At 37.2% G+C, this 57,671-nt stretch carries 52 protein-coding genes and 3 tRNA genes (2 of these 55 cut by a window edge); 35 read left to right on the top strand and 20 right to left on the bottom strand.

Features of this window, described 5'->3' with window-relative positions:
* Positions 1–952 carry the 3' portion of an aspartate-semialdehyde dehydrogenase gene (locus tag J4N46_RS08010; RefSeq protein WP_009414637.1) on the top strand. 38 nt of this gene lie to the left of the window's left edge, so only the last 952 of its 990 coding nucleotides appear in the window; the start codon falls outside the window, past its left edge; its stop codon occupies positions 950–952.
* Between the two features lie 70 nt (positions 953–1,022).
* On the opposite strand, the gene J4N46_RS08005 is transcribed toward J4N46_RS08010, so the two are convergent.
* From J4N46_RS08005 to J4N46_RS07955, 11 genes are all read right to left on the bottom strand, one after another.
* Complete coding sequence (locus tag J4N46_RS08005) at positions 1,023–1,898, bottom strand: outer membrane beta-barrel protein (protein WP_208058869.1); 876 nt, start codon at positions 1,896–1,898, stop codon at positions 1,023–1,025.
* Positions 1,895–2,245, bottom strand: coding sequence for an arsenate reductase (glutaredoxin) (gene arsC, locus J4N46_RS08000; protein WP_009414635.1), 351 nt, complete (start codon positions 2,243–2,245; stop codon positions 1,895–1,897). The genes J4N46_RS08005 and arsC overlap by 4 nt, the downstream gene beginning before the upstream one ends.
* Positions 2,242–3,006, bottom strand: coding sequence for a DeoR/GlpR family DNA-binding transcription regulator (locus tag J4N46_RS07995; RefSeq protein ID WP_009414634.1), 765 nt, complete (start codon positions 3,004–3,006; stop codon positions 2,242–2,244). The genes arsC and J4N46_RS07995 overlap by 4 nt, the downstream gene beginning before the upstream one ends.
* 185 nt (positions 3,007–3,191) lie before the next feature.
* Positions 3,192–7,661, bottom strand: a complete 4,470-nt coding sequence (dnaE, locus tag J4N46_RS07990) for a DNA polymerase III subunit alpha (protein WP_208058868.1) — start codon at positions 7,659–7,661, stop codon at positions 3,192–3,194.
* Between the two features lie 6 nt (positions 7,662–7,667).
* The gene (locus J4N46_RS07985; protein ID WP_208058867.1) at positions 7,668–9,170 is read right to left on the bottom strand and encodes a DUF7017 domain-containing protein; all 1,503 of its coding nucleotides are present in this window, start codon (positions 9,168–9,170) and stop codon (positions 7,668–7,670) included.
* Positions 9,160–11,238 (bottom strand): ATP-dependent DNA helicase, encoded by a 2,079-nt coding sequence (locus J4N46_RS07980; RefSeq protein WP_208058866.1) that lies wholly within the window; start codon positions 11,236–11,238, stop codon positions 9,160–9,162. The genes J4N46_RS07985 and J4N46_RS07980 overlap by 11 nt, the downstream gene beginning before the upstream one ends.
* 3 nt (positions 11,239–11,241) lie before the next feature.
* Positions 11,242–13,323 (bottom strand): response regulator, encoded by a 2,082-nt coding sequence (locus J4N46_RS07975; protein WP_208058865.1) that lies wholly within the window; start codon positions 13,321–13,323, stop codon positions 11,242–11,244.
* On the bottom strand, positions 13,320–14,651 hold the full coding sequence (locus J4N46_RS07970) for a hypothetical protein (protein WP_208058864.1): 1,332 nt from the start codon (positions 14,649–14,651) through the stop codon (positions 13,320–13,322). Before J4N46_RS07970 ends, J4N46_RS07975 begins: the two co-directional genes overlap by 4 nt.
* Positions 14,652–14,690: 39 nt before the next feature.
* Positions 14,691–15,992 carry a reverse transcriptase domain-containing protein gene (locus J4N46_RS07965; RefSeq protein WP_208058863.1) on the bottom strand — a complete coding sequence of 434 codons (1,302 nt, stop codon included), beginning with the start codon at positions 15,990–15,992 and terminating at the stop codon, positions 14,691–14,693.
* Positions 15,993–16,341: 349 nt separating this feature from the next.
* Positions 16,342–17,334 (bottom strand): helix-turn-helix transcriptional regulator, encoded by a 993-nt coding sequence (locus tag J4N46_RS07960; protein ID WP_208058862.1) that lies wholly within the window; start codon positions 17,332–17,334, stop codon positions 16,342–16,344.
* A 108-nt stretch (positions 17,335–17,442) separates the two neighbouring features.
* Entirely contained in the window at positions 17,443–17,832 is a 390-nt protein-coding gene (locus tag J4N46_RS07955; protein ID WP_208058861.1) for a hypothetical protein, read from the bottom strand.
* On the opposite strand from J4N46_RS07955, the gene J4N46_RS07950 reads away from it, so the two are divergent.
* Complete coding sequence (locus tag J4N46_RS07950) at positions 17,816–18,046, top strand: hypothetical protein (RefSeq protein ID WP_208058860.1); 231 nt, start codon at positions 17,816–17,818, stop codon at positions 18,044–18,046. The two genes, J4N46_RS07955 and J4N46_RS07950, sit on opposite strands and share 17 nt — an antisense overlap.
* A 7-nt stretch (positions 18,047–18,053) precedes the next feature.
* Here J4N46_RS07950 and dnaX read toward each other — a convergent pair whose 3' ends face one another.
* The 5 genes from dnaX to J4N46_RS07925 form a co-directional block, all read right to left on the bottom strand.
* A complete protein-coding gene (gene dnaX / locus J4N46_RS07945) occupies positions 18,054–19,145 on the bottom strand; it encodes a DNA polymerase III subunit gamma/tau (RefSeq protein ID WP_208058859.1) in 1,092 nt (363 codons plus the stop codon).
* Positions 19,146–19,179: 34 nt separating this feature from the next.
* Complete coding sequence (locus tag J4N46_RS07940) at positions 19,180–19,698, bottom strand: hypothetical protein (RefSeq protein WP_009414630.1); 519 nt, start codon at positions 19,696–19,698, stop codon at positions 19,180–19,182.
* A gap of 100 nt (positions 19,699–19,798) precedes the next feature.
* Positions 19,799–20,323 (bottom strand): tetratricopeptide repeat protein, encoded by a 525-nt coding sequence (locus tag J4N46_RS07935; RefSeq protein WP_009414629.1) that lies wholly within the window; start codon positions 20,321–20,323, stop codon positions 19,799–19,801.
* Positions 20,324–20,386: 63 nt separating this feature from the next.
* Entirely contained in the window at positions 20,387–21,139 is a 753-nt protein-coding gene (truA, locus tag J4N46_RS07930; RefSeq protein ID WP_208058858.1) for a tRNA pseudouridine(38-40) synthase TruA, read from the bottom strand.
* Between the two features lie 89 nt (positions 21,140–21,228).
* Positions 21,229–22,491: a tetratricopeptide repeat protein gene (locus J4N46_RS07925; RefSeq protein WP_009414627.1), complete on the bottom strand. Its 1,263-nt coding sequence runs from the start codon at positions 22,489–22,491 to the stop codon at positions 21,229–21,231.
* Positions 22,492–22,866: 375 nt separating this feature from the next.
* On the opposite strand from J4N46_RS07925, the gene J4N46_RS07920 reads away from it, so the two are divergent.
* Together J4N46_RS07920 and J4N46_RS07915 are read left to right on the top strand one after the other, a co-directional pair.
* Positions 22,867–23,685 (top strand): M48 family metallopeptidase, encoded by an 819-nt coding sequence (locus J4N46_RS07920; RefSeq protein WP_208058857.1) that lies wholly within the window; start codon positions 22,867–22,869, stop codon positions 23,683–23,685.
* Positions 23,686–23,741: 56 nt separating this feature from the next.
* Complete coding sequence (locus J4N46_RS07915; protein WP_009414625.1) at positions 23,742–24,569, top strand: purine-nucleoside phosphorylase; 828 nt, start codon at positions 23,742–23,744, stop codon at positions 24,567–24,569.
* Between the two features lie 322 nt (positions 24,570–24,891).
* Here the strand turns inward: J4N46_RS07915 and J4N46_RS07910 are convergent, their stop codons facing one another.
* Positions 24,892–25,311: an acyl-CoA thioesterase gene (locus tag J4N46_RS07910; protein WP_208058856.1), complete on the bottom strand. Its 420-nt coding sequence runs from the start codon at positions 25,309–25,311 to the stop codon at positions 24,892–24,894.
* A 213-nt stretch (positions 25,312–25,524) separates the two neighbouring features.
* Here J4N46_RS07910 and dnaA point away from each other — a divergent pair, with 213 nt between their 5' ends.
* The 24 genes from dnaA (at position 25,525) to J4N46_RS07790 (ending at position 47,561) form a co-directional block, all read left to right on the top strand.
* Complete coding sequence (gene dnaA / locus J4N46_RS07905) at positions 25,525–26,940, top strand: chromosomal replication initiator protein DnaA (protein WP_009414621.1); 1,416 nt, start codon at positions 25,525–25,527, stop codon at positions 26,938–26,940.
* The gene (locus J4N46_RS07900) at positions 26,940–28,115 is read left to right on the top strand and encodes an alanine dehydrogenase (RefSeq protein ID WP_208058855.1); all 1,176 of its coding nucleotides are present in this window, start codon (positions 26,940–26,942) and stop codon (positions 28,113–28,115) included. The genes dnaA and J4N46_RS07900 overlap by 1 nt, the downstream gene beginning before the upstream one ends.
* 2 nt (positions 28,116–28,117) lie before the next feature.
* On the top strand, positions 28,118–28,843 hold the full coding sequence (locus J4N46_RS07895) for an ABC transporter permease subunit (RefSeq protein ID WP_034556411.1): 726 nt from the start codon (positions 28,118–28,120) through the stop codon (positions 28,841–28,843).
* Positions 28,840–30,525, top strand: a complete 1,686-nt coding sequence (gene gldG / locus J4N46_RS07890) for a gliding motility-associated ABC transporter substrate-binding protein GldG (protein WP_208058854.1) — start codon at positions 28,840–28,842, stop codon at positions 30,523–30,525. Before J4N46_RS07895 ends, gldG begins: the two co-directional genes overlap by 4 nt.
* 8 nt (positions 30,526–30,533) lie before the next feature.
* A complete protein-coding gene (gene mnmA, locus J4N46_RS07885) occupies positions 30,534–31,727 on the top strand; it encodes a tRNA 2-thiouridine(34) synthase MnmA (protein WP_208058853.1) in 1,194 nt (397 codons plus the stop codon).
* Positions 31,728–31,783: 56 nt separating this feature from the next.
* The gene (locus J4N46_RS07880) at positions 31,784–33,073 is read left to right on the top strand and encodes a glycosyltransferase family protein (protein WP_208058852.1); all 1,290 of its coding nucleotides are present in this window, start codon (positions 31,784–31,786) and stop codon (positions 33,071–33,073) included.
* Positions 33,074–33,132: 59 nt separating this feature from the next.
* Positions 33,133–34,065, top strand: coding sequence for a prolipoprotein diacylglyceryl transferase (gene lgt / locus J4N46_RS07875; protein WP_009414615.1), 933 nt, complete (start codon positions 33,133–33,135; stop codon positions 34,063–34,065).
* A 44-nt stretch (positions 34,066–34,109) separates the two neighbouring features.
* Entirely contained in the window at positions 34,110–34,628 is a 519-nt protein-coding gene (locus J4N46_RS07870) for a DUF192 domain-containing protein (protein WP_208058851.1), read from the top strand.
* A gap of 166 nt (positions 34,629–34,794) precedes the next feature.
* Complete coding sequence (idi, locus tag J4N46_RS07865; protein WP_009414613.1) at positions 34,795–35,322, top strand: isopentenyl-diphosphate Delta-isomerase; 528 nt, start codon at positions 34,795–34,797, stop codon at positions 35,320–35,322.
* 218 nt (positions 35,323–35,540) lie between these two features.
* On the top strand, positions 35,541–36,395 hold the full coding sequence (locus J4N46_RS07860; protein ID WP_208058850.1) for a YicC/YloC family endoribonuclease: 855 nt from the start codon (positions 35,541–35,543) through the stop codon (positions 36,393–36,395).
* A gap of 22 nt (positions 36,396–36,417) precedes the next feature.
* A complete protein-coding gene (gene gmk / locus J4N46_RS07855) occupies positions 36,418–36,984 on the top strand; it encodes a guanylate kinase (protein ID WP_208058849.1) in 567 nt (188 codons plus the stop codon).
* The gene (nadD, locus tag J4N46_RS07850; protein WP_009414610.1) at positions 36,981–37,565 is read left to right on the top strand and encodes a nicotinate (nicotinamide) nucleotide adenylyltransferase; all 585 of its coding nucleotides are present in this window, start codon (positions 36,981–36,983) and stop codon (positions 37,563–37,565) included. Before gmk ends, nadD begins: the two co-directional genes overlap by 4 nt.
* A gap of 35 nt (positions 37,566–37,600) precedes the next feature.
* The gene (locus tag J4N46_RS07845; protein WP_208058848.1) at positions 37,601–38,065 is read left to right on the top strand and encodes a low molecular weight protein-tyrosine-phosphatase; all 465 of its coding nucleotides are present in this window, start codon (positions 37,601–37,603) and stop codon (positions 38,063–38,065) included.
* Between the two features lie 7 nt (positions 38,066–38,072).
* Entirely contained in the window at positions 38,073–38,693 is a 621-nt protein-coding gene (recR, locus tag J4N46_RS07840) for a recombination mediator RecR (RefSeq protein WP_208058847.1), read from the top strand.
* A 12-nt stretch (positions 38,694–38,705) separates the two neighbouring features.
* Positions 38,706–39,293: a DUF3109 family protein gene (locus J4N46_RS07835; protein WP_009414607.1), complete on the top strand. Its 588-nt coding sequence runs from the start codon at positions 38,706–38,708 to the stop codon at positions 39,291–39,293.
* Between the two features lie 98 nt (positions 39,294–39,391).
* Entirely contained in the window at positions 39,392–41,575 is a 2,184-nt protein-coding gene (recQ, locus tag J4N46_RS07830; RefSeq protein WP_009414606.1) for a DNA helicase RecQ, read from the top strand.
* A 168-nt stretch (positions 41,576–41,743) separates the two neighbouring features.
* Positions 41,744–41,827, top strand: a tRNA-Ser gene (locus J4N46_RS07825).
* A gap of 30 nt (positions 41,828–41,857) precedes the next feature.
* Positions 41,858–41,932: transfer RNA gene (locus J4N46_RS07820), tRNA-Pro, on the top strand.
* A 70-nt stretch (positions 41,933–42,002) separates the two neighbouring features.
* A tRNA-Arg gene (locus J4N46_RS07815) sits at positions 42,003–42,076 on the top strand.
* Positions 42,077–42,234: 158 nt separating this feature from the next.
* Complete coding sequence (locus tag J4N46_RS07810) at positions 42,235–43,236, top strand: AAA family ATPase (protein ID WP_009414605.1); 1,002 nt, start codon at positions 42,235–42,237, stop codon at positions 43,234–43,236.
* A 31-nt stretch (positions 43,237–43,267) separates the two neighbouring features.
* The gene (locus J4N46_RS07805; RefSeq protein WP_208058846.1) at positions 43,268–43,960 is read left to right on the top strand and encodes a plasmid pRiA4b ORF-3 family protein; all 693 of its coding nucleotides are present in this window, start codon (positions 43,268–43,270) and stop codon (positions 43,958–43,960) included.
* Positions 43,961–43,983: 23 nt separating this feature from the next.
* Complete coding sequence (locus J4N46_RS07800; protein WP_208058845.1) at positions 43,984–44,847, top strand: DUF58 domain-containing protein; 864 nt, start codon at positions 43,984–43,986, stop codon at positions 44,845–44,847.
* Positions 44,848–44,907: 60 nt separating this feature from the next.
* Complete coding sequence (locus J4N46_RS07795; RefSeq protein ID WP_208058844.1) at positions 44,908–46,536, top strand: BatD family protein; 1,629 nt, start codon at positions 44,908–44,910, stop codon at positions 46,534–46,536.
* 23 nt (positions 46,537–46,559) lie between these two features.
* Positions 46,560–47,561 (top strand): vWA domain-containing protein, encoded by a 1,002-nt coding sequence (locus tag J4N46_RS07790; protein ID WP_208058843.1) that lies wholly within the window; start codon positions 46,560–46,562, stop codon positions 47,559–47,561.
* 62 nt (positions 47,562–47,623) lie between these two features.
* On the opposite strand, the gene lipA is transcribed toward J4N46_RS07790, so the two are convergent.
* Together lipA and ggt are read right to left on the bottom strand one after the other, a co-directional pair.
* Positions 47,624–48,481: a lipoyl synthase gene (gene lipA / locus J4N46_RS07785; protein ID WP_009414600.1), complete on the bottom strand. Its 858-nt coding sequence runs from the start codon at positions 48,479–48,481 to the stop codon at positions 47,624–47,626.
* 82 nt (positions 48,482–48,563) lie between these two features.
* Positions 48,564–50,276, bottom strand: coding sequence for a gamma-glutamyltransferase (gene ggt, locus J4N46_RS07780; RefSeq protein WP_208058842.1), 1,713 nt, complete (start codon positions 50,274–50,276; stop codon positions 48,564–48,566).
* Positions 50,277–50,499: 223 nt separating this feature from the next.
* Between ggt and J4N46_RS07775 the strand changes: the two genes are divergently transcribed.
* From J4N46_RS07775 to J4N46_RS07760, 4 genes are all read left to right on the top strand, one after another.
* Positions 50,500–51,117, top strand: a complete 618-nt coding sequence (locus J4N46_RS07775; protein WP_208058841.1) for a TetR/AcrR family transcriptional regulator — start codon at positions 50,500–50,502, stop codon at positions 51,115–51,117.
* Positions 51,118–51,191: 74 nt separating this feature from the next.
* Complete coding sequence (locus J4N46_RS07770; RefSeq protein WP_208058840.1) at positions 51,192–52,472, top strand: TolC family protein; 1,281 nt, start codon at positions 51,192–51,194, stop codon at positions 52,470–52,472.
* Positions 52,473–52,478: 6 nt separating this feature from the next.
* Positions 52,479–53,408 (top strand): HlyD family secretion protein, encoded by a 930-nt coding sequence (locus tag J4N46_RS07765; RefSeq protein WP_208058839.1) that lies wholly within the window; start codon positions 52,479–52,481, stop codon positions 53,406–53,408.
* Between the two features lie 236 nt (positions 53,409–53,644).
* Positions 53,645–54,808, top strand: a complete 1,164-nt coding sequence (locus J4N46_RS07760; RefSeq protein ID WP_208058838.1) for a PDDEXK nuclease domain-containing protein — start codon at positions 53,645–53,647, stop codon at positions 54,806–54,808.
* Positions 54,809–54,943: 135 nt separating this feature from the next.
* On the opposite strand, the gene J4N46_RS07755 is transcribed toward J4N46_RS07760, so the two are convergent.
* Positions 54,944–55,273: a DMT family transporter gene (locus J4N46_RS07755; protein ID WP_208058837.1), complete on the bottom strand. Its 330-nt coding sequence runs from the start codon at positions 55,271–55,273 to the stop codon at positions 54,944–54,946.
* 253 nt (positions 55,274–55,526) lie between these two features.
* Here J4N46_RS07755 and J4N46_RS07750 point away from each other — a divergent pair, with 253 nt between their 5' ends.
* The 3 genes from J4N46_RS07750 to J4N46_RS07740 form a co-directional block, all read left to right on the top strand.
* On the top strand, positions 55,527–56,366 hold the full coding sequence (locus tag J4N46_RS07750; protein WP_208058836.1) for a hypothetical protein: 840 nt from the start codon (positions 55,527–55,529) through the stop codon (positions 56,364–56,366).
* Between the two features lie 76 nt (positions 56,367–56,442).
* Entirely contained in the window at positions 56,443–57,357 is a 915-nt protein-coding gene (locus tag J4N46_RS07745) for an ABC transporter ATP-binding protein (protein ID WP_208058835.1), read from the top strand.
* A 47-nt stretch (positions 57,358–57,404) separates the two neighbouring features.
* A protein-coding gene (locus tag J4N46_RS07740; RefSeq protein ID WP_095900794.1) for a hypothetical protein crosses the window boundary here: on the top strand, positions 57,405–57,671 show its 5' portion. Its footprint extends 48 nt past the window's final position; the window shows 267 of its 315 coding nt (coding positions 1–267); it begins with the start codon at positions 57,405–57,407; its stop codon lies beyond the right edge, outside the window.

Raw genomic sequence — 57,671 nt, 5'->3', positions numbered from 1 at the left:
CAATGTGATGCTCGAAGTACTTGCAGAACACAAATTTCCCGTTACAGAGTTGATACCTGTAGCTTCAGAAAAATCAGTAGGAAAAAAAATTACCTTTCAAGGTACTGAATATACTGTGATAGGATTACAACAAGCCGTATCACTCAAGCCCGATGTAGCACTTTTCTCGGCAGGAGCAAGTGTATCTAAGGAATGGGCTCCTAAATTTGCTCAAGTAGGTACTACAGTGGTAGATAATTCATCGGCATGGCGTATGGACGAGACTAAAAAACTCGTTATTCCTGAAATCAATGCTGATGTGCTTACTAAAGACGATAAAATTATCGCTAATCCTAATTGCTCTACTATCCAAATGCTGATGGCTTTAGCACCTTTACAAAAAAAATACGGCATTAAGCGTATTGTGGTTTCTACTTACCAATCTATTACAGGGACAGGTGTAAAGGCAGTGCGCCAGCTGGAAAACGAATATAAGGGCGAAAAAGGCGAAATGGCTTACCATTACCAAATACACCGCAATGCGATTCCTCATTGTGATGTGTTTGAAGATAACGGCTATACTAAAGAAGAAATGAAATTGGTACGCGAAACAAAGAAAATTTTGCGTGATGATAGTATTGCTGTTACGGCTACAGCGGTACGTATCCCTGTAGTGGGCGGACACAGTGAAGCAGTGAATGTAGAGCTTAAAACCGATTTTGATATCAATGAAGTACGTACACTTTTGGCACAATCGGCAGGTATAAAGGTGCAAGACAATACCGATACGAATACTTACCCTATGCCGCTATATGCTCACGGAAAAGACGATGTATTTGTGGGGCGTATTCGCCGCGATGAGTCGCAACCTAATACACTCAACTTATGGGTAGTAGCAGATAACCTTCGCAAAGGTGCAGCTACTAATACTATCCAAATAGCGGAGTACTTAATAGCGCATAAATTGTTATAATACTTGTTTTTAGGTAATAAAAAAAGCTGCCCGATTAAAAGGCAGCTTTTTATTTTCTTATCTTTATCACTTAAAAGCGATAGGTGATACCTACATTCAGTCCGATAGATGAGTAAGGAGCATCGGGGGCACCTTTTCCTTCCCAATCATAAGAACTTTCTAAAAGAGGTGCCATTTGGTTAGCCAATTGCTTATAGGCAGCCAATCTTTCATTGCCAGCAGGTAGGGCTTGTAGTAATCTTACGTAGTTTTTAAACTCATCTACACTTATAGTTCTGTTTATACCCCCTATAGTCTGTGAGGCTTTGAAGTTTTCTAATTTTGATTCCTTACGAGGTACATTGATATTTAAGTACTCACCTTCGACAAATAGAGATACGTTTTTAGTTAGCTCGAAACGATAGCCTACTCCTCCTATAAAACCAAAAGGCATTTTGCCGTGGAAACTGCTCTCAAACTCAGTATTTAAGCCAATAACAGCATTAGGAGGTGCTAATGGGACAAACATATTCATCGGTAAATTGGCATTTAGGCTGGTTTTTACAGTTGTTTTTCCACCTATTTTGGTTACAGCTCCAGCGCGTACGTAAAGGTTATCGGTAATATCATATACCAATGACAACGAAGCACCAAACGCACGCCCGTGAGCTTTCATATCTATGATTTTATTCTTATTGGTTTGTACGTTATTACCGTGTAAGTAACCTAAAGCGAGCTCGACAGCTAAGTTGTTATAGAAGTAATAACCACCGCGTAATTGAGCTTGTAGCCCTTCGCCATAGCTACCTTTTAAATCAGTAATAGTGTTAGGATCGGAGGCATCTTTACCTAATACTTTTTGGCTGGACGGGAAGCCATAGCCTCCACTTACTGATACATACGTTTTTTGCGCATAAATAGTTGCTGCTCCTAAAAAGGCTACAACTGATAGTAAAATTTTTTTCATTGTTTATTTATAATTTCTTCAATTTTTTCAGTAGGTCTTCCAATTACAGCAGAGTTGCCATTTACTACTATAGGGCGTTCTACTAGCTTAGGATATTGCACCATAGCGTCAATAATTTCCTCATCGGTAAGTTGTTTTTCGGCAAAGAGCTCTTGCCAAATAGCTTCTTTGGTACGAACCAAATCTATGGGTGCTATATGCAGTTTGGCAAGTAAGGCTTTTAATTCTTCGGCAGTGAAGCCTTCTTTTAGGTAATTTACTACCTCATATTCTTTGCCTGAGGCTTTTAGCAGGTCTAAACCACAGCGCGATTTAGAACATTTAGGGTTATGGTAAATTTTTATCATACTAATATTACTTCTATGCCACGTTTTTCTAATTCATCTACAAATTCAGGGTCGGCATTGTTATCTGTTATAAGCATATCTATTTTTTCTACATAACAGATAAATCCAAAGCCGCGCTTGTGTATCTTTGAAGAGTCGGCAAGGACGATAGTTTTATCTACCCGTTCAATCATTTTGCGATTTAGGTGTGCTTCACCTACGTTGGTAGAGCTTAGACCATAGTCTAAGTCGATGCCTTCAATACCTAAGAATAGGGTAGTGCAGGAAAAATTATTAAGAGTTTCTTCTGCTAATACACCTACTGTTGAGGTTGAGTTTTTACGTACTTCCCCCCCTAAGTGAATAGTATTGACATTGGGGTTTTTGCATACCTCTAGAGCTACACGCAACGAAGGAGTAAGTACGGTAAGGTTGCGCAGCCCGAAGAGTTTTTGAGCCAATAAGTGTGCTGTAGAGCCCGATGATAGAATGATAAACTCATTCTCTTTGATATAATCTAAAGCCTTTGTAATAATACGGCTTTTTTCCTCTACATTTAGTGTTTCTTTTTCACTAACCGTTTGGTCAAAAACGTAGCGCATTTGTTTGCTTGCACCTCCGTGAGTGCGATGCAAATAACCTTCCTCTTCTAAAAGAGTGAGGTCTTTTCTAATGGTTACAACCGATACTTTAAGTCTATCACTCAGCTCACTAACGCTGATGTATCTTTTAGTTTCTAAACTTTCTAGAATCTTTGCTTGGCGTTCATTTAGCACTTTCATACATATCGTTTTGAGAATTATTAATTTCGGCGCAAAGATAGAAATAATAACGAAAAAAACAAAAGAAATAGAAATAAAAAAAGATTTTTTTATTGTTTAATCTATAGAAAAGGGCTACCCAAAAAGTTTTTTTTAACTTTTGGATAGCCCATTTTTTTATACAAATGATGAGATAATTACATTAGTTAATCATCTAATAGTGTCATTTCTTCAATAGATTCTTCGTCTTCGTCTTGGGAATCTTCTTTTACTTCAGTAGTTGTTTTTGGCTCTAAACGGAGGTCGTTGAGGTTATAAGTAACCATAAAATTGTCTAAATCACCTAAAAAATCTTTGGTTATTGCTACTTTTAAGGCTGCATTTTCCATATTTAGGTGGATATTCTCGGTATTGCTATGTACCATAAAGTAAATAGACTGGTTACCTTTGTGTTTATCTATCAGTTTTTTGTAGTTTTGTACCAAATCGGGGGTTATATCTTGTATATTGAGATGTAAGGTTATCTTTTTAGAGAGTTGAGAAAGTACATCGGGCAACTGCATTACTTGCACAAACTGCATACGAGGTTCACCTCGTTGCTGGGTTTCTTTATTGATATAGCCTTCTACAACTCTAAACTTGATATACAAAAACGCACTGGGCACCATATAGCGTTGGTACTCTAAGTAATCTTTATCAAAGATTCTAAATTCATAAGAGCCGTCATAATCCTCAAGGGTGAAAAAACCGAAGCCTTTACCATTTTTGCTGGTGCGGTGTTGCACTTCAGTTACCATTCCTGCCACGCTGATTTCGCGTCCTATGAAGGGGGTAAGACTTTGGAGTTGTGCCAAGCCTATATTGCAAAAATAGCGTATTGTATGCTTAAAATCATCTAAGGGGTGTCCTGAAATATAGATACCTACAACTTCTTTTTCGCGGCGTAGCTGCTCTATATTGCCCCACGACTCGCACTTGGGTAGGGTAGGTTCGGGTATTTCGGCTTCGTCTATTCCTCCAAACAAACTCATCTGAGCAGAGTTCTTACTTTCTTGATATTTATTACCAAAACGTATGGCTTTTTCTATAAAGGGTATACCATCAGCTTCGGCATAAAAGTACTGAGCGCGGTGGCTATTGGCAAAAGAATCAAAACCTCCAGCTAAAGCGATACTCTCAAAGGCTTTTTTGTTGATATTCTTATAATCTACACGCTTAGCCAAGTCAAAAATGGAGCTATAGGGGCGTTCTTGTCGGTTTTCTACAATCGTATCTACAGCAGCTTTTCCTACTCCTTTTACGGCACCCATACCAAAGCGTATATCGCCATTTTTGTTGACAGCGAATTTATATAACGATTCATTTACATCAGGAGGTAATACCTTTACGCCCATACGATGACATTCTTCAAGGAAAAAAGTAATCGTTTTGATGTCGCCCATATTGTTAGAAAGTACGGCAGCCATATACTCGGCAGGATAGTTGGCTTTGAGATAAGCCGTTTGATAGCCTACCCACGCATAGCAGGTGGAGTGCGATTTGTTGAAGGCATAGGCAGCAAACTTCTCCCAGTCTGCCCATATTTTATCTAATTTCTTACTATCGTGCCCGCGTTCTGATGCTTGTGTGATGAATTTAGGTTTCATCTTTTCCAGCACGGCTATTTGCTTTTTACCCATTGCCTTACGGAGCATATCGGCTTCGCCTTTGGTAAAGCCAGCTAACTTCTGCGATAGCAACATTACCTGCTCCTGATATACAGTAATACCATAGGTTTCTTCCAGATACTCTTTCATATCGGGCAAATCGTATTCTATAGGTTCGATACCATGCTTACGGCGGATAAAACTTGGTATGTATTCTAAAGGTCCTGGACGATAGAGGGCATTCATTGCTATCAAATCGGCAAAAACAGTGGGCTTAAGCTCGCGCATATATTTTTGCATACCTGTGGACTCGTATTGGAATATACCTACTGTTTCGCCTCGCTGAAAGAGTTCGTATGTTTTTTTATCATCTAAGGGAAAGGCTTCAGCATTAAGCTCGATGCCGTGTCTTTGCTTGATATTTTCAATGGTATCTTTGATGAGGGTAAGGGTACTGAGCCCTAAAAAGTCCATTTTCAGCAAACCAGCACTTTCTACTACCGAGTTATCGAACTGGGTAACGAATAGGTCGGAATCTTTGGCTAAGGCAACAGGCACAAAATTGGTAATATCATCGGGGGTTATAATCACCCCACAGGCGTGAATACCGGTGTTGCGCACTGAGCCTTCAATAATATTTGCTTGCTGAATAGTTTGGTTGCTCTCTACATCGCCTTCGCCTGCCAAGAGTTGTTTGAGTTCGTCTACTTTAGGAAGCTCTTCGCTGCGTACCTTTTCGCGTAGCTCTTTGTCATTCCATTTGAAAAGTTTTTTCAATGAAAGTCCGGGTGGTTTAGAGGGGACTAAAGCTGCTAATCGGTTTGATTCTTGCAGCGGCACATCTAATACGCGGGCAGTATCTTTAATAGCTGATTTGGCAGCCATCTTACCATAAGTGATGATACGTGCTACTTGGCTCTCGCCGTATTTATCAATTACGTAGTTAATGACATCTTGCCTACCAGAATCTTCAAAATCTATATCGATATCGGGCATCGACACACGGTCTGGATTGAGGAAACGCTCAAACAGCAGGTCGTACTTTATGGGATCCATATTGGTAATATCCAAACAATAAGCTACTGCCGACCCTGCTGCCGACCCACGACCGGGGCCTACCGAAACGCCCATTTTGCGGGCTGCTGCAATAAAATCTTGTACTATCAAAAAATAACCAGGGTAGCCTGTTTTTTCAATAATAGAAAGTTCAAAATCTAATCGCTCGCGTATTTCATCGGTAATTTCAGGATATTTGCGTTTAGCCCCTTCGTAGGTTAAATGGCGTAGATAATTATTTTCACCTTTCTTACCTGTGGGGTCGTCAGCCACCTGAAAAGGTTCGGGAATATCAAATTTAGGCAAGAGTATATCGCGTGCCAAACCATAGGGTGTTACCTTGTCGAGAATTTCTTGAATATTGAGTATGGCTTGCGGTATATCTTTGAAAAGTGCCTTCATCTCGGCACTTGTTTTGAAGTAATATTCGTCATTAGGCATACCGAAGCGATAACCACGTCCGAGACCTATAGGGGTTTTCTGCTTCTCGCCGTCTTTCACACATAACAAAATATCGTGGGCACTGGCATCTTTTTTATGAATGTAGAAAGTATTGTTGGTGGCAACTAACTTTACTTGGTGTTTTTTGGAGAATTCTACCAATACGTTGTTTATATGGTCTTCTTCCTGCTGCCCGTGTCGCATTACTTCTAAATAAAAATCTTCACCAAAGAGGTCTTTCCACCACAATAGGGCTTCTTCAGCTTGCTTAGTACCTATATTGAGTATTTTGGAAGGAATTTCGCCATTAATACCACCTGAAAGTACTATCAAATCGTTTTTATACTCAGCTACAATTGCCTTATCAATACGAGGAACGTAATAAAATCCCTTTGTAGAAGCTATTGAAGCCATTTTGATAAGATTTTGATAGCCTTCTTTGTTTTTAGCTAATATAACGACTTGGTAACCATTATCTTGATGGCTTCTATCTAAGTGATTTTCACAAATATTGAACTCACAGCCTATAATGGGTTTGACAATGGTCTCGGTAGGAGTCTCTCCTTTTTCTTCAGCTTCTTTGTTTTTAGACTCTGCCTCTTTATTGTGTTTTTGTACTTCTTGCACGAAGAGGAAAGCAGCCATCATATTACCGCTATCGGTGAGAGCTACAGCGGGCATTTTCTCTTGGGCTGTAATTTTTACCAAATCACTTATGGCTGTAGTAGACTGTAAAATAGAGTATTGGGTGTGATTATGTAGGTGTGCAAAAGCAGCTGTTTGTAGCAGTGCCACCTCTTCTTCGGAAGCGATTATTTCGGGGGAGTCACCTTTGCTGCGCAGTGCCTCTGAAGCATCTTTGAGATTTACGTGTTGTAAGCCTATAGGCTGAATGGGGGCTTTGTGATGTGATTGAAACTCTCGCAGATAATCGGGGGTGAAAGTACCAGCAGCAAAGCCATCGCCACGCCTTATAAGTTCAAAGAAACAGCGTGCGGTAGCCTCAACATCGGCAGTGGCATTATGCGCTTCTGAAAAAGGTATGCCGAATAGAAAAGAATGTAACTCGGTAAGGGTAGGTAACTTATAGCGCCCTCCTTTTCCCCCTGCTATTTGGCAGAGGTTGGCAGTCGTCTCTGTACAAGTATCTAACACGGGCATCGTAGTAAGCGGACTTTCCACTCCATAACGATAGAACTCAGCTCCCATAATATTAATATCGAAGCCAATGTTTTGCCCCACCACATATTGGGTTTTACTTAGTGCTTGATTGAAGGCTGCAAAAACCTCAGCAATAGGCACCCCCTGCGTTTCGGCTAATTTAGTAGAGATGCCATGTACTTTTTCGGCATCATAAGGTATATCAAAACCATCAGGGGCAATTAAGAAGTCTTGATGTTCTATAAGGTTACCCCACTGGTCGTGCAACTGCCACGCTATCTGCACGGCACGAGGCCAATTGGCACTATCGGTAATTGGTGCTTTATAATTACGAGGCAAGCCCGTAGTTTCGGTATCGAATATTAAGTACATTTTTTTCTAAATTACAGCCCATCCCCATTTGTCTTTATTCTTATCAAACGAAAGAATGGCTTTAGCTTTTATTATTTGATTGTTTTTCCATTGATTTTTTTCGATGAGGTTTTTAGAAACAAAAACACCTCCTACAAAACCAGCCCCTGATGGAATAATCCTAAGCTGTCCTTCAACAGCTTTTATAGCTTCACAATCAGCTTCATTCCCTTTTTGAGCAGACAAGAGTTTATACGCTTTTTTAGCCTCATCAAAAATTTCTAATCTTACTTTTAACACATCTCCTTTCTTAGGTGATTTAAGGATTCTGTCATATTTAAAGGAACCATTTTTAAAAGTATCTTTTATAAAATTTGCAATTTTCTTCTCATCATTCACACTTGTTATAACTACAATATCTTCAGATATATCTTGGTATAACAAAGCCTCAGACTGTCCTTTGTGTTGGTTATATAAGATAAAGTTGTTTTTTAAAGGCTTTGCTTGTGCATACCAATGTTCTTGTTGCCATTGTTGTATCTCGTAAGGTACTTTTTTATTATTTTCTTGTTTTTCTTTTAGAACTATCTCTATTTCAGTACGCGCTTCATTGAATAACTCCCTATTGATAAGTTCTTTAGTAAAACTTACACGAAGTTTTCCTAAAAATTCTTCTTTACCTCCCAAACTTAAAGCCTTACACAAGCAAGCAAATGATACTTCTTTATTAGTCATTATTTCACTCATCAGTTGCCATACCCAAAAATCATTTTGTTTCTTTTTTGCAAAAGGCAAGAATGTATTAAAGGTTTCTTCTTTATCTGAAAGTAGCTCTAACTCCATTTTAGTTTTGAAGTATGGTAGAAAAGTGTAATTAGCGTGTGTCTCTATCCATTGTGCTAAGATAGGTAAAAATTTACTGATATGTTCTTTGTTAAGTTTATAACTTATAATTCCAAATTCATTGGGTATAGGATCTCCTTGTAGAACTTTCCTACTGTATACAGTATATACTTGTTCTGCTAAAGGCATAATCTGTCTACCATTATACTCTTTAGGTTCAAAGTCCTCAGGGCGTAAGAAATTTAAGCAATTTTTAATTGCTTCTATGTATTGATATGAATTTTTATAGGTTTTATGTAATTGCTCTATCAAAGCAGAAAAAGCCTCTGATGGAAGAGTGAAATAGATACCTTTTAGGCTATCAAATAATAAATTAGCTTGTTGATAATTTATATTTCCTTGTTTACGAAGAGCTGAAAACATTTTGACATACTGCCAAAGTAAATTGTCAAAAATCATTACTTCTTCCGGAGGAAACTGTATGTTTTTGAGATTTTGTACATTGGTTAAAAAAGCGTTTAAATTGTTTTCTTCAGCAGCTTTTTTAGCATACTCATAATACACCCATCCCAAAGCTCTCTTTCTATAAATATCAAGAGGAGCTTCGTTGTGTTCAGTCAAAGCCATTTGAAAAGCTTCATCTAGTTTTCCTTGCTTACGAAGTTCTTTTACTTGGTTAAAGGACATATTCTTTTAGTTTTTGGATTAATAGTTGTAATTTTTGGTCATTTACACCATTCATTGATTTAGGTATAGCTCTTGTGAGTTGTTCTTTGTTGTTGAAATAAAACTGTATGTATGCGCCTTTACCATTATCAGTTTTCAAATAATAAAGCACATAATAGTCTTTAGATCTTTCTTCTATATTGGTAATAGTAACCTCAGCATCTTCACAAGCCGACTGCATTAGTCTGTAAAGTTTCTCAAACAGAGGAGTAGAAGGTGCGTAATCTATATCAAAAGTAATATCAGTATTAGGTTTATTGAGCAATATTAATACCTCAACTTGCCAAGCTGTAGCATTGCAGTGTAAAGGTTTAAAATCTTTAAAAACTCCTGCTCCCGTATGAAAAACATCGAAAGCATCTATTTCCCCTCCATTACTAATTATGTAACGTTCTTGATAATCACCTTTACTTTCTACTCTTTCTACCTTATAAGGAGTGGTTTCCAAATTAGCTACAATTTCCCAATATTTTAAACTTTTAGCCCGATGTTGCCCCTCAGTATGAAAAGGGGATAAAGGAATATTTTCTATACTAATCGTTTCCTTAGGCATTTTAGCAACAGCCCCTATTTGTCCTATCTGAAAAGAAGAAAAACAAGTGATATGAGGTGCATTCGCTGCATAACATTTATTTACTGCACGAGTAGTCGCAGTATAGCTCCAACGTAAGGCATCATTGTTAAGCCCAACGCGTCCAGAGTAATCTACAAAGACTGTATCCCACTCGCCTCCTTGAGCTTTATGACAAGTGATAGCATAACCATACTTTACACGTAAAGCATTGAAAAAAGGGTCTGTTTTGAGAAGTTCTTTAAATTCTCGAGAGCCAACTTTATACAGATTTCTATATTTTTCCGTGAAACGTATTTTAAAATCAATATAAAGTGCTTTTAATTCTATAGGTGTTAAAGCTCTTTCTTTAGAATTTAGTAAGGTATCAATAATATAACACTCTATAATAATATCACTTTCTTCAGGAATCACTTTTACTTTTCTAAATGCAAGAGTTATAGTTTTTTTTATTCCCTCTTCAAAAACAGGAATATTACTACGTACTGTTAATTTATCTTCAACTTCAAGTACCTTTACCATATCTCCATTAAACAATTCCACTTGTTTATTGTAGTTATTTTGGTTAATAAGTAATATATCACCAGGCACTACATTGGGGCTATTAGGGAAAATTTTAGAACGTATATTTTGGTTGTAATGTAAGCATTGTGTATTAGATTGCGCTATGATTACACTTTGAGATAAGTGAGGTATAGGATACATATTTACATATTTATCTGCTATTTCTTCAATCCCTAATTTAACAAAAGTATGGTCATAGTCAAACCTCAGTTCTGTTCGCTTTTCTTGTGCTAAAAGAGCACGAATTTTTGTAGCATTTTCAAGAATAAGATTATTATCTTGTCGTACTACTTTAGTCATTTCAGCTTGTATAGGTTTTAAGCCCATATTTTCAAAGAAAGTAGGATTTAAAGCCTGAGAAATAGCTTCTCCTACAGGGGGTAATTGAGCAGGGTCGCCTACAAAAATAACTTTATTATTAGCCTCTCTCACACGAGTATAAGTAATCAAATCTTCTAAAAGTATATCTGTACCAAACTTAAGATTTTCATTTTTATTTTCCATATTAGAAACCATAGATGCTTCATCTATAATAAAGATATATCCTTCTTCTCCCATCAAAGATCTAAGAGGAGCTAAAAAATAACAATTATCTTCTCCTAAAATTATATCTTCAAGAGCATAAATACTTTTATGAATCGTTGCCCCTTGTCCCACTTTCTTCCTTAAAATCTTAGCCGCACGACCTGTTGGTGCCATTACTTGGCACCTTTTTTTTTCTTCGTTTAGGTATCTTACTAATCCTTTTAGTAAGGTAGTTTTACCACTACCCGCATATCCTTTTAGGATAAATATTTTAGCATCCGAGTTGAGAAACTCAGTTATCTTTTCCAATGCATTATGCTGGTCATTGGTAAGAGTAAGGTTCTGAAAATGGTCAAAAATGGTAGGCATAGTTTAAATTACTTTGATGATAGTATATATAGTATTTAATAACATTATATTTTCTTGTTCTTCTACAATATTTTGTTTTCTTATAGATTCAGGGTGAATTATATTATTCCTTTTTTCGCAAATAGTACTTATCTCTGAAAATATATTTTTTACATCTCCTCCTAAATGGTTATATATATAGATTATCTTAGACTTTGTAGAAATATCTTTATCATCTTTATACTCTTCAAAACATTCTTTTTTCTCATTATACCATTCAATAGGAGTAATATTTTTTCCTTTTTTTAAGAATCTTCCTTCTACATAAAAGATAGTTATGAGTTCAATAATTTTAAATAAAGAAATATATGATAGCTTAAAATAGTTATTACTTTCTGTCTTTTTCAAACACTCAAAAGCAGTCTCTAACTGAAGTATAATTTCATTTTTTAATTCATTTTCTTTTTTATTGGATCCTTTTTTCTCCAAATATATTTTAATTTCGTTCATAATACTATAAGCTTCTTTAAGAAAAGTCATACGTATACTTTTCTCCATTACTTTCTGAAAGTTATTTATAGTATCTTGTGTAAAATTAGGGTCAACACTATTTTCAGGAGCTTCTTTAATGATAAAACCGTCTGCACCTGAACTTTCTAAGGTTTGTAAGTTCCAAATCTTGTTGGTAGCTGAAAAGATTATCACTTGTATACCTGCATTATACTCCTTAATAGCTTTTAATATTTGTACGCTTGTAACTTCTTGAATAGGAACATTTTTAGAGAAATCACTACTATGCAGGCGAAAATCAAGAATCACAATATCCGTATTATCTTCTTTTATTTTCTGTATAGATGAGCTAATTATTTCGTTCTTTGATAAAGTTTTATAGTCTATGTCTAACGAGATATAATTCAACTCATTATTGTCATAAAGTATGGTAGCAAAAATTTCATTCCATCCTTTTTCTGCTTCATCATCAATATATAATATTTTAGGGTTCTTATTATTTTTTTCTATTTTGATAGACGATAATTCTTTACTCTTAGTAATAGGATAAATAGTTTTAAGATACTTGAAATACAAACTATTTTCTATATTTTTAGCTATTATTTCTATATCATCGTCATTAGTATTAATAGTTGTAGCCCATCGATAGACTGCCCACTCATTAGTAATACTATGGTTGTCTTTCGGAGAAACAAGTGCTAACTTTTTTATCTCGTTAGGTAAATCACTTTTTTCTAATGAAGATAGTAGTTCATCTTTATCAATTTTTTGGATAGCCTCTACTGAATAGTCTATAAGTTTTACATTTTTAGTTTTCAGAATATTAAAACAAGGATGTGCTAATAACTTCTCATAGCCAACAAAACCATAGATATAAATATTACTTAATTGAATAGGCGTTTCAGTACAACGTATATGACTAGCCAATCGTAAGCCATTATAATCTGACAATGAGTTTCCAAAACACAAAGGAATAAAGACATTATCACATCTTTTTCCGTTTAATTCTTTTGTAAGAATATTATGCAAACGTTCATCTGAAAAACTACCCTCCTGTCCGTACAAAGTTATTTCAAAAGGATTATCAAAAGGATTATTAATATAATCTTCACTTGTGAAAAATATTAAATTCTGACAATTAGATTTTATGCTATCACCAGTATTATTCCTATTTCTTATATTTAATTCATCATATAAAGCCTTTTCAAGTTCTGGAGACTCTCCGTACAAAAGATAATTGATATTTAATGTACCTCCTTTTATTTTCAATAAAAAAATAGCTAAATTACTATAAAAAACACTTACTGGTAAATCAATTCTACCTTCTCTCCTTTTTCGCTCATTTTTACTCCCACTAAACACTCCTATTGAAATTTTTTTTTCTTCACGCCAATAATCATAAATTTGATTCTTAATATTTTCATCAGGAAAAGACTCGTGTAAAAAAATGATATCCCCTTTATTTAAAATATCTTCTGAAAACTCTTCTTTTTTATGGATAGTTTTTACAATAGTATTATATTGGACAAAACGTTCCTTTGTCCAACCATATTCTATTTGTCTATTTATTTGTTCATCTATAAGATATATCATCATTTTAATCTTAATATATATTTAACCCCATTTATTTGGGCAACTTCTTTTTTTTCACGTTCTTTAGGAACATATTTTTGATCTTTCCATTCTCCATCCCACAAATTAATTTCATAACTCTTATTCTCTTCATTAAAATCTGCCTGTATATATAAATTAGCTATCCCATTAATCTTGTTAATAAGATTTGTTTGAGAAACCCCTATTCTTTCAATGGCGTTATTAGAACTTTTCCCATAAAAAGGGTAATGAGGATGGATATGATGAATCACAAAATAAACTTGTTCCCTATCTTCATAAAAAGATAAGATAATTTTATGTTTTTCATTTTCTTTTAAGGCATATCCATCTGTTTTTATTAGTTCTTCTGTACTAATATGTAATATTTTATCATATATTTGTAATAACTTATCTACATCTGTAAAAAGTTCTATGTCTGTTCTAAAATTACTAAAGATAAAATCAATATTTTTTCCCCATTTAGTTTTATTTCTATATTCTAAAAGGTCTTTTAAAGAATTACCTGAACGAATATGAAATAAATTTTTAAAATGAATTACCAAATCAGAAAAATCTCGTATATTTTTACCATTTAACTTTGATGTAAAAGGTTTTTTTAGTTTAAAAAAAACCTTTTGCTTCTCTTTTAAAGTGTTATTGGGATGGGGAATACAATTAAGATTTTTATCAGACCAATCTAATAATTCCTTATTTGCCCAGTTCATCTCTATATTATCGGAACTCCATTCTTTTTTTTCCCCTTCAGAATTTTTACCTGTAAGATATACTAAAATAAGTGTTTCTATATTATTACTAATAAAGTATTTTTTCTTTTTTTCATTTGTCCTTTTGTTCCCACTCTTATCTACCTCATAAAGTAATTCTTCAAATCTTTTTTGTAATAATTGTTGATGCACTCTAACAGTATAGACATCTGTTTTTGCTATTTCTTTTATATAATCTATAAAATTATAATCTTTATCATCAATAGTGAAACTATTACTAACTTCATGACAAGTGTATTTAAGCAAAGGGTCCTGATTGTAGGCTAACAAAAATTTAGATAAACTTTTTCCTCCAAAAGGATTTATATAATTTTTAGGTAAAGCATTTTCAACTTCTACTTTTTCTTCCTTCTTTCCTGCAATTTTAATCTCCTCAACAATAGCAGCTGCTTTCTTTTTCTCCAAGTTCCCTATTCTATTCTCAAGCAGCACTATATCCTCATTGCGTTCTTGAGCAATGAGTTCTAATATCCTCTTTTTTTGTTCGGGGGTTACCCTGCTACTACTTAATAATTTGTGAGCAAAGTTATACTTATTTCCTGTCATAATCAAGTTTTTACACAAAATATTTAAAAAAGAATGACTTTATTGTAAAAATCCTTCTTCCATAAAAAGCTCAGGGTAGTTTGTACGCAGTTCAGCTATTTCTTCTTCCGAAAGTATATAGTGAAAGTCTGCTTTTTTATATTTTATAAGTCTGTTGGGTTTACTATTATAATACAAACCTTCAGCTGCTGCTATTCCCTTTTCTTCCCATATTTTTAGTATGGCTTCTACATCAAAACCAAAAGCACGGTCAAAACGCTGTACCAAATTCAGATAAGTAGCATCTTCTGCTCCTTTTACCATTTTTAGATAAAGAAGTTTACCTTGTAGCACATTCTTCATTGGGTTTTCCTTCCATTTTATATGCCCTTTTTCTTTGATATAGTCTCTTCTAAAAAAAGCTTCTGCTTTCTCCATACCATATTTTTCAATATAGTACAACCACATACGCAATTGTTTTACATAGTGTCGATAGGTATTTACTTTTTCGTTTACAATAAGTCCTGTTACCTCTTGTCGATACTCTTTTTTTTGCAAACGAGTCTTCTTCTCATTGATAGTCAGTTTCTGACTTTTTACAATGCGCTCCAATTCCTTTAAGAATACTTCGTTCTTAAAGATACTCTTGTTTGATGAAAAAGTAATATCGTCAGCATACCGAGAGTAAGTAGCCCCAAAACGCTTTGCCAAACCATTGAGTTTTTTGTCTAACGGATAGCAAAGTATATTGGTAAGGGTAGGTGAGGTGGGAGCCCCTTGCGGCAACACTATTTTTGTACTACCTTCTATTTCGAGAGAATGTGTACATAAAGATGCTAACCAAAAAGCCAGTGGCTCACGCTCTCCTGATAGGTTGAAAGGCTCCTGCATTAATACCCATTTCACCCATTGGCGACCAAATGAGTGAAAGAAATCTTTCAAATCAATATTGTATACATAGTTTTTGTTAGTATGCAGTTGTGCATTGCTAACTACCGAGCGCTCGCGTACAAACCCCATAGCCTTAATGTGGGGTGTAAAGAGTACTTGCAATATATAGTTAAAACACTGCAATAAACCCTTTAGTTCCTCACAAGGAGCATTGATAATACGCTCTCCGCCTGACTTCTTCTTGATAGTAAAGGTAAAGTACCTATCCTTTTCAGAAAAATTAAGGCTTGCATAGAAGATAAGGTCTTCTAATTTGAAAAGAGTAGCTTTCTCACCATAAAGAATTACTTGTGCAATATTGAACATTTCTAATATATCCTTATAGCTGTTTAATGATGCAAATTTCTCTATGATAAGTTCATCTCCTTTTTCTGCTATGTCCTTTAATTCTTCGTTAGTAAAAGTAGTCATCTTTTTAGATAATTAGATAAGTTCTCAAAAAAAACACCTGACTTGTTATTCTCTTTGTTTATGCAATAATAAAAATTAGTGAAGGTTTTAAAAAGGTGATTAATATGAAAAAAATGATATAAAATAAATAATTATATCATCAATTGATCATCCAAAGTAACCATATACTCAGAAAAAATCTGAGCCAATTGCCGATCTGATATTCCGTTTACTCGCGAAAATAAACGGTCTATCCAGCAATCCTAAAAGTCAATACTTGCAGGTGTTTTTCAAAGAACTTTTGTTTTGACGGTGCAAAAGTATAACCAACGTGTGCAACCTATTTGCACTAATGTGATTATTTTTCTATTTATTTTGTATCATACTGGTTTACAGACTTCTGCAACCTCTCTTTTATACTATTTTTTAGTGATAGAGGGCTTATTACTTTTATGTTTTCAGCATATGAAAGTATCAAACTCTCTAATTCATAATTAATTTTTACCTTTATTTTTAGTATGTTACCTTTTAGTTTTTGCGAACTATGCAAGGGCTTAGTGGCTATATAAGGAATAATATTGTTACTTAGTTCCAACACTATTTCCTCTACCTCTTTGTCGGCAAAGTTAGTAACTCCTATAATATCATCAAAATATTCTTCAAAATTAATTTTACTTTCTTTATAAGTTATGTTTTTAGGTTCTATAGTCACTATCCTATCCAATGCAAGATTTTCAAGTCTATCAGCTTCATGGTTATACCCAAACAAAAACCAACGATTATTGTATTGCTTTAGATAATAAGGAGAAATAGTTGCTTTTTTAATATCTTCCGTAAAAGGTTTGTAGGTAACACTCAACCCCTGTTGGTTAACTATATAATGATATAGAGAATTAAGATGTTCTAATCCTGCCAAAAAATTATTATCCTGAAAGTCTATAATTTGCTCCTTAAAATCAACGTCTATAAGGGTTTGTATTTTAGTTTTTAGATTTTCTACCCACTCAAAGTTTTTTATATTTTTTAAACGTGCAAAGAGTGAGACCACCTCATTGAGTATTTCTTTATCTGAAGAAGAGAGTTCCTTTTTCAATATAGAAAAATCGGCCTCTTCATAACGAAAAAAAACTCTTTTTCCCTCCTTAATTCGTTCAATAGGAGCCTCAAAACCATCGGCACTTTCCATAAAAGCAATATCACCTAATATAGTGCGGCGTGATACTGTTACTTCTTCGCCATAGTGTTCAGAAAGCTTTTCAGAACAAATTGCTATCAAATCCTCTATAAAAAACTTCTTATAAGGATTGCTAAAACACTCATCTAATATATTATACCGTAATTGTGCATTTTTATTAGTTGCCATAATATATAATAGATTAAGAAAAGTATTAAAATTTAAGAAACTAAAGACTTGCTCTATAAAAAGTAATAAAAAATGTATTTATAGACAGAATTAATTGGAACTCTTGATTCATATGCTTAGTGAAAAAACATTCCTAAATAATTGTAAATTAGGATTTTCCTCTAATAATTTACTATATTTTTCCTCTGGGGTTATCAGTATTTTTTTTGCTAATTCTTCATTTACATCTATTTCTAATCGCAAATCGTAATTTCTTAACAATCTATGAAGGTACCCTAATAAATGTGTTTCCATCGTTAAAATCTCATTTTTAGCAGCTTCTGTAGATACTTCTAATTTTATAACCGTTCCTTCGAGGTGTAATTGAGCTATTTTCAGAATTGAAGCTTGTATACGTTCGCCCTTATTCAGTAAATCTTGCTGGTAAGCCTCCCAATGTTTATAAAAACTTTCTTCGCTAAATGGTTCACGTGGTAGTGAATTGGGGTCTATTACCACTTCTTGTGTATTTTTCTGGTGTTCACTCTTTAAAAATACACTTTTAATAGATAAACCTGATACTACATTAGAACGCTGTGCTTTGCTAATAGTAGGTATATTGGGTGCTACAGCATTGGTGGTAGTAAATTGTGGTGTAGTAGCCTGCTGGGCAGTAACTTGTACTTGTTCTTTTGTAACAGGAGTTGGTGGTGTTTGCCCATTGTATATATAAGCGGGAATTATGAAGCGTCCATCATTTTTTTTTTATCACCTTCAAAGGTTAAAGAAGCGAGCTGCATTAGAGCGATTTCTACTAACAAACGCTGGTTTTTGCTGGTACGATACTTCAAGTCGGTATCATTGGCAATATTGATAGCCTCCATTAGGAAAGGTACTGTAGCACGAGCACTTTGTTCGCTATATTTTTTTTGTGTTTCTTCACCTACCTCCATTAGCTGAATAGTTGCAGGGTTTTTACATACCATTAAATCTCTAAAATGGCTCGCCAATCCTGCTATAAAGTGATTTCCATCAAATCCTTGTGCAATAATATCATTAAAAGATAGAAGTAACTCTGGCAGTTTGTTGTTTATGATAAGGTCGGTTACTTTGAAATAAGTTTCATAATCAAGTACATTCAGAATTTCTGAAGTAGCCTGTCTACTGATATGATTTCCTGAAAAGCTCACTACACGATCAAAAATAGAGAGTGCATCACGCATAGCTCCATCGGCTTTTTGAGCGATGATTTGTAAAGCCTCATCTTCAGCAGTAATACCTTGTTGTTCAGCTATATATTTTAAGTATTCACGAGTGTCATTTAGTGTGATACGCTTGAAGTCGAATATTTGACAACGCGACAATATAGTGGGGATAATTTTATGCTTTTCGGTAGTAGCCAAGATAAAGATAGCGTGCTTTGGAGGCTCTTCTAATGTCTTCAAAAAGGCATTAAATGCCTGATTGGAAAGCATATGTACCTCATCTATAATATATACTTTATATTTGCCCACTTGTGGTGGAATACGTACTTGGTCTATAAGATTACGAATATCATCTACACTATTATTTGAAGCCGCATCCAGCTCGAATACGTTGAAGGCAAAGTCGTCATCATTAGTTTCGCCTGATGTTTGTTCGTTTATTTTTTTAGCTAAAATACGAGCACAAGTAGTCTTTCCAACACCACGAGGTCCCGTAAAAAGCAATGCTTGTGCCAAATGGTTATTCTCAATGGCATTCTGTAGGGTATTGGTAATAGCTTGCTGCCCCACGACATCGCGGAAAGATTGTGGACGGTATTTGCGAGCTGATACTATAAACTGATTCATTATCTACAAAATATAAAGTTATAATTGCCTATTTTTAGCGGCGATTTGTTTGATAGGTACCAAAAATAAAGTTAGAATCTACTAATTTATTACCTTTGCTATTTACCAACACCAAATCGGAAATGCGGATAAGGTGATCATAGCGCAGTAACTGGTGTGTATTTTCATCGTAAATAGCTTGTGTAGTGATAGATACCGTTCCCCCAGTAGCCTGTACCTCGCTTACTACTGTAGGCTGTGCAGGAGGGTAGTCGCTACAAAAATAACTACTACTTACATTATCAGAATAGGTGCGATAAACTACCTTATAACTACTAGGAATAGCTCCTGTAATGGTTTTAGCTTTGTTTTCTAATACGTTGGTAGGGAGTGTAAGTATAAGTGCTTGTTTTTGATTTACTTTAAATAAAAAAGTAGCTGTAGTATCATTAGCCTTACAAGAAAGCACATCATTATTTTCAAATGAAATCGTTTCTACTTCCAAATCACCATCATTACAAGCTATAGTAAATATTGCTATCAAAAAAGCAAAGATAATTATTTTTTTATTCATTGATGAATGTTTTTTAATAATGATTAATAGCAAATGGTTAATGATAAAAAATGCTGTAATAAAAAAGCTGCTCTAAATTTACAAAGGCAGCTTTTTCACTTTAAATCTTCTTCAGTTGTTGTTGCATCATTTTGATGTGTTCTGTCATCATATTTTGTTTGTCAAGTTTTTTAGCATCGGCGAGGAGCTCTTGGGCTTCACGTTTTTTGCGCTTTTGTATCATTATGCCTGCAAGGCTTAGTTTTGTCATCGCAACATCATAATCCATAGTAAGCCCTAATTGTAAGGCTTTACGGAAATACTTTTCAGCTTGAGTAAGGTTTTTACGTGAATAGATAATGCCGTACATATAGTTGTAATACCCTTGTTGTTTGCGCAATAAAGCAGTTTCAGGATGTACTATCTTTCCTAACCATTTTTCCATACCTTCCATATCTTGCTTACGCAATCGCAAAAAGGTGAGCAATAAAAATTCATTGCGAAAATAGAGCAAAACTGGAAATACGGCTAAGAGTGTTAGGGCAATACCATTGCCTATTTTTCCTTGAACAAACTGATATACAGCCCATAAAACAATTAAAGCTGCTACAATTATCTTTACGTATCGGTGTTGTAAATATTTCATTTTTTGTTAGTTTCTCAATTAAAAGTTTGCAAAGATAAACATTTATATTGAATGTTGCAATACTTATCTCACTTTTTCTAAAAATATAGAAGGTTCATAAATAATTTCAGTAAGGAAAAGTCCGCAGGCAGGCACAGAAGCTCCTGCGTTACTACGTTTCTTGCTTAGGATAATATTCTCAAAACCAGTAAGTGAAAGTTTTTCTAATCCTACATTTATAAGGGTTCCTACTATAGCCCGTACCATATTGCGCAAAAAACGATTTGCCGAGATTGTAAAAATGAGCTCTTGGGAGGCTTGTTGCCAATGAGCCTCGTAAATATTGCAAAGAAATGTTTTTACATCAGTATGGGTTTTAGAAAAGCATTCAAAATCTGTATGGTCAAGTAGTATTTGACAAGCTTCATTCATTGTAGCTACGTTCAGTGGAAGTGTAAGTTGCATAGCGTAATCATAGAGAAAAACCTCCTTTTCTGTAGCTATATGGTAATGATAAGTACGCTTAAGAGCATCAAACCGAGCGTGTGCTTGAGGCTGTACTTTATAAATAGCTTTTACAGCGATATCTTTAGGCAAAAAAGCGTTTAGTTTATGTACCAATAGTTCTGAGATAGGTAGTTCGGTATTGAAGTGAGCAAACATTTGTGCGGCGTGTACGCCGCTATCGGTGCGCCCAGCAGCCACTACGCTCACCGTTTCGCGTAGTAGGGTAGATAGCGCATTTTCTAACACTTCTTGTACTGTAATAGCCTTTGGTTGTCGTTGCCACCCGTGATAGGCTTTACCGTTATATGAAAATTCTATAAAATAACGCACTTTACTTGGGTAATTAATGAAACTTTGCCAAAGCTCACTATTGGGTGCATCTTTGGCAAAGTTGGGGTTATAGATAAATCAAGTATTGATTATTCTCCTAATAATTTTTTAACACGTTGGAAGTTGGCAGTATCGCTCAAGGCTGCATAAATATTCTTCAACTGTTCTAATATATTGGTATTATTACCATTAGCTTTGATAAAATCCTCTAATACACTTGCACTTTTTTTGAACAAATTGTCTTTTAGTTCTCTTAATTCGTCAAATTTAGCGGTGTCGGCTTTGGTATTGCCTAAAGCGTTCATTTGTGAAATAAGTGCATTTCCTTCATTGATGTAAGAAGTTGAAATGTTGATAGCAGCTTCGGCATAGCTTGGTTTTAATTTTAGAGCTTGTTCAAAAGATTTACGAGCTTCAGCAATGTTATCTTGTTGCATATTGATAACACCAATATTGAAGTGCAAATCGGCATTATTAGGCTCTAAACGGATAGCTTCTTGCATCAGTTCTTTGAACTTTTCTTTGTTGTCTAACTGGTGGTATATGTAAGCTTCTTGCAAGATGATATTGGCATCTTTTGGATACATTTTTCGGGCATCTTCAAAAGCTTTTATAGCTTGGTCGTTTTTACCTTGTTCTACGTAAATAGCTCCTATATATTTGACAATATCGGCACGTTTAGATGGAGTTCTTTCGGTACGAGGTTTTTCGTGAGTACCCGCTTTAATCATCAAATCGCGTTGGTTTTTATCGGTGAAAGTTTCCTCTTTTTTAGTTTGTTTATTGGTTGCTAAAAATAGAGTTTCGGCACCATCATAGCCAATATTTTTGAGTTCTTCAAAAAGTTTTACTGCTTTGCCAAGGTCTTTATCTTGATAAGCTGAAGTTGCTGCATTGTATAGGAAAACGGTGTCGTTTTTTAGGCGATAAAATTGCTCAAAGGCAATAGCTGCATTTTTGTAGTTTTTGTGTTCGCTATAGTCTTCAAAGCCTTTTTTGTAGGCTATTTCGGCAGCTTCATCGGTGAGAGATGAGATTTGTGAGGTATATTTTTGTTTGCCGTTTTTTTCTAACTCTTTTACTTTGTTGAAGGCATCTACAGTAGCTTGTAGAGAGGGCAAAGTACTAATATTTTTTTTTGCAAACTCTAAGTTTGTTTTACCTTCTAAAAAGTAGTATTGAGCAGCAAATTCAGTACCTTCTACGCCATTTTTCAGAGCTTTTAGGGCTTCTTTAGCACCGTTAAGGTCGCCTTTACTGATTTGTTTTTCAATCTCTTTTAGTTCCTTTTTTTGAGCTACAGCTGTTACTGATACCAAGAGAGCTGCAGCCATTACGAATAATTTTTTCATATGGTTCTTTGTTAAAATTTTAATGCTGTTTTTCTTTTGACGTGGCAAATGTAATAATTATTTTTGTAACAGCCAAAAATTTTGATAAATTTTAATTTTAAGGTAAGGGGAGAGAGTAGGTCTTCGTCACATACTCCGCTGCGCCAGCTCGCGGACTTTCCTTCGCTTATCCTTCGCTTATCCTTCGTCACATACTCGGCTGTGCCAGCTCGCCGACTTTCCTTCGCTGAAGCTATGAGGTGAATAGGAGGGAGCTAAGGGAGAAGATATCGGGAGATGAATGGAGTAAATAATTAACAAAAATTTCAGAATTTAGAATTTAGAATTCAAAATTATTTTGTATCTTTGCCCTCAAAATATAGATAACAATTAATGATGAAAAAAATAATTATTATTATTACATCTTTGCTTATACTATCGGCTTGTAAAACTAATCCTTTTACGGGTAAAAGTACATTGAATTTTATGCCTAATAGTAAGGTTTTTCCAATGGCATTTAGTCAGTATTCTACTTTTTTAAACGAAAATAAGGTTATTAGTAATACAAAAGACGCAGCAATGGTGAAGCGTGTGGGTGAACGTATTGCTAAAGCGGCTAAACTATGGCTTGATACCAATGGTTATCCTCATTATTTAGATGATTATCGCTGGGAATACCACTTGGTGGATAGTCCTGAAGTGAATGCGTGGTGTATGCCTGGTGGTAAAATTGTGGTTTATACGGGGATTTTGCCTATTACCCAAAGCGAAACGGGACTGGCGGTAGTAATGGGGCACGAGGTGGCGCACGCTTTGGCTGACCACGGGGCGCAACGTATGAGTGCTTCTACCTTGCAACAAATAGGAGCTTATGCTGGGGCAATTGCTTTACAATCTAGCGACTATGCTAAATATACTGAGCAGTTTATGCTTGCTTATGGTTTAGGTTCTAATTTGGGTGTGATGTTGCCTTTTAGTCGTTCTAATGAAACGGAAGCAGATGCAATAGGTATTCAAATTATGGCAATTGCGGGCTATGACCCATCGGAAGCTCCTGAATTGTGGAAACGTATGAGTGCTAAAAGTGGTGGTGGTTCGAGTTCTGCGTTGTTGAGTACTCACCCTTCTAATGAATCTCGCATTAAGAATTTGACAAGCTTAGTACCTAAAGCAAGGGCTGAAGCGGCTAAATTTGGTGTAACAAGTTTTAAATAATTGGCGAGTAAGCACGTTTATAAATTGACAAATAACATATTGATATAATAAAAGTTATGCAACAGTATTACGATAAAATTAATGAAACGGCTCGTATTATACAGTCGTATATTCCGGAGCATACTCCTGAATTTGCTATTATTTTGGGTTCTGGGCTTAGTAAGTTGGAAGATGAAGTAGAGGTGATATCAGAAATTAAATATCAGAATATTCCTAACTTTCCTAAATCGACTGTAGAGGGGCACAAAGGGAAACTGATTTATGGCAAGATTGAGAATAGGTATGTGCTGATGATGGCTGGGCGTGTGCATTACTACGAGGGTTACTCTATGCAAGAGGTTACTTTTCCTATAAGAGTATTTCGTCAGTTGGGTATTAAACGTTTGATACTTTCTAATGCTTCGGGGGGGGTAAATCCTAATTTTTCAATAGGGGACGTGATGATTATCAGGGATCATATTAATATGTTTCCTGAACATCCTTTGAGAGGTAAGAATTTAGACCACTTTGGGGTGCGCTTTCCAGATATGAGCAAGCCTTATGATTTGGCGATGATAGCTGAATTGGAAAAGATTGCCAAAGAGAACAACATCAAAGTACAAAAAGGGGTGTATGTAGGTTTACAGGGTCCTTCGTTTGAAACGCCTGCTGAATACGGTATGGTACGTGCATTGGGTGGTGACGCTGTAGGTATGAGTACTGTGCCTGAAGTGATTGTAGCACGCCACCAACAGATGGAGGTATGCGCTCTCTCGGTAATTACTGATTTGGGAGGACCTGAAATATCTCCTGACATTTCACACGAAGAGGTGCTAAATGCTGCTACTATAGCGATGCCTAAAGTAGTGTTATTGGTAAAGAATTTGATAAAGAATTACCGTTAATTTTAAATTAAACAGCGGCACTATTTGTACCAATCTTTTTTTGTGAGGGCGATTTGCCAATCGCCCCTGCAATGTGAATGAAAGAGATTGATTATCAGAGTAATTAACTTTGGCAAACTCTTGGAGTTATTAACATTCCCCCCTTCCCCCCTTTCAAAAGGGGGGGAGATGCCGAAGTATTACTATTAAAGACTTTTTAGACAGCCTCTGTTTGGTGGATAAAGTTTGATTTTATTTGGTAGAATCTGATTGATGTGTTGTATTTAACTTTGGCAAACTCTTGGAGTTTGCCAAAGTGTGTGGTATGTGGTGCAGTGATAAGTTATTGATTTTCACTTTTAATTTTGATGAGGTCTAATATTTTATCGGGGCAGCGTGTAGGTCGCCAAGTTTGGGCGTTTACGAATACTAAGATAGTATTGGCTGTAGATAAAAGCTCGCCTTTTTCGTTGAAAAGTTCGTAATCAAATTCTATTTTTGAGGAGGGCATATTTTTCAGTATTGTACGAATTGTGATAAGCTCATCGTAAAGAGCTGGTTTTTTGTATTGGATTTGTAGGGATACTACGGGCATAATGATGCCTTCTTCTTCCATAGTTTTGTAAGTAAAGCCGATGGAACGGAGCCATTCTACACGCCCAATTTCTAAATACTGAGGGTAATTACCGTAATACACCACGCCCATTTGGTCGGTTTCGGCATAGCGGGTGCGCAAAGCATAGTCAAAATATAAGTTGTTCATATATAGATAGATAAAAAATACGATTCATTATAAATAGCGACCTCATACGAAAAAGAAAGTATAAAAACAAGTGTTAAATATTTTTTTTATTCAAAAATTATTCACAATTTTGCTGACTGAAATAACAACACTATTTATAGGGGCAAAATTAGTAAAAAAATCTAATAATCAAAATATTAGGGTGCTAAGAAGCTCAAAAAGAATACCTATTTTATGGAAGAAGCAGCTAAAAAAGTATGGAATAACTGTCTGGAATTTATAAAAGACAATATAGATGAGCAACCATTTAACACGTGGTTTGCTCCTATAGAGCCTATTGACTTAGATGGTAATAAGCTGAAGATAAAGGTAAAGAGTATGTATATAATGGAGTGGCTGGAAGAGAATTATCTTTCTCTTATCGGTTCGGCTATGAAACGTGCTCTTGGGGAAGGGGCTCGCTTGGTATATATTATAGATACTCCTGTGAGCAGGGAGCAATTGCCAAGCATTAATCGTCCTGAATTGCCCAAACAGAATGTGAATATGCCCATTGAAGGGAAAAACCCTGAGATGAGGAATCCTTTTGTGATACCTGGTATACGCGAAATTACGATAGACCCTCAGCTGAACTTGCATCAAAACTTTGATAATTTTGTAGAGGGCACCTCTAACCGATTGGCGCGTTCGGCAGGTATGGCTGTAGCTAATAAACCAGGAGGTACGGCATTTAATCCGCTTTTTATTTTTGGAGGCGTAGGTTTGGGAAAAACACATTTGGTACACGCTATAGGGGTGGATATCAAAGAGAAGTTTCCTCATAAGAAGGTGTTGTACGTATCTGCAGAGAAATTTACCCAACAATTTATTAGTGCTTCAAAAGATAAAGAAAGGAGCTCGCTGAATGATTTTATTCATTTTTATCAACTTATAGATGTACTAATAGTAGATGATATTCAGTTTCTTTCGGGCAAAGTGAAAACGCAAGATGCTTTCTTTCATATATTCAATCATTTGCAACAAAACAATAAACAGATAGTTCTTACCTCGGACAAAGCTCCTGTTGATTTATTTGATATAGAGCAACGCTTGTTATCTCGCTTTAAATGGGGGTTACCTGCTGAATTGCAAGCTCCTGACTATGATATGCGTTATCAAATCTTAAAGAACAAATTCTACAATGATGGGGCTAATGTGAGTGATGATATTATTGCTTATTTGGCTGAAAATATACGTACTAACATACGTGAACTGGAAGGGGTGAGCAACTCGCTTATTGCTCAAGCAGCGTTTAACCGCAAAGAATACTCTATAGAGCTTGCCCAAAGTATTATAGAAAAATCGGTAAAGAATAAAAAGAATGATTTGACGATAGATCATATACAAAAAATCATTGTTGATTATTTCAATTTGGAGATAGATGAACTACACTCTAAAACGCGCAAACGCAATGTGGTGCAAGCGAGGCAGCTGGCGATGTATTTTTCTAAGAAATACACCAAAAATTCTTTGTCGACCATTGGTAGCCAAATAGGGCAGCGCGACCATGCCACAGTATTATACGCTTGCAAAACGGTGGAAAACCTTATAGAAACAGACCGTGAGTTTAAAAAATATGTGAGCGATTTGGAAACTAAATTTTCCGACTGATGAAACATCAATTAACACAACTTATACCACAAGAAGAGCGATTGGCTATCGCTACTCAGCAAAGTGCTTTGCGGATAGGTATTCCTAAGGAGCATACTTATCAGGAGCACCGTATATGCTTATCGCCCGATGATGTGGCTGTGCTTGTTGCCAATGGACACCAATTGGTTATAGAAACGGGTGCTGGTGAGGGGGCTAACTTTAAAGACATAGAATATAGTGAGGTGGGGGCTGAAATAGTTTACAGTAATGAAGAGGTTTTTGCTTGCCCTATAGTGCTAAAAATAACGCCACCTTCTCAGGAGGAATTGGTTTATTTTCGTCCTAATAGTGTGCTAATCTCGGCATTGCAACTTAATACCCAAGACAAGGCATATTTTGAAACGCTTATCGATAAACATATCACAGCTTTAGCCTTTGAATATATACAAGATGATGAAGGCAATACCCCTGTGAGCCAGTCAATAGACGAAATAGTGGGGGTGGCTTCAGTACTTACGGCAGCGGAATTGGTAGCTGAGAACGGAAAGTGGTTGTTTGGCAATATCACAGGAGTTCCGCCTATAGAAGTGGTGCTTTTGGGTGCTAATAGTGTAACTGAATCTGCAGCTAAAGCTGCTATAGGCTTGGGGGCGAATGTAAAGATTTTTGGGCGTTCGCTTACGGCTTTGCGAGCTTTGAGAGAACGATTACCTATTTCTGTATATACATCGACAATGCAACCTAAACTACTGCGCAAAGCCTTGATGCGCTGTAATGTAGTGATAGGGGCAGTGATGGGCGAATGCAGGTCGCCCATTGTAATTACGGAAGATATGGTACAACTGATGAAGCGCGGTTCGGTAATTGTAGATGCTTGTATTGCAATGGGAGGGTGTGTAGAAACCAGTAGGCTTACGACTTTTGCAGAACCTACTTTTGTACTGCATAATGTGGTGCATTACGGTGTGCCTAACTTACCTTCGCGTTATGCCCGTACGGCATCTTTATCGCTTAGTAACTTACTTACTTCTTACTTACTGAAAATAGGGGAGGAAGGAGGTATAGAAAATATGCTTCAGATAGATAAAGGCTTTAGGAATGGGCTTTATTCTTATCACGGTATTCTTACGAATATTAGTATTTCGGAATGGTTTGGGCTTCCTTGCAAGCCATTACACTTATTGTTTCTTTAAAAATGTACGCACTATTTAAAAAAGAGATTCGTTATTTTTTTACATCTCCTATAGGATTTACCATTATAAGTTTGTTTATACTACTCAATGGTCTCTTTCTTACTGTTTTTAAAACAGATTACAACATCTTCAACGCAGGATTTGCTGATTTATTACCTTTTTTTAAGCTCTCATCGTGGGTATTTGTATTTTTAGTACCCGCACTCACAATGAGGAGTATCTCGGAAGAAAAAAGAAGTGGAATGCTTACCTTGCTATTTACTAAACCTATTAGTGTATGGCACATAGTATTGGGGAAGTATTTGGGCATACTATTTTTGCTATTTGTCATTCTTTTACCTTCTGTAATATACGTTTATATGCTGTGGGTATTGGGTAATACCACAGGGAATTTGGATATAGCGGGTATTGTAGGTTCTTATATTGCCTTGTTTTTGCTGGTAGCTACTTTTGCTGCTGTGGGGCTATGGGCTTCATCGGTAAGTAGTAACCAGATTATATCGTTTGTATTGGCAGCTTTTTTGTGTTTTTTCTTGTTCTTTGGGCTTGACCAGCTTATCGCTTTTATAGCACCTGATGGTTATAGCTATAATGGTTTTGGATTTCAGCCTCATTTTGACGCTATTAGTAGGGGAGTATTGGATACGAAAAACCTTGTGTATTTTATATCTATTATCTTGTTTTTCAATTATATAACAACCTTATCTCTTAAAGCTTACAAACGATGAAAAAGATACTAAATCACACAGCCAGTAGGGTAGGGGGTGCTCTCTTAATTTTATGGCTGATAAACATAATGGCGCAGCAGTGGCATATGCGTATAGACCTCACACAAGATAAACGTTATACCTTATCGGAAGTAACACTCCAAACGCTTGCTAAAATAAATTACCCCTTACAAATAGATGTATTACTAAACGGAGATATTCCTACAGAGTTTAGGAAACTACAGATGGAAACGATGCAGCTCTTAGACGAATATGCAGCACAAAATAGCCATCTTATCATCAATTATATTAACCCTATGAAAGGGGAGGAGGATACCAATAAAGTACTGCAAGAAATGATGAGCTATGGGCTCACGCCGCTACAAATAGCACAAACAGAGGCAGGAAAATCATCGGTAGCTTACATTTTTCCTTGGGCAATGATAAGTGATGGCAAAAAGAGCGAGCGAGTGCCCTTATTTGTGAATAAATTGGGGGCAAATGACCAAGAACGAGTACAAAATTCGGTGCAACGATTGGAATATAACTTTACCGATGCGCTGAACAAGATGATATTGGAAAAGAAGAAAAAAATAGCTGTATTGAAAAGCAATGGTACGCTTGATGATATATATATAGCTGATTTTTTGAAAACAGCTCGTGATTATTACTTTATAGCTCCTTTTACACTTGATTCGGTAGCTACGAATGCCCAGAAAACTTTGCAAGAGCTTAAACCTTTTGATGTGCTATTGGTAGCTAAACCAACAAAACCTTTTACAGACATAGAAAAACAGGTAATAGACCAATATATAATGCAAGGTGGGCGAGTGCTATGGCTGGTTGATAATGTGGATATATCGTTGGACGATTTGTATAAAATGGGTGGAAAAGCAATGGCAATGCCTGTGGATTTGAACCTTACAGATATGTTTTTCCAATATGGTTTTCGCATTAACTACACACTGATAAACGATTTGTATTTTTCTGAAATAATGGTAGCAACGGGCGAGGGGTCGGCGACTCGTTATATGCCTTTGCCGTGGGTGTATTCGCCCTTAGTGTTATCAGATAACAATCACCTTATTAACAATCACTTAGATGCTGTACGATTACAATTTGCTAATAGCATAGATACTTTGCGAAACGGAGTAAAGAAAACAGTACTATTGCGCAGTTCGCCTATTTCAAAAGCAGATGGTACGCCCCGTGAGATTACGATGCAAATATCACCTGACAAGATGGATAAAAATGCCTATAAAGGAGGTAATATACCACTGGCAGTGCTATTGGAAGGAGAGTTCAATTCGGCATACAAGGATAGAATACGCCCGACAGAACAGGTAAAGGAAAAAGCAGAAAAGAGTGTTCCTACCAAAATGGCTGTGGTAGCTGATGGTGATATTATTAAGAATGATATAGATGGGCAGAGCCATATGCCATTAGAATTGGGATTGGACAAATGGACACAGAAGTTTTATGACAATAAGGCTTTTTTGCAAAATACATTGAACTATTTGATGGACGATACTGACTTTTTGGTATTGCGCAATAAAAAAGTGCAATTGGCATTACTGAATAAAGAAAAAGTAACCGAAGAACTTACTGCGTGGCGGGTGAAAGTATTGGCTTATCCGCTGATAGCTTTGTTGTTAGTAACGTTTTCGGTAATATATATTTATAAGAGGAAAAACATAAAATGAAACATAAAATGAAAAGAGTAGTAGTAGGATTAAGTGGAGGGGTGGATAGTAGTGTAGCTGCTTATCTGCTAAAAGAACAAGGTTATGAAGTGATAGGGCTCTTTATGAAGAATTGGCACGATGATAGTGTTACAATTTCAGACGAATGTCCTTGGCTGGAAGATAGTAACGATGCGCTTTTGGTAGCTGAAAAATTAGGTATTCCATTTCAAACTGTGGATATGAGCAAGGAGTACAAAGCGCGTGTGGTAGATTATATGTTTAACGAATACGAACACGGCAGAACTCCCAATCCTGATGTGTTGTGCAATAGAGAAATAAAGTTTGATGTATTTATGAAGTTGGCACTTAGTTTGGGTGCTGACTATGTGGCTACAGGACATTATTGCCGCAAAGAAACTGTAGAAGTGGACGGAAAAACAATCTACCGATTGCTATCAGGCAGAGATGATAATAAAGACCAATCGTATTTTTTATGTCAGTTATCCCAGGAGCAGCTTAGCAAGGCATTATTTCCGATAGGAGATTTACAAAAACAGGAAGTAAGAGCTATTGCAAAGGAACAAGAACTTGTAACAGCTGAAAAGAAAGATTCGCAAGGACTTTGTTTTGTGGGGAAGGTACGTTTGCCAGAGTTTTTACAGCAAAAATTACAGCCCCGACAAGGAGATATTATTGAAATCCCGAACGAATGGCAAGGTTATACGGACTATGATGTAACAAGAACCTTTGAGAGTTATGACGATGAGTTGGAATACTTATCACAACGATTTGCATATCAACCAAAAGATGGTAAAAAAGTAGGGATGCACCAAGGAGCTCATTACTTCACCAAAGGACAACGCAAGGGACTGAATGTAGGAGGGACAAAAGAGCCTTTATTTGTAATAGAAACAGATATTGAAAAGAATATTATTTATGTAGGGCAAGGACATTTGCATAGAGGCTTATACCGAAAGGCTTTGAGTATAGAAAAGGCAGATGAGCATTGGGTACGCCCAGACTTGCAATTGGCAGTAGGCGAACGAAAAGATGTGCTGGTACGTATTCGTTATCGTCAGCCTTTACAACGAGCAGTTTTATATCAAGGTGCAGAAAAGTTGTATATAGAATTTGAAACTATGCAAAGTGCTATAACAGAAGGACAGTTTGCCGTGTGGTATATAGGAGACGAATTAATAGGCAGTGGCGTGATATCATAGCTTATAAAAAGTTCCTTCCACAAATGTCTATAATATATATTATGTAAAATACAGGAATGAAAAAGGTACTTATTATTACTTATTATTGGGCACCTGCAGGAGGTCCTGGTGTACAGCGCTGGTTGAAATTTGTAAAGTATTTGCGAGATTTTGGTATTGAGCCTATTGTATATGTACCTGAAAATCCTACTTATCCGATAATAGATAATGAAATAGGAAACGATTTGCCCACAGATATAGAAATCATAAAACATCCCATATGGGAACCTTACAAATTAGCTTCGCTTTTTTCTAAGAAGAAAACAAAGAAAATAAGTGCCGGAATTATACCACGCAAGCAGGTGTCTTTATTGGACAAGTTGTTATTATGGGTACGCGGTAACTTGTTTATTCCTGATGCGCGTAAGTTTTGGGTAAAGCCTTCAGTACGTTATCTTACTTCTTATATAAAAAATAATGGTATTGATACTATTATAACAACTTCGCCCCCTCATAGTGTGCATTTGATAGGATATCATCTCAAAAAACAATTCCCGAATTTGAAATGGATTAGTGATTTTCGCGACCCATGGACGACTATTGGCTATTACAAAGATTTACTACTTACCCACTGGGCTGATAAGAGGCAACATTATTGGGAGAAAGAGGTACTACAAACAGCTGATTTAGTGCTTGTAACAAGCTTTAAAACCCAAAGAGATTTTAAGAGTCTTACCAATAAACAGGTAGAAGTGATTACTAATGGCTATGACGAGGAACATAATGATACCCCTCCCCTATCTGATAAATTTTTACTTTCGCACATAGGTTCTTTATTATCAGATAGAAATCCTAAGATATTATGGGAGGTTTTGGAAGAATTGCTAATAGAAGAGGAAGGTTTTAAAGATGATTTTCAGCTTTGTTTTGCAGGAAAAGTAAGTGAGGAAATTGAAGAAGAATTGCACCAGAGAGGCTTAACAGCTTACTACAAAAATATGGGTTATATCACTCATATGGAAGCTATTAGCTTGCAAAAACAATCACAAGTATTATTGCTTATTGAAATAGATTCGGAAGACACACGAGGCATTATAGCGGGAAAACTGTTTGAATATATAGTATCGGGGCGACCTATTATAGCTATGGGGCCTAAGGAATGGGATGTAATTCCTATACTGACGGAAACCCAGACAGGGTTTTTTGTGGATTATAATGGAAAGGAACGCTTAAAAACAATACTGAAAACTTATTATAAGCAATATAAAGAGGGGCTACTAAAGGTAACTCCTATAGGTATAGAACATTATAGTAGGCGTGCACTTACAAAGCGATTGGCGCAACTTATTCTTAATAGTAAAATTTAAAAAAATAAGTTTGTTTATTTATTAAAAAGTTGTACTTTTGCAATTAAAGTAATTTATAGATGATTGTTTTAAATTTTATATGGAACTCTAATGAAATCCTTGCAAGTATTGGAGGGTTTCATCTTCGTTATTACAGCCTGATGTTTATTATAGCCTTTAGCTTGGGCTGGTATCTCACCAAGAAAATATACCTCAATGAAGGAAAAACCTTGCAACAATTAGACTCCCTTTTTGTTTACACAGCTGTAGCTACGCTGGTAGGAGCTCGTTTGGGAGATTGTTTTTTCTATAATTGGGATTATTTCAGGCATCATATTATAGAAATCTTCTTACCTATAAAGGTAAAAGCTGAAGGAGGCTGGGAATTTACAGGCTTTTCAGGATTAGCCAGTCACGGGGCAGCAGTGGGGATTATTATTGCAATGTGGTGGTATGTGCGTAGGTATAAAGATATTAGCTTTTCGTGGATATTGGATAGGGTCGTTATACCGATTACTATTGGAGGAATGTTTGTACGTTTTGGTAATTTTTTCAATTCAGAAATTAATGGTAAAGAAGTTTCAAGCGATTACCCACTGGGAGTGAAATTTGTGCAAAGCGGTATTATATCACCCCGCAAAGCGATGGAAATTACTCAGCAAACTGACCCTCAGGAGGCTTACCGACTTATTACAGACGACCCTCGTTACGCCGATGTATTGGCAATGATACCTTATCAACACCCAGCCCAGCTGTATGAAGCTTTTGGTTATTTCTGCTTATTTTGGGTGCTGTGGTACGTGTATTGGAAAACAGATAAACGCAACCAACCTTATTTCATCTTCGGACTTTTCTTGGTACTGCTTTGGACAATACGTTTCTTGGTAGAGTTCGTAAAAGAGAGTCAGGGAGGTTTTGAAAACACTTTGGGGATACTTTCTACAGGACAATGGCTCAGCATACCCTTTATTATTGCGGGTTGTTACTTATTATTTAGGAAAGTTAAGGCTTAGATAGGCTTATCATAATTCACATTCAAAATTCAAAATTAGTAAAAATGAACTTTTTTAGAAAACACTTCGTATTATTAGCGTTAGCATTAGTAGGCTTGGCTGTTGTAGCTGCCTTATTGCCTTATTTTTTTACAGAAAAAGAAAAAGTGATAGAAATTACACCAGAGGACTTAGTATTTAGAATAGATGCCGAAGCCTATATATACAAAAAAGATAGTCTGTTGCAAAAAATAGATGTACAAATGGCTACTACCGAAGAGCAACGCGCTGTAGGGTTGATGTACCGCTCTTCTATGGAACCACTACAAGGAATGTGGTTTGTTTTTGAAAATGAAGCACCTCGCTCTTTCTATATGAAAAATACAGAAATTCCATTAGATATTATCTATGTAGATAAAAGCAAAAAAGTGGTAAGCATTGCTAAAAATGCGCGCCCTTATGACGAAACCTCATTGCCTTCAGAAGCTCCAGCAATGTATGTATTGGAAATTAATGGAGGATTGGCTGATAAATGGGGTATAGAAAAAGGAGACCGGATAGAAATTAGGAAATTAGAGAATTAGGAAATTAGAGAATTAGGAAATTAGAGAATTAGGAAATTAGAGAATTAGGAAATTAGGGAATTAGTAAATTAGAGAATTAGTAAATTAGAGAATTAGCAAATTAGAGAATTAGCAAATTAGAGAATTAGCAAATTAGAGAATTAGCAAATTAGAAAATTAGAAAATAATGGAAGAGCACGTAATATTAGTAGATGAGCAAGACAACGCTATAGGGCTGATGCCCAAACTTGAGGCACACCAAAAGGCAGTGCTACATAGGGCTTTTTCGGTATTTGTGCTCAACGATAAAGGTGAAGTAATGTTACAACAACGCGCTGCTCACAAGTACCACTCCCCTACCCTATGGACGAATACCTGTTGCAGCCACCAGCGAGCGGGCGAAACTACTGTTGCTGCAGGTAAACGCCGACTACAAGAAGAAATGGGGTTTACTACTGAATTGACTGATGTACTAACCTTTATATACAAAGCCCCTTTTGATAACGGACTTACAGAACACGAGCTTGACCATATCTTAATAGGATATTATAATGATGTCCCTGCCATAAATGAAGAAGAAGTAGCCGCTTGGCGTTGGGAAACTCCTGAAAACATCAAAAAAGATATAGAAAAGAATCCAACATTTTATACAGAATGGTTTAAAATCATTTTTGCACAATTCTATGATAAGTTATTTTTAAAGGAAAAATTATAATAAGATAGAGAATCTTCCTATACGTGGCTGTCCGAAAAGTTTTGTAAAGTGGTGGTGTAATTGCACTTTTAAAGACTTTCTGGACAGCTTCACTACTATAAATGAACCTTAACGAAGGATAAATTGCCTATAAGGCTCACGTAAAAAAATATTCAAAAAAAATAAAGTTGTTAATTACTAATTATTTTGTATATTTGCACTCATTTTTATAAAAGGCTATGATACAATCAATGACAGGGTTTGGGAAAAGTGTTATTTCACTTACCGACAAACATATAAGTATAGAAATAAAATCACTAAACAGCAAGAGTATTGATATCAATACCCGTATTCCACTACTATACCGCGAAAAAGAACTCGATTTTAGGAAACTTATAGCCGAACGACTACTTCGCGGCAAAATAGATTTCAGTATCTTTGTAGAAAATATAGGAACCCAAACCCCTTCCAAGATTAATGAAAATATTGTAAAATCATATATTGAACAAATGCGCTCAATTGTAGATGGAGACCGCGTTGAACTACTGAAAATGGCAGTGCGTATGCCCGATGCACTACAAACCTCACAAGATACCATTTCAGAAGAAGAGCTGGAGGCAATTGTTCAGCATATATATTTGGCAGTGAATGAGTTAGAAAAATTTCGTACTCAAGAGGGCAAAGTATTGGAAAAAGACTTTATATTGCGTATAGCAAATATCAACCAATATTTGCAACAAGTAGAAGCCTTAGATAGTGAACGTTTGGCATTGATACGTGAACGTTTAGAAAAAGCTGTAGCTGAAATACAAAATGTAGATGCTAATAGATTTGAACAGGAACTAATTTTCTACTTAGAAAAATTGGATATTACTGAAGAAAAAATACGATTGAAAAAACATTTAGATTATTTTTTGGAAACATTACATTCTGAAGACTCTAATGGTCGTAAGCTTGGTTTTATCAGTCAGGAAATAGGTCGTGAAATTAATACCTTAGGCTCTAAAGCAAATTTTGCACCAATGCAACAATTGGTTGTGCAAATGAAAGACGAATTAGAAAAAATAAAAGAACAAGTACTGAATGTATTGTAATGAATAAATGAAGGTGAAAAAAATGAATAAACTTATTATTTTTTCAGCTCCTTCGGGGAGTGGTAAAACTACTATCGTAAAACATCTATTGGCAATAAAACCGCTAAACTTAGCATTTTCTATTTCGGCGACTTCTCGTACCCCCCGTGGCGAAGAGCAGCACGGCAAGGAATATTACTTCCTTTCAGCAGAAACTTTTAAAAAACGCATAGCCGATAACGACTTTTTGGAATGGGAAGAAGTATATAAAGATTTTTATTACGGCACTCTAAAAGAAGAAGTAGAACGCCTATGGTCTATGGGCAAAAACATAGTGTTTGACATAGATGTGGCAGGAGGATTGCGAATAAAAAAACAATTTCCGAAGCAAACACTTGCTATTTTTATACAGCCTCCTAGTATTGCAGTACTTGAAGAACGATTGCGAGCACGCAATACTGAAAGCGATGAAAAAATAGCGATGCGATTAGCCAAAGCTGAACAGGAATTAGCAGCCGCTCATCAGTTTGATGTGATCATTAAAAATGATGGTTTGCAAAAAGCTTTAGATGAGGCAGAACGTATTGTAACCGAATTTATCAACCGATGAAAAAACAAGTAGGTTTATTTTTTGGCTCATTTAACCCAATACATATTGGACACCTTATCATTGCGAATCATTTATTGGAACACAGCACAATGAATGAACTGTGGCTGGTGGTAACGCCACAGAACCCTTTTAAAGAAAAACAATCACTATTGGATAATTATTTGCGGCTGGAAATGGTAAATTTAGCATTAGCTAACTATCAGGGGCTACGGGCTTCGAACATAGAATTTCATTTACCACAGCCTAATTATACAATTAATACATTGGCTTATTTAGAGGAAAAATACCCTCATATAAGTTTTGCACTGATAATGGGAGAGGACAACCTGAAAAGTTTTCATAAGTGGAAAAATTACGAATTTATATTAGAAAACTACCCCATTTACGTATACCCCCGCATTTCAGAAGAGATTGTGCCAGCAGAATTACAGGCACACCCTCATATAAATCGTATTGAGGCACCCATTATAGAACTATCGGCTACTTTTATACGAAATGAAATAAAAGCAAGACATAATGTACGCCCCTTATTACCCGAAAAAGTATGGGAATATATAGATAAAACAGGATTATATTTATAAAAAAGATAAAAACACGGAAAAAATTTAAATAAAAAATGAAAAAAACTAAAATACTGATGGTTTGCTTAGGGAATATCTGTCGTTCACCTTTAGCAGAAGGAGTATTGAGGAGCAAGCTACCCGCCGATCGTTTTGAGGTAGATTCAGCAGGAACATCAGATTACCACATTGGTACTCCTCCGGACGAGCGATCTATAGCTTCAGCAAAAAAACACGGTATAGATATTTCAATATTAAGAGGACGACAATTCACAGTAAACGACTTTGCTAATTTTGATTACATTTTTGTAATGGATAAGTTTAATTACAAAAATATCATCAAGATGGCGAGAAAAGAAACTGAATTGCGAAAAGTTTATTTTTTAGCAGATGCGCTTAACGGAATGACTCGTCACGAAATTCCCGACCCCTACTATGGTGAGGAAAAGGATTTTGAAAATGTTTATAACCTTATCAATGATTCGTGTGAGAAAATAGCTCATAAATTAACTTCTAAATAAAGACGTTTTGGATTTTTCATCAAAACTGTTGGAAAATGCTGTGTATGAAATTTCACAGCTTCCAAGTATTGGTAAGCGCACTGCGTTGCGTTTGGCTTTGCATTTGCTGAAACAGCCCGAAGAACAAACATTGCAATTGGCAGAGGCTTTGTTGGCTTTGCGTACACATATACAGTATTGCCAAAATTGCCATAACCTCTCTGATGCAGAACTATGTGAGATATGTGCCAACCCTGTTCGTAATACAGGGGTTATATGTGTAGTGGAGGACTTTCGCGATGTAATGGCTATTGAAAATACCCATCAGTTTTTTGGACAATACCACGTGCTGGGAGGAAAAATATCTCCTATTGATGGTATTTCGCCGTCAGACCTGCATATCGCTTCACTTGTAGAAAAAGTAAAAAGCGGCTCTGTAACAGAGCTTATATTTGCCCTTAGCAATACTTTGGAGGGCGATACGACTAATTTTTATATTTACAAACAAATAGAGGCTTACCCCATTACCATTTCGACCATTGCTCGTGGTATAGCAGTGGGAGGTGAATTGGAATATACCGATGAGGTTACTTTGGGGAGAAGTATTGCACAACGCATTCCATTTGAAAAAGCTATAATCTCAAATTAAAAGAACACAAAGATGATACAGATAGCAGATACAATTATTTCAGAAGATATTATTGAAAATGATTTTGTATGCAACCTAAATGCTTGTAAAGGTGCTTGTTGTATAGAAGGCGATGCAGGTGCCCCAGTGGATGAGAATGAGTTGGAAATAATGGAACAAATATATCCTGCCGTAGCACCATATCTTACAGAAGAAGGGCGTGCCGCTATTGATGCTCAAGGTGTTTATATAAAAGGTAGTGATGGTGAATGGGAAACTCCACTGATAAACGGGGGTGAATGTGCTTATGTGATTAGAAATGAAAAAGGTTGGGCACTATGTGCTATAGAACAAGCCTATAACGATAAGAAAATCGGTTGGAAAAAACCTATATCCTGCCATTTATACCCTATAAGATTACAAGAATACACCTCATTCACAGCTGCTAATTACCACCGCTGGCACCCTATATGCGATGATGCCTGCACTTTGGGGAAAGAATTGCAAGTGCCTATCTACAAGTTTGTAAAAGAGGCACTTATAAGGAAATTTGGCAGCCAATGGTATGAGGAATTGGAGCTGATAGCGGCTCATTTGAAAGATAAAAAAATAAAGAAATAAAATAGTAAAAATATTTTTTGCGTTATCAAGAAAAAGTTGTATATTTGTAAAATAATTGTTGAAGAGGAAAAAACACAACATAAGAATTTAGATATAAAATGACAAAAGATGATTTACATAGTGCTCTAAAACATTATTTTGGTTTTGAATCGTTTAAAGGGCACCAGGAAGAAATTATTACCAGCGTAATTAACAAAGAAAATACTTTTGTGATTATGCCTACAGGGGGTGGTAAATCATTATGTTACCAACTACCTGCATTGGTGTTAGAGGGTACCGCTATTGTTATTTCGCCACTTATAGCATTGATGAAGAATCAGGTAGATGCTATGAGAGGTATTTCATCAACGGATAGTATTGCTCACGTGCTTAACTCATCGCTCACTAAAAATGAGATACGTGAGGTAATGGAAGATATTAGCAATGGGAAAACGAAACTACTATACGTAGCTCCTGAATCGCTTATAAAAGAAGAATATGCTAATTTTTTGAAGACAGTACCTATTTCATTTGTGGCTGTTGATGAGGCGCATTGTATTTCGGAATGGGGGCACGATTTCAGGCCTGAATATCGCAATATAAAAACTATTATAGAACGATTGGGTACTAATATACCCATAGTAGCCCTTACAGCAACTGCAACGCCTAAAGTGCAAGAAGATATATTGAAAAACTTGGCAATGACTGATGCAAATGTTTTTAAATCATCATTCAACCGTCCTAATTTGTATTACGAGGTACGCCCCAAAACTAAAAATGTAGATGCTGATATTATTCGTTTTGTAAAACAAAATCCAAAAAAATCGGGGATTATTTACTGTTTAAGTAGAAAAAAGGTAGAGGAGCTAACGCAAACTCTGCAAGTAAATGGTATTTCGGCAGTTCCGTATCACGCTGGATTAGATGCCAAAACACGTGCTAAACATCAGGATATGTTCTTGATGGAAGAAGTGGATGTAGTAGTGGCTACCATTGCTTTTGGTATGGGGATTGATAAACCTGATGTGCGCTTTGTAATACACCACGACATTCCTAAAAGTATAGAAAGTTACTATCAAGAAACAGGACGCGCAGGGCGTGATGGTGGCGAAGGTCATTGCTTGGCTTTCTATTCGTATAAAGATGTAGAGAAATTAGAAAAATTTATGATAGGCAAGCCTATTGCCGAACAGGAAATAGGTCAGGCATTACTGCAAGATATTGTGGCATATGCTGAAACTTCAAGCTCACGCCGCAAGTTTATTTTACATTACTTTGGCGAAGAATTTGACGAAGTGAATGGCGAGGGTGCCGATATGGACGACAATGTTCGCTTCCCCAAAGAAAAGAAAGAGGCAAAAGATGATGTAGTGAAATTACTAAATGTAATTATTGCTACTAAGCAGAAATTTAAAGCTAAGGAGATAGTAAACACTCTTATTGGTAAGGTTAGTGCATTGATTAAGGCTCATCGCATTGATGAACAAGAGTTTTTTGGAATAGGTAAAGATAAAGATGATGCTTATTGGATGGCACTATTGCGACAGGTAATGGTAAATGGGCTTATCCGTAAAGATATTGAAACCTATGGTGTTATGTTTATTACTGATAAGGGTAAAGAATTTTTAGTAGAGGTACCTTCTTTTATGATGACTGAAGACCATACTTTTGAGGAAGAACCTGATGAGAGTAATAACAATACTGTTTCGGTAGCAGACCCAGTGCTACTTGAGATGCTAAAGGATTTGCGTAAGAAAGTAGCTAAACAAAAAGGGGTACCGCCGTTTGTAGTGTTTCAAGACCCTTCGTTGGAAGATATGGCATTGAAATATCCTATTACTATTCAGGAGCTTACTAATGTACACGGAATAGGAGAAGGTAAGGCTAAAAAATATGGTGGTGAGTTTGTTAAACTTATAGCACGCTATGTGGAAGAGAATGAGATAGTGCGTGCTGAGGATTTGATAGTGAAAACTACAGGTTCTAACTCTTCACTAAAATTGTTCATTATTCAGAATATAGATAGGAAACTGCCCTTGCCTGATATTGCACAAGCTAAGGGATTGGAAATGGACGAATTTTTAAAGGAAATGGAACAGATAGTATATAGTGGTACAAAGCTAAATATAGATTATTGGGTGAATGAGATTTTTGATGAAGAGCAGCAAGAAGAGTTACACGAATATTTTATGGAGGCTGAGAGCGATAAAATATCACTTGCCTCAAAAGAGTTTGCAGGCGATTACGAAGACGATGAATTGCGGATATATCGTTTAAAATTTATCAGTGAAATGGCTAATTAACAGGAGTGGATAGAAAAAAATATTATATATAAATATCTAATAGATAGATAGTTAATAAAAATAGATAAAAAAATAAGAAAAAAAGTTGCTAAAAAATTTGCAGGTAATGAAAAAAGTAGTACCTTTGCAACCGCAAATGAGACAAAACAAGTTCTTAAACATATAGTGGGAGAGGTGCCGGAGTGGTAACGGAGCAGATTGCTAATCTGTCGGCGGGTAACCGTCGCCTGGGTTCGAGTCCCAGTCTCTCCGCATCTTTTTATAAAAAGGCTGTTAATTATTCGGGGCGTAGCGTAGTCCGGTCATCGCGCCTGGTTTGGGACCAGGAGGTCGCAGGTTCGAATCCTGCCGCCCCGACTAAAAATAATATTTCATTAATGTTTCTTGATGAGTTGCATTATTGGAATATTTTTTTTGGAGTATAGGGGGTCACGTAGCTCAGCTGGATAGAGCATCTGCCTTCTAAGCAGACGGTCACAGGTTCGAATCCTGTCGTGATCACGAGAATTTGTTTCATTTTGTATTAAAATTTATGTTCAGAATAACGCAGAGTAATAGCTCTGCGTTATTTTGTTTTTGTAGATTAAAATTATTTTGTACTTTTGCAGTGTGCGGCATAATATTTGTACAATGAAAATATTGAAAAAAATAATTAATATATGGAACAAAGAACTGCAGTAGATATCAGCAAGATAAACGAAAAGATTGAGAAAGAAAGTGCATTTATAGATGTACTTACTGCCGAAATGAATAAAGTTATTGTTGGGCAAAAACATATGGTAAACGCATTGCTCATTGGGCTTTTAGGTAAAGGACATATTCTTTTAGAAGGGGTGCCTGGATTGGCTAAAACGCTCTCTATCAATACGCTTGCAAAATCGGTACACGGGTCATTTAGCAGAATTCAGTTTACTCCTGATTTGTTGCCTGCCGATGTGATTGGTACAATGACTTATAACATTAAACAGAATGAGTTTTCTATAAAGAAAGGTCCTATTTTTGCTAACTTTGTATTGGCAGATGAGATAAATCGAGCTCCTGCTAAAGTACAATCTGCTTTGTTGGAAGCTATGCAGGAACGCCAAGTAACCATTGGAGACTCTACTTTTAAACTTGATACTCCTTTTATGGTAATGGCTACTCAAAACCCTGTAGAACAGGAGGGAACTTATCCCCTACCCGAAGCTCAGGTAGACCGTTTTATGCTGAAAACGGTGATAGATTACCCTAAACTGGACGAAGAACAGCAAATTATGAGGGATAACCTTAGTAATTCTTATGCGGTAGTGAATCAGACAGTGAGCTTGGAGCAAATATTATCGGCACAAGCTGCGGTAAGAGAAGTGTATATGGATGAGAAGATTGAAAAATATATCTTAGAGATTGTTTTTGCTACACGTTATCCTGAAAAATATAATTTGGCAGACCTTAAACCTCTTATTAACTTTGGGGCTTCACCTCGTGGTACTATCAACTTGGCTATGGCTGCTAAATGTTATGCTTTTATCAAAAGGCGTGGATACGTGATTCCTGAAGATGTACGTGCTGTAGTATTTGATGTATTACGTCATCGTATTGGTATTACTTATGAAGCAGAAGCTGAAAATATCACTTCGGTAGAACTTATCCATAAAATAGTAAATACAATTGAAGTACCATAGCCGTTAATCATTAACAATTAACATTATAGGAATGGCTTATACATTAAAAATAACATTAGATGGTTCTTCCAAGCCTATTATTTGGAGACGGGTAAAGGTGAATAGCAATCTCACTTTTAAAACACTACATTATGTGATACAGTCTCTTTTCTTGTGGGAAAATTCTCATTTGTATCAGTTTTATAAATCTTCTCGTAACGAACAACGACTTTTTATAAAAACTGTGGAGGACTTGGAGATGGGAAAAGAAATGGGGTATGTTCCTGATGATGAAGATGATGATTTTGACCCTAACGATCCGCTATCGGTATTAATGCATTCGCGAAAAGATATTTACAAGGAAGCAGAAACTACTTTACTTTCAGATGTTTTGAAAAAAGAAAAAGATTATATTATTTACGAATATGATTTTGGAGATTCGTGGGAGCATAAGGTTGTGCTAGAAGCTATTGATGAGGAGACTTTGTTATACCCTGTTTGTTTGAAAGGTAAAGGATGTCCTCCGCCCGAAAATTGTGGGGGAATATGGGGGTATTATGAAATGTTGGAAGTATTAGAAACTAAAAAGCCTAAAGCTGATTATAATAACTATAAACAGTGGCTTACTGAAATAGGCTATGAATTGCCTTGGGACAGAGATGCTTTTGACATTGAACGTATAAATGAAGACCTCATAAGCGATGCTCAGAATAACTATGAGTTTTATAATTGGCAACTAAAGTAATAACATTAGTATTATAATTTGTTTTGGACACAAAAGAGTTACTAAAAAAAGTACGTAAAATAGAGATAAAGACGCGCAAGCTCTCTGATCATATTTTTGGAGGAGAGTATCACTCTACTTTCAAAGGGCGTGGTATGACCTTTAGTGAGGTGCGTCCGTATCAGTTTGGTGATGATATTCGGAATATAGATTGGAACGTAACTGCGCGCTACAACGAGCCTTTTGTGAAAGTATTTGAGGAGGAACGTGAACTTACATTGATGCTAATGGTAGATGTAAGTGGGAGCGAGCTCTTTGGTACAAAAGAAGAGTTTAAAAGTGAGATTATCACCGAAATTGCAGCTACATTGGCATTTTCTGCACTTCAGAACAATGATAAGACAGGCTTAATTCTTTTCTCTGACCAAATAGAGCTGTATATTCCTCCTAAAAAAGGAAAATCACACGTGTTGCGTATTATAAGAGAGCTTTTAGAATTTCAGCCTAAGAGTTTTAAAACAAATATAGGCGAAGCTTTACAATTCCTCAGCAGAGTGATGAAAAAACGGGCTATAGTGTTTATGTTGTCGGACTTTATGGATACGGGCTATGAGAAGCCCATACAGATAGCTGCAAAAAAACACGATATTACGGGTGTACGGGTTTATGATGCTCAAGAGGTAGAATTGCCTAATTTGGGCTATATAATGGTAAAAGATGCCGAAACAGGAGAGTTGATGCGAGTAAATACAGCTTCAGGACAGGTACGCAAGGAGTATGCTGCTTATTATCGTGAAACAGTGAATTATTTTGAGAGCTTGTGGCAGAAATCGGGGGCTGGTGTTGTAAGTTGCCGAAATGATGAGAGTTACACACAAAAATTGTTAGGTTACTTTAAGAGGCGATAAGATAATTAGCCAATAAAAAAGTAGGCTTATCTGCCAATAAAAAAACAGATTATAAAGAAAATGAAGCATTTATTGTATTGTATATTTTTATTAGTTTGCCCTATACTTTACGCTCAGGAAGTAAAGGTAGAAACTAATACCAAAAATATCAAAATAGGAGAACAAATCCACTATAAAATATCGGTAGAAAACTCTAATGGGAATGTAGTTACATTTCCTGAGGGGCAAACGTTTATGCCATTGGAGATGGTAAAAGCACGTGATACCGATACTATCCGCAATGGTGCAAGCTATACACTTATAAAAGAATACTACCTCACACAGTTTGACGAAGGAAAATACACCATTCCACGCCAAAGAGTGCGTATTAGTGATAAGGACTACTATCTTGATTCCTTACAAATAGAAGTGCACACTGTTGCCATAGATACCCTTAAACAGCCTCTGTATGAGATAAAACCTATTACAAATGTCGCTAAACCAACGAACTCTATGGCTTGGTTATGGTGGCTGTTGGGGGCTTTAGCAATAATTGCCTTATTATTTCTATCATACTTTTTTGTCTTCCGAAGAAAGAAACTTTCACCCGAAGAAAAGCGCAAAAAGCTCTTACCTTTTGACCGTGCTATTCAAGACCTCAAAGAGTTACAAAACTCTAAGTACCTCATAGAATCAAAACACAAGGAATATTACACTCGTCTGACCGATATTGTAAAGGAATATTTAGAAGATGAAGTGCATATTTTGGCTAAGGAAAGTACTACCGATGAACTGCTCACTAAAATCAATCTACTGCAAAGTGAGGGAAAACTAAACCTTTCGCAAGAAACCATTCTCAACTTAAAGCGTGTATTACAAAATGCCGACTTAGTGAAGTTTGCCAAAAGTAAGCCCTCTGATAATAACGCAGAGTATGACCGTGAAACCATTGAGAATGTAGTGATAAAAACCAAAGAGGCTATCCCTACAGAAGTTGTAGAGGGGCAGCCTATCAATGATAATTTTACACTTGAAATAATAAAAATAGCTGAGCGCCGCAAAAAGCACAATCGTTATGCGGTTATAGGAACTATTTGCTTTATACTGCTGATACCGCTCTTTATAATAGCCTACAATCAGCTGTCAGATAGCTATCTAAACGACTATAAAAAACTAAATAATCAAGAATGGGTTACCAGTGATTACGGTTATCCTATTACCGAACTTACTACCCCAGAGGTACTTATCCGTAAGCAAATTGTAGATGTAGCCGAATACAAGTCGCTCATAGGTAGCCAGCAAACGTTCTATTGGGGTAGTCTCAATGCTCCTTTGTATATAATGACCAACATTATTACATTCAAAAAAGAGACGCAAAACACTGCCCAACAAGGAGCGCAACAAGAGCTTACTTTAGACCCTCAGAAGGTAAATGAAATCGTACTCTCGCAGTTAGACAAAGCAGGAGCTAAAAACATTACTACCTTGCAAGAAGAATACACCTCCGCTACAGGTGCCAAAGGTATAAAAGTATACGGCAAGATGACAATCCCCGATGTAAAAGGAAATAGTTTCATAGCCTCTTATGAACTTTATAGCTTTACAGAGAACAATGCCTTGCAGCAACTGCTCATTACTTATGTAGATAATCCTCAAGCCGAAGCCATAGCTCAAAGGGTAGTAGGCTCAATAGTTTTCAAAACCGAATAATACATCAATATAGAATTACTAAAATGTTCAAGAATATTATATTTGCTCACCCCCAGTTCTTTTGGCTTTTATTACTACTGCCATTGATGATATTATGGCATTTCTTTTGGGATAAAAAGTCAAAACCCAGCGTTACCATCTCCTCCACCGTAGCTTTCAAAAGAGCAAAAAGCCTCTACAATCAGCTTTACCACCTGCTATTCTTGCTCAGGATAATAGCCGTAACCCTACTAATCATAGCCTTAGCACGCCCCCAAACGCGCTCAGAAAGTGCAAAAACCAAGATAACCGAAGGCATAGATATAGTAATGGCTATTGACGTATCAGCAAGTATGCTATCGCAAGACCTTAAACCCAACCGCTTCGAAGCCCTCAAGAAAGTAGCTTCTCAATTCGTAAAAGACCGTCCTAATGACCGTATCGGACTCGTAATTTACGCAGGCGAAAGCTATACCAAAACCCCCGTAACTAGCGATAAAAGCATTATCCTCAACGCCCTTTCTGAACTCACTTACGGGCAAATAGAAGATGGTACAGCTATCGGTATGGGATTAGCCACTGCCGTAAATCGGCTAAAAGAAAGCAAAGCCAAAAGCCGTGTCATTATCCTTCTCACCGATGGTGTTAATAATACAGGATTTATAGACCCTCAAACGGCAGCCGAACTCGCTGCTGAATACGGCATCAAGGTATATACCGTAGGTATCGGTACCAACGGAATGGCACTTTCACCTTACGCCCTTAATATAGACGGAAGCATCATTTACCGAATGCAACAAGTAGATATTGATGAGCCACTAATGAAGAAAATAGCAAAAACCACCAACGGACGCTATTTCCGTGCTACTAATAACCAAAAACTACAACAAATTTACGATGAAATCAATCAAATGGAAACTACCAAAGTAGAAGAATTTAAGTACACCGAAGTAGATGAAAAATTCCGATTATGGGTACTTATTGCAGGTGTATTACTGCTATTAGAGTTCCTACTCAAGCATACTTTATTCAGAAATGAAGTCTAATAAATAAGAACCTTACAAACAAAAAAAGCGATAGCCACTAAACAGCTATCGCTTTTTTATGCCTATAAAACATGCTTATGAGCACGATATGATGAGCGTACCAGCGCACCACTCTCCACGTGTCGGAAGCCCAAGCTCATACCTATCTCCTTATATTTAGCAAACTGGTCAGGCGTTACAAAAGCCCTTACAGGCAAGTGTCGCTTGCTTGGCTGCAAGTATTGTCCTATTGTTACAATATCCACCTTAGCCTCTTTCAGGTCGTGAAGTGTCTCAATTACCTCCTCTTCCCTTTCGCCTAAGCCCAGCATAATCCCCGATTTAGTGCGATTAGCACCATTCTCTTTCAAGTAGCGCAACACACCCAAGCTGCGGTCGTATTTCGCTTGTATTCGCACCTCGCGAGTAAGGCGGCGCACCGTCTCCATATTGTGCGAGATAATCTCAGGAGCTGCACCCAAAATACGGTTCAAATTACGCTCCACACCCTGAAAATCAGGTATAAGCGTCTCCATAGTTGTCTGCGGATTCATACGCCTTACAGCTCTTACCGTTTCAGCCCATATAATACTCCCCATATCTTTCAGGTCATCTCTGTCCACCGAGGTAAGTACAGCGTGCTTAATATTCATCAGTTTGATAGAGCGTGCCACCTTCTCTGGCTCTTCCCAGTCCAGTGATTCTGGTCGTCCCGTCTTTACACCACAAAAACCACACGAGCGAGTACATATATTCCCCAGAATCATAAAAGTAGCCGTACCCTCACCCCAGCATTCGCCCATATTAGGGCAGCTGCCCGAAGTACAAATCGTATGTAAGTTATATTTATCTACTACATTCCGTAATTCGGTGTATTTCTTCCCTGTAGGAAGCTTTACCCGTATCCAATCTGGCTTAGTAGCAACAGTTTCTACATTCATCTTCTATTTGTTGTATCTTTAAAAAACGACACAAAAGTACAACTTTTTTATAAACTAACAATACCTCTCTATAAAAAAAGTCCTAAAATCCCCTTGCCACATCATCACCTCGTGGGTCTGCTCCTCCTTCCAATTTACCATCTTTATCCACCAAAATAGCATCTACCCTGCCTATAATCACAAAGTTCTCCTCTTTTGTTACATACCCCTTCGCCTTTAGCTGGCTTATCACCTCAGGAGCAAAGCCCTTAGGCTCAAACATCACATCATCAGGAAGCCACTGATGATGAAAACGAGGTTGGCTTACCGACTCCTGCATCGTCATTCCATACTCAAATACATTCAGCATACACTGCAATACCGAAGTAATAATCGTAGAGCCCCCAGGTGTACCTATTACCATTCGTAGCTTCCCATTCTCCTCTACAATCGTAGGCGCCATAGAGCTCAGCATACGTTTATGAGGCGCAATAGCATTCTTTTCAGAGCCCACTAGCCCGTAAGTATTAGGCTCACCTGGCTTAATACTAAAGTCGTCCATTTGGTTATTTAGGAAAAAACCGCCTCCTTTCACATACACTTTAGAGCCGTAGTTGGTGTTCAGCGTAGTAGTTACAGCCACCGCATTGCCAAAACTATCCACTATAGAGTAATGCGTAGTCTCATCACTCTCATACCCCACTATAGTACCCTGCCTAATCTCGCTCGATTTGCTCGCCTTATCCCACGAAAAACTATCCATACGCCCCTTTAAATACTCCGCCGATAGCAGCTCCTCTACAGGCACTTTCACAAAGTCAGGATCACCCATATAGTAAGCGCGGTCAGCATATGCACGCCTTTCAGCCTCCACAAGTAGCTGGATATACTCCACCCCATTATGCGCATATTGCTCAATATGGTAAGGCTCTACACTCTTGAGTATCTGCGCGAGGCAAATACCCCCACTCGAAGGCAGTGGCATAGAGCTCACCGTATAGTTTTTATAGTTAAATGTAATAGGTTTGCGCCATTGCGAATGATAGCCTTTCAAGTCCTCTAGTGAGAGTATTCCCCCCAGCTCCTGCACATAATTCACTATTCGTTTCGCCGTTTCACCCTCGTAAAACTCAGCCCTACCGTTATCTCTAATGCGTTCCAAAGTCTGCGCCAGCTCCTCATATTTAAAACGCTCGCCCGCCTTCCAACCATTCTCAAACGGCGTAACGTAGTTATTAGCCTTTTTTATCAGCTCCACATTCTTATTCATATAAAAATCAGCCTGTAAAGGTGTAATAACCACCCCATTACGAGCCAAATCAATAGCAGGCTGAATCAGCTCCGCCATCGGTAGCTTGCCAAAGCGTTCGTGCACGGCAAATAACCCATCAATCGTACCAGGCACCCCAATAGCCAAAGCCCCCAGCGTACTCTTGTCGGCAATTACCTTGCCGTCTTTGTCCAAATACATATCTCTATGTGCCTTCGCAGGAGCCTTTTCGCGGTAGTCCAACGCCCCCTTTTCGCCATCAGCCAAGCGGTACACCATAAAACCACCCCCGCCAATGTTCCCCGCATTCGGGTAACTCACCGCCAAAGCCAGCTCCGTAGCCACCATTGCATCAAAGGCATTGCCACCCTTTTGCAATATTGCCAAGCCTATTTGCGCAGCCTCCTCCTTAGCACACACCACCATAGCATGCTCTGCCACCAATCCCTTAGTAACCACAGTATCAGCTACTTTATCGCTATTTGTACGGTTGCAGCCCATTGTCAAAATAAGCCCAACAACCCCTAAAAACAATCTCTTAACCATTAGTATAATATCAATTTAAAAGTTTGATGCAAAGATACAAAAAAATAATGAATAATGATTAATATGCAATGATTAATGTTTAATGCAAATTCTTAATTCATAATTCAAAATTACCTCCCACCTATCTCATAAAAAACTTAACAAAAAATTAACATTAACCATTTGGTTAATACAATCGGTTAGCGTACCTTTGTACCCGAAATCAAACAGTTAATAACTAATAATGGATACAAATACCGAAGAACGCATCAAGCAAGCTGCCCGCAAAGTATTTCATCAAAAAGGCTATGCCGCAACACGTACCCGCGACATCGCCGAAGAAGCCAATATCAACCACGCTATGCTTAACTATTATTTTCGTAGCAAAGAAAAACTATTTGAAATCGTAATGATGGAAACAATGGCACAATTCTTCAAAGGAGTAGGTATCATACTCAATGATGAAAACACCTCCTTAGAAGAAAAAATAGAGCGTGTAGTGGCTAATTATATCGATTTACTCTTAGAAGAACCCGAATTACCCACCTTTATACTTAATGAAGTACGCCCCAATCCACAATTCTTTGTAGAACAAACTCCTATAAACGAAGCCCTTACTCACTCAGTATTCGCCCGTCAGTATGCCCAAGCCGTAATTCAAGGAATAGTAACCGAGCCTAATCTAATGCACACTATTCTCAACGTTATCGGATTGGTGATATTCCCTTTCGTTGCTAAGCCTATGCTAAGCGCAATTACCAACCTACCCGAAGAGCAATACAAAGCCTTAATGATCCAGCGCAAAACCCTTATTCCTCAATGGATTAAGACGATATTGTTCCTACCTAAAACGGGTGATTAGTAGGGCATATATTTTTTTATTCATACCCTAACCAAATGGTTAAACGTATTGTATAACATAAACAACAATTACATATGAAGTTCATAACATCACTTCTGCTCTTTCCAATCATAGGTATCGCACAACAAACGATAACCCTGAATGATTGTTACCAACTTTCCCAAGAGAATTACCCAACAATCCAAAAGCTTGATTTGCTCACCAAAACCGAAGCTTACACCCTTGCCAATGCCAACCGTGCCTACCTCCCACAGTTTTCTATCTTGGGGCAAGCCACCTATCAGTCCGAAGTAACCGACCTTTCCAAGTCTGTTGCAGGCGTACTCCCCTTGCTACCCAACATCTCTTTACCCACTATTGATAAACAGCAATACAAAGTAGTAGGTGAAGTCAGCCAACTCCTCTATGGTGGGGGTACCATTCGCAGTCAAAAGGCTATTGCCAAAGCACAAACTGCCGTCCAAATCCAAGCAGTCGAAACACAGTTGTATACCATTAAGCAACGCGTGAGCAACCTATATTTCGGAATACTCCTTATCGAAGCGCAACGCACTCAAAACCAACTTAATATAGAAACCCTACAATCACAACTCAACAAAGCCGAAGTAGCCCTACAAAACGGCACCACACTGCCCAGCAATGTAGCCGAGCTCAAAGCCGAAATCCTACGAGTAACAATGCAATCTACTGAATATGAAGCCACACAAGCCTCCTACCTGCAAATGCTATCCATCTTCATAGGAAAAGAACTCACCAGCGCCACCCAGCTCACACTACCTGCATCCGAGTTAGCAAGTAAGCCTCTATCCAGCGAAAACCTACGCCCCGAACTCAAAGCATTTCAGCTACAAGAGTCGCTGCTCAAAACCCAAGAAAAACAGCTCAATAGCGAATATATGCCCAAGTTAAGCGCGTTTTTCCAAGGCGGATATGGGCGTCCTACACTCAATATACTTAATAACCAAGCCGATTTCTACTACATCACAGGCGTCCGTTTGCAGTGGAACCTAAGCCCTCTGTACAACTTGTCCAGCAAAAAGAATATATTCCGCCTAAGCCGCGAAAGTCTCTTGGCAGACCGCGATGCCTTTTTGCGCAACACCCAACTCGACCTTACTCAGCAGTCCGAGCAGCTCAAAAAGCTACAAAAGCTGATAGAGCAAGACAAAGAGAATGTAGCCCTACACCAAAGCATTACCCAAGCCGCCCAAGTGCAGTTAGATAATGGTGTTATTACCACCCACGAATACCTCCAAAAAATCAATGCCCAGCACCTCGCCCAGCAAACCCTACAACTACACCAAATACAACTACTACAAGCCCAAGAAAACCAAAAACTAATACTTAATGATTAATTAACAATGAAAAAAATAACTCTTATCACCGCTCTTGCAGCCCTTATCGCCTGCAATCACAAAAACAATTTCGATGCCTCAGGCAACTTTATAGCCGATGAAGTCATCGTTTCAGCCCAACAAAACGGGCAACTTATCTCCTATAACGTCCAAGAAGGACAAACCCTCACCGAAGGACAAAAAGTAGGACAAATAAACACCGAAGTGCTACAACTGCAAAAACAGCAAGTAGAAGCCACTATCGCCACACTCAAAAACAAAACCCTAAACCCCGATGATCAAGCCGCACTCATACGAAGCCAGTACGAAGTACAAAAAGCTCAGTTAGAACAACAACAGCACGAACTAAGCCGTGTAAAACAACTCGTAGCAGGAGGAGCCGCCACACAAAAGCAGTTAGATGACCTCACCGCCGTAGTTAGCCAGCTCCAAAAGCAACTCACCGTAACACAAAACCAGCTCAAAGCAAGCCTCACCAATATCAACACTCAGAACAACAGCATATTAAGCCAAGAAGTCCCCTTGCAAAAGAATGCCGAAGCCGTACAAGCACAAATTAATCAAGGAGAGATTATCAACCCTACTACCGGCACAGTACTTGTCAATTACGCCCTCAAAGGCGAAATGCAAACCTACGGAAAGCCACTTTATAAGATAGCCAATACCGATACCCTCACCCTCAAAGCCTACATCACCGGCAACCAACTGCCACAAATCAAGTTAGGACAAGCCGTTACCGTCCACACCGATGCCGCAGAAGGCGGGCAGCACACCTACAAAGGAGAAATAACCTACATCGCCAGCAAAGCCGAATTTACCCCCAAAACCATACAGACCAAAGATGAACGCGCCAACCTCGTCTACGCCATCAAAGTCAAAGTAAAGAACGATGGCTACATAAAGATAGGAATGTACGGCGAAGTACTGTTTCATTAATAGATATTTTTTCTGCTTATTAGGCAATCGTTAGATGTTTGTACTTTGGTGATCTTTCGCGCTTATCCTTCGCTTATCCTTCGCTCATCCTTCGCTCATCCTTCGCTGTTCTTTCGGTGTAAGTATATTCAATGTAGAGGGTAGGTATAGAAGAAGAAAAATCTAAAATGATGTAATAAAAACAAATTTGTATATTTGCATTCCTTTAGGATATAACTTTTTTAATAAATGTTTTTATGAGTGATTTAGTACTATATGATGCAGCTGTAAAGGTTATAAAGACAGCTATACTACAAGGACAATACGAAGCCGCAAAGGATGTGAACCGTGTGCAGCTTGTTCTATATTTTTCTATTGGTAAATATTTATCTAAGCACACGCGCAATCGTAGTTGGGGAGAGGGAGCATTAGTTGCTATCAGTGAGCAACTTCGCAAAGAGCTTCCTGGACTTCGAGGTTTTTCTGGAACTCAAATGAAGGATATGAGGCGCTTTTATGAGGCGTGGGAAATACTTGATGCTAATTTAGCAGTTACTACTGCTGAATTAGAAAAGAGTAATTCGACGGTCGCGACCGTCGAATTGTTATCTTCTGATAATGAGATAGATATATTTCATACGATGCAAATTAGCAACGTTACAGAATTTCCAGTAGAAGATTTTTTTAAAGTGCCTTTTACTCATCACTCTATCATTATAGGCGGAACAAAGGATGTACGGGAACGCTATTATTATATACATCGTACAGCAGAAGAGCATCTTGGTATAAGGAAACTACGTCAATTAATAAAAGAAGATGCTTATAAAAGTCAAGGATATATGCCTAGTAATTTCGCGAGGACTATTAACGACCCTATAGAAGCACGTCGCGCTGTAGAGATGTTTAAAGACGAGTATTTGCTTGATTTTATTAATGTGGAAGAGATAGGACAACGTGAAAGTATTGATGTAGATGAGCGTGTAGTAGAGCAAAAAATTGTGCAGAATATCAAAAACTTCATTATGACTTTTGGTCGTGATTTTGCTTTTATTGGCAATCAATACCATTTGGAAATCTATGGAGTAGAACAATTTCCTGATTTGCTTTTTTTCAATAGAGAATTAAACGCTATGGTAGTGGTAGAATTGAAATTAGGAGAGTTTAAAACCTCTTATTTAGGACAGCTTTTTGGTTATCTACAAATACTTGATGACCACGTACGTAAGCCACACGAAAACTCCTCTATAGGTATTGTACTTTGCCAAACAGCTAACCATTCTTACGCCCAGTATGCCGTACGTGATTATACAAAGCCAATGGGAGTAGCTACCTATAAAACTTTGGACGATATGCCTGAAAAACTGCGTAAGGCTTTACCCGATGTAAATAAAATGATAGAAATTTTAAAAAAGAAAGGATAATTGTTTCAGGATTACCCCCCTAAACAGCCTTTTTTAATTCGGCGGTCGCGACCGTCGAAACTCTAACGAAGTCAAAAATAAATAAGTTTATTGCCGAATTAACTAATTGGCTAATCTATTAATTTAATGATTACATCAGTGTCCATTTGCCTTTGAAAAAAGGTTAATCACCACCACCCCAGCGATGATAAGCAAAGAACCCAGTACAAAAGGCAAGTCTATTTTGTTCTTAAAAACAAGAATACTCACGACAGCTGTCAGTACAATCCCCACCCCCGACCAGATAGCGTAGGCTACCCCCAACGGAATATTCTTGAGGGCTAAGGATAAAAAGTAAAAACAAACACCATAAGACAACAGCGAGCCTACGGCAAACAACCACTTGGTAAACCCTTCCGATTTACCTAAAAGAGCGGTGGCTAAGACCTCTAAAACAATCGCTAAAGTGAGGTATAGGTAATGCATATAAGTATAGTATCTAAATTCGTGGCAAAAATATAACAATTTTACTGAAGATGAAATTAAAACTCATAGAACACATAAAGCTTGTAGCTCATTTGCAAAACCGACAAATTGACAAATCAGAAAAATGAATAGTATTACCCAGCAATTGGGCTAACTGTACTAAAATACTTCCTAAAAGTATTATAATGTGGATACTTATACTTTTATTGTGGTTAGGTACAAGAAGAAAGAAGAAAAATAAAACCTTTATACTATGATTTACATTGAACAATATCAAACCCTTACTTCTATTCCCGAAAAACTCAACAGTGGGGATAAACTTATGACTCTTACCGAGGAAGGACTCTCGGTAAAGAACACAAAAACAAGTAAAGAGTACTTTATCAAAGGGGATGTGCTCCATTACGAAGAATCTCTAAATCACACCTATTTATGGTGTACCCTATACAATGAGAATGAGACTTTTACTCTTATGGCTATTGATGAAAATGGTAAAACTATAGCCTCATTGGAGATGGAAGACCCTTTTGGTGCAGCGAGTTTATGGCTTACCCATCTGCCTAAAGAAAATGAAGTAACTATTTCCTTATTAGATGGTGCAGGTTGGTCAGAAAGTTACTATATTGCTTTAGAAGGTAATGAACTGAGAATCTATCAAAAACTGCCTGATAGCTACATATATATGTTTCCTCTTGGCAATCGTTCCCTTCTTACTAACTTTGATGACGGACTGATGTTAGCTTCCTATCCCGATTTTGAGATACTAAAAGAAAAACAACTCTCTGATACTGACGGTGAAGGTATACTTAATATATGGCAAGTAGACGAGCATTTTGGTATTTTCTCCAGTACACAAGGAATATGGTATGCCTTTAGTTTAGATACCCTTGAGATTATTAGTGAATGCGTGATAAAAGGTTATGAACCTATTACTGAGGGAGAATACTATTACTCACACATTGCAGCTCTTATTCCAACACCTGATAAGTTCCTTTTCGAGCATTGGAGTTACCGAGATAAAGAAGAAGAAAGCCAATGGTTCGCTGTGGATAAAGCTTATTTATCTACCCTTATCCAAAAATACCTAAACTAATTGCTAGCGCGAGCCTGTGGCTCGTGCCTACCAAGAACAGAGCTTGTAGCTCATTGATAAATCAACAAATCAAAAAATGACAAGCATAGATATACAAAATCTCACCAAGTCCTACGGTACTACCCAAGCCGTCCAAAACCTCTCCTTACAAGTAGAGAAAGGCGAACTATTTGGGCTCATCGGTCCAGATGGCGCAGGCAAAACCACCGTCTTCCGTATGCTCACTACCCTCCTATTGCCTGATGAGGGTACAGCAACCATCGAGGGTTGGGACATCGTCCGCGATTACAAACAAATCCGCAACTGTGTGGGCTATATGCCTGGGCGCTTCTCCCTATACCAAGACCTTACCGTGCAAGAAAACCTACAATTCTTCGCCACCGTCTTTGGCACAACCATAGAGCAGAACTACCCCCTTATTAAGGATATTTACGAGCAGATAAAGCCCTTCTGCAATCGCAGAGCAGGCAAACTTTCAGGCGGAATGAAGCAAAAGTTAGCCCTATGCTGCGCCCTCATACACAAGCCCAAAGTGCTTTTTTTAGACGAACCCACCACCGGCGTAGATGTAGTTTCGCGCAAAGAATTCTGGCAAATGCTCGCCAAGCTCAAAGAGCAAGGCATCAGTATACTCGTTTCCACCCCTTATATGGACGAAGCCAGCCTATGTGACCGCATAGCCCTAATACAATCAGGCAAAGTACTATCCACCAGCACCCCTGCGCAAATTATCGCCGATTACCCCACAACACTCTATGCTGTCAAGGCTCCCGACCTGTACGCACTGCTCCAACACCTGCGCCAAAAGCCCGAAATAGATAGTTGTTACCCCTTTGGCGAGTATTTGCACCTTACCCTCAAAGAAGACACCAATATAACCTTATTCCAGCAGCAGCTGAAAACTACCTTCCCCCACCTCGATTGGCAGCCCATCACCCCCACCATCGAGGACAGTTTTATCCGCCTAATGGAGGAAAAAGGGAATATATAAATTCTGAACCAAATCTTTAGCAAAGTTGAAATTAAAAAAGATAAACAATGAGCAAAATATGGAAAAATATTGTTGCTGAAACACAAGAAGAGGTAAAAGCAACCTTTAGTGAAGTATATGCTTCCTTAGATTTTGGAGCTTATATAGCCCCACAAGATTATTTTGTGTCTTATATTTTCGAGACAGAAGAAGCTTTAAATAAAGCAAAAGAGATAGGATTATTACAAAAAATAAGCAATTATCACAAACAATTACTACGCAAAAAGGAATACCCGGAAGAAGGTATAAAAGACTGTACTTTCGCCTCTCAAGAA

Origin of the sequence: Capnocytophaga bilenii (assembly GCF_017565765.1) — a bacterium.
Lineage (GTDB): Bacteria > Bacteroidota > Bacteroidia > Flavobacteriales > Flavobacteriaceae > Capnocytophaga > Capnocytophaga bilenii.
Note: the sequence above shows the minus strand (reverse complement) of the source record. Positions and strands in the feature narration are given on the sequence as shown.

What these genes read in the sequence shown, in the direction of transcription:
- J4N46_RS07995 (WP_009414634.1), bottom strand. Translation starts at nt 3,006, where the DNA reads ATGAAAGTGCTAAATGAACGCCAAGCAAAGATTCTAGAAAGTTTAGAA.
- J4N46_RS07970 (WP_208058864.1), bottom strand. Translation starts at nt 14,651, where the DNA reads ATGACAGGAAATAAGTATAACTTTGCTCACAAATTATTAAGTAGTAGC.
- mnmA (WP_208058853.1), top strand. Translation starts at nt 30,534, where the DNA reads ATGAAAAGAGTAGTAGTAGGATTAAGTGGAGGGGTGGATAGTAGTGTA.
- J4N46_RS07870 (WP_208058851.1), top strand. Translation starts at nt 34,110, where the DNA reads ATGAACTTTTTTAGAAAACACTTCGTATTATTAGCGTTAGCATTAGTA.
- arsC (WP_009414635.1), bottom strand. Translation starts at nt 2,245, where the DNA reads ATGATAAAAATTTACCATAACCCTAAATGTTCTAAATCGCGCTGTGGT.
- J4N46_RS07960 (WP_208058862.1), bottom strand. Translation starts at nt 17,334, where the DNA reads ATGGCAACTAATAAAAATGCACAATTACGGTATAATATATTAGATGAG.
- J4N46_RS07965 (WP_208058863.1), bottom strand. Translation starts at nt 15,992, where the DNA reads ATGACTACTTTTACTAACGAAGAATTAAAGGACATAGCAGAAAAAGGA.
- recQ (WP_009414606.1), top strand. Translation starts at nt 39,392, where the DNA reads ATGACAAAAGATGATTTACATAGTGCTCTAAAACATTATTTTGGTTTT.
- dnaX (WP_208058859.1), bottom strand. Translation starts at nt 19,145, where the DNA reads ATGAATCAGTTTATAGTATCAGCTCGCAAATACCGTCCACAATCTTTC.
- J4N46_RS07910 (WP_208058856.1), bottom strand. Translation starts at nt 25,311, where the DNA reads ATGAACAACTTATATTTTGACTATGCTTTGCGCACCCGCTATGCCGAA.
- lipA (WP_009414600.1), bottom strand. Translation starts at nt 48,481, where the DNA reads ATGAATGTAGAAACTGTTGCTACTAAGCCAGATTGGATACGGGTAAAG.
- J4N46_RS07975 (WP_208058865.1), bottom strand. Translation starts at nt 13,323, where the DNA reads ATGATGATATATCTTATAGATGAACAAATAAATAGACAAATAGAATAT.
- J4N46_RS07980 (WP_208058866.1), bottom strand. Translation starts at nt 11,238, where the DNA reads ATGCCTACCATTTTTGACCATTTTCAGAACCTTACTCTTACCAATGAC.
- J4N46_RS07835 (WP_009414607.1), top strand. Translation starts at nt 38,706, where the DNA reads ATGATACAGATAGCAGATACAATTATTTCAGAAGATATTATTGAAAAT.
- J4N46_RS07750 (WP_208058836.1), top strand. Translation starts at nt 55,527, where the DNA reads ATGATTTACATTGAACAATATCAAACCCTTACTTCTATTCCCGAAAAA.
- dnaE (WP_208058868.1), bottom strand. Translation starts at nt 7,661, where the DNA reads ATGTACTTAATATTCGATACCGAAACTACGGGCTTGCCTCGTAATTAT.
- J4N46_RS08005 (WP_208058869.1), bottom strand. Translation starts at nt 1,898, where the DNA reads ATGAAAAAAATTTTACTATCAGTTGTAGCCTTTTTAGGAGCAGCAACT.
- J4N46_RS07795 (WP_208058844.1), top strand. Translation starts at nt 44,908, where the DNA reads ATGAAGCATTTATTGTATTGTATATTTTTATTAGTTTGCCCTATACTT.
- J4N46_RS07895 (WP_034556411.1), top strand. Translation starts at nt 28,118, where the DNA reads ATGTACGCACTATTTAAAAAAGAGATTCGTTATTTTTTTACATCTCCT.
- J4N46_RS07760 (WP_208058838.1), top strand. Translation starts at nt 53,645, where the DNA reads ATGAGTGATTTAGTACTATATGATGCAGCTGTAAAGGTTATAAAGACA.
- idi (WP_009414613.1), top strand. Translation starts at nt 34,795, where the DNA reads ATGGAAGAGCACGTAATATTAGTAGATGAGCAAGACAACGCTATAGGG.
- J4N46_RS07935 (WP_009414629.1), bottom strand. Translation starts at nt 20,323, where the DNA reads ATGAAATATTTACAACACCGATACGTAAAGATAATTGTAGCAGCTTTA.
- J4N46_RS07860 (WP_208058850.1), top strand. Translation starts at nt 35,541, where the DNA reads ATGATACAATCAATGACAGGGTTTGGGAAAAGTGTTATTTCACTTACC.
- J4N46_RS07755 (WP_208058837.1), bottom strand. Translation starts at nt 55,273, where the DNA reads ATGCATTACCTATACCTCACTTTAGCGATTGTTTTAGAGGTCTTAGCC.
- nadD (WP_009414610.1), top strand. Translation starts at nt 36,981, where the DNA reads ATGAAAAAACAAGTAGGTTTATTTTTTGGCTCATTTAACCCAATACAT.
- J4N46_RS07880 (WP_208058852.1), top strand. Translation starts at nt 31,784, where the DNA reads ATGAAAAAGGTACTTATTATTACTTATTATTGGGCACCTGCAGGAGGT.
- J4N46_RS07900 (WP_208058855.1), top strand. Translation starts at nt 26,940, where the DNA reads ATGAAACATCAATTAACACAACTTATACCACAAGAAGAGCGATTGGCT.
- J4N46_RS07845 (WP_208058848.1), top strand. Translation starts at nt 37,601, where the DNA reads ATGAAAAAAACTAAAATACTGATGGTTTGCTTAGGGAATATCTGTCGT.
- J4N46_RS07775 (WP_208058841.1), top strand. Translation starts at nt 50,500, where the DNA reads ATGGATACAAATACCGAAGAACGCATCAAGCAAGCTGCCCGCAAAGTA.
- gldG (WP_208058854.1), top strand. Translation starts at nt 28,840, where the DNA reads ATGAAAAAGATACTAAATCACACAGCCAGTAGGGTAGGGGGTGCTCTC.
- lgt (WP_009414615.1), top strand. Translation starts at nt 33,133, where the DNA reads ATGATTGTTTTAAATTTTATATGGAACTCTAATGAAATCCTTGCAAGT.
- dnaA (WP_009414621.1), top strand. Translation starts at nt 25,525, where the DNA reads ATGGAAGAAGCAGCTAAAAAAGTATGGAATAACTGTCTGGAATTTATA.
- J4N46_RS07915 (WP_009414625.1), top strand. Translation starts at nt 23,742, where the DNA reads ATGCAACAGTATTACGATAAAATTAATGAAACGGCTCGTATTATACAG.
- J4N46_RS07940 (WP_009414630.1), bottom strand. Translation starts at nt 19,698, where the DNA reads ATGAATAAAAAAATAATTATCTTTGCTTTTTTGATAGCAATATTTACT.
- gmk (WP_208058849.1), top strand. Translation starts at nt 36,418, where the DNA reads ATGAATAAACTTATTATTTTTTCAGCTCCTTCGGGGAGTGGTAAAACT.
- J4N46_RS07810 (WP_009414605.1), top strand. Translation starts at nt 42,235, where the DNA reads ATGGAACAAAGAACTGCAGTAGATATCAGCAAGATAAACGAAAAGATT.
- J4N46_RS07920 (WP_208058857.1), top strand. Translation starts at nt 22,867, where the DNA reads ATGAAAAAAATAATTATTATTATTACATCTTTGCTTATACTATCGGCT.
- J4N46_RS07925 (WP_009414627.1), bottom strand. Translation starts at nt 22,491, where the DNA reads ATGAAAAAATTATTCGTAATGGCTGCAGCTCTCTTGGTATCAGTAACA.
- J4N46_RS07790 (WP_208058843.1), top strand. Translation starts at nt 46,560, where the DNA reads ATGTTCAAGAATATTATATTTGCTCACCCCCAGTTCTTTTGGCTTTTA.
- J4N46_RS07745 (WP_208058835.1), top strand. Translation starts at nt 56,443, where the DNA reads ATGACAAGCATAGATATACAAAATCTCACCAAGTCCTACGGTACTACC.
- ggt (WP_208058842.1), bottom strand. Translation starts at nt 50,276, where the DNA reads ATGGTTAAGAGATTGTTTTTAGGGGTTGTTGGGCTTATTTTGACAATG.
- J4N46_RS07765 (WP_208058839.1), top strand. Translation starts at nt 52,479, where the DNA reads ATGAAAAAAATAACTCTTATCACCGCTCTTGCAGCCCTTATCGCCTGC.
- J4N46_RS07985 (WP_208058867.1), bottom strand. Translation starts at nt 9,170, where the DNA reads ATGTCCTTTAACCAAGTAAAAGAACTTCGTAAGCAAGGAAAACTAGAT.
- J4N46_RS07805 (WP_208058846.1), top strand. Translation starts at nt 43,268, where the DNA reads ATGGCTTATACATTAAAAATAACATTAGATGGTTCTTCCAAGCCTATT.
- J4N46_RS07770 (WP_208058840.1), top strand. Translation starts at nt 51,192, where the DNA reads ATGAAGTTCATAACATCACTTCTGCTCTTTCCAATCATAGGTATCGCA.